This window comes from Traorella sp. mt218 (assembly GCF_055420025.1).
The window spans coordinates 57,672-114,367 of the sequence record NZ_JBVAYM010000003.1 but is presented as its reverse complement, the minus strand read 5'-3'; the positions used below and the strand labels follow the sequence as shown (position 1 = coordinate 114,367).

Annotated in this window: 69 protein-coding genes and 1 pseudogene (2 of these 70 cut by a window edge); 63 read left to right on the top strand and 7 right to left on the bottom strand. The window is 37.5% G+C overall.

Annotation, left to right across the window (positions count from 1 at the left end; all coding sequences use genetic code 11):
- From rpsJ to ACZYT3_RS02545, 31 genes are all read left to right on the top strand, one after another.
- Window positions 1-25 carry the final stretch of a 30S ribosomal protein S10 gene (rpsJ, locus tag ACZYT3_RS02695; protein ID WP_071441969.1) on the top strand. Its footprint begins 287 nt before the window's first position, so the window shows 25 of its 312 coding nt (coding positions 288-312); its start codon lies off the left edge, out of view; its stop codon occupies window positions 23-25.
- Window positions 26-40: 15 nt separating this feature from the next.
- On the top strand, window positions 41-730 hold the full coding sequence (gene rplC, locus ACZYT3_RS02690) for a 50S ribosomal protein L3 (protein ID WP_294561964.1): 690 nt from the start codon (window positions 41-43) through the stop codon (window positions 728-730).
- Window positions 731-733: 3 nt separating this feature from the next.
- Window positions 734-1,369: a 50S ribosomal protein L4 gene (rplD, locus tag ACZYT3_RS02685; RefSeq protein WP_294561963.1), complete on the top strand. Its 636-nt coding sequence runs from the start codon at window positions 734-736 to the stop codon at window positions 1,367-1,369.
- Window positions 1,362-1,649, top strand: a complete 288-nt coding sequence (gene rplW / locus ACZYT3_RS02680; protein ID WP_294561962.1) for a 50S ribosomal protein L23 — start codon at window positions 1,362-1,364, stop codon at window positions 1,647-1,649. Before rplD ends, rplW begins: the two co-directional genes overlap by 8 nt.
- 62 nt (window positions 1,650-1,711) lie before the next feature.
- A complete protein-coding gene (gene rplB, locus ACZYT3_RS02675; RefSeq protein WP_294561961.1) occupies window positions 1,712-2,545 on the top strand; it encodes a 50S ribosomal protein L2 in 834 nt (277 codons plus the stop codon).
- A gap of 20 nt (window positions 2,546-2,565) precedes the next feature.
- On the top strand, window positions 2,566-2,844 hold the full coding sequence (rpsS, locus tag ACZYT3_RS02670; protein WP_294561960.1) for a 30S ribosomal protein S19: 279 nt from the start codon (window positions 2,566-2,568) through the stop codon (window positions 2,842-2,844).
- A 13-nt stretch (window positions 2,845-2,857) separates the two neighbouring features.
- Window positions 2,858-3,193 (top strand): 50S ribosomal protein L22, encoded by a 336-nt coding sequence (gene rplV / locus ACZYT3_RS02665; protein WP_294561959.1) that lies wholly within the window; start codon window positions 2,858-2,860, stop codon window positions 3,191-3,193.
- Window positions 3,194-3,203: 10 nt separating this feature from the next.
- The gene (gene rpsC, locus ACZYT3_RS02660; protein WP_294561958.1) at window positions 3,204-3,989 is read left to right on the top strand and encodes a 30S ribosomal protein S3; all 786 of its coding nucleotides are present in this window, start codon (window positions 3,204-3,206) and stop codon (window positions 3,987-3,989) included.
- A complete protein-coding gene (gene rplP, locus ACZYT3_RS02655; protein WP_071441977.1) occupies window positions 3,989-4,405 on the top strand; it encodes a 50S ribosomal protein L16 in 417 nt (138 codons plus the stop codon). The genes rpsC and rplP overlap by 1 nt, the downstream gene beginning before the upstream one ends.
- 3 nt (window positions 4,406-4,408) lie before the next feature.
- Complete coding sequence (gene rpmC, locus ACZYT3_RS02650; RefSeq protein ID WP_294561957.1) at window positions 4,409-4,609, top strand: 50S ribosomal protein L29; 201 nt, start codon at window positions 4,409-4,411, stop codon at window positions 4,607-4,609.
- An 11-nt stretch (window positions 4,610-4,620) separates the two neighbouring features.
- On the top strand, window positions 4,621-4,881 hold the full coding sequence (rpsQ, locus tag ACZYT3_RS02645; RefSeq protein WP_071441979.1) for a 30S ribosomal protein S17: 261 nt from the start codon (window positions 4,621-4,623) through the stop codon (window positions 4,879-4,881).
- Window positions 4,882-4,897: 16 nt separating this feature from the next.
- A complete protein-coding gene (gene rplN / locus ACZYT3_RS02640) occupies window positions 4,898-5,266 on the top strand; it encodes a 50S ribosomal protein L14 (RefSeq protein ID WP_071441980.1) in 369 nt (122 codons plus the stop codon).
- An 11-nt stretch (window positions 5,267-5,277) separates the two neighbouring features.
- Window positions 5,278-5,586, top strand: a complete 309-nt coding sequence (gene rplX, locus ACZYT3_RS02635) for a 50S ribosomal protein L24 (protein ID WP_294561956.1) — start codon at window positions 5,278-5,280, stop codon at window positions 5,584-5,586.
- Window positions 5,587-5,602: 16 nt separating this feature from the next.
- A complete protein-coding gene (gene rplE, locus ACZYT3_RS02630; RefSeq protein WP_294561955.1) occupies window positions 5,603-6,142 on the top strand; it encodes a 50S ribosomal protein L5 in 540 nt (179 codons plus the stop codon).
- 13 nt (window positions 6,143-6,155) lie between these two features.
- Window positions 6,156-6,341, top strand: coding sequence for a type Z 30S ribosomal protein S14 (locus ACZYT3_RS02625; RefSeq protein WP_071441983.1), 186 nt, complete (start codon window positions 6,156-6,158; stop codon window positions 6,339-6,341).
- A 20-nt stretch (window positions 6,342-6,361) separates the two neighbouring features.
- Window positions 6,362-6,757: a 30S ribosomal protein S8 gene (rpsH, locus tag ACZYT3_RS02620; RefSeq protein WP_294561954.1), complete on the top strand. Its 396-nt coding sequence runs from the start codon at window positions 6,362-6,364 to the stop codon at window positions 6,755-6,757.
- A gap of 17 nt (window positions 6,758-6,774) precedes the next feature.
- Window positions 6,775-7,320 (top strand): 50S ribosomal protein L6, encoded by a 546-nt coding sequence (rplF, locus tag ACZYT3_RS02615; protein ID WP_294561953.1) that lies wholly within the window; start codon window positions 6,775-6,777, stop codon window positions 7,318-7,320.
- A 21-nt stretch (window positions 7,321-7,341) separates the two neighbouring features.
- Window positions 7,342-7,698 (top strand): 50S ribosomal protein L18, encoded by a 357-nt coding sequence (gene rplR, locus ACZYT3_RS02610; protein ID WP_294561952.1) that lies wholly within the window; start codon window positions 7,342-7,344, stop codon window positions 7,696-7,698.
- A 12-nt stretch (window positions 7,699-7,710) separates the two neighbouring features.
- Window positions 7,711-8,220 carry a 30S ribosomal protein S5 gene (gene rpsE / locus ACZYT3_RS02605; protein WP_294561951.1) on the top strand — a complete coding sequence of 170 codons (510 nt, stop codon included), beginning with the start codon at window positions 7,711-7,713 and terminating at the stop codon, window positions 8,218-8,220.
- 15 nt (window positions 8,221-8,235) lie between these two features.
- Complete coding sequence (rplO, locus tag ACZYT3_RS02600) at window positions 8,236-8,676, top strand: 50S ribosomal protein L15 (RefSeq protein ID WP_294561950.1); 441 nt, start codon at window positions 8,236-8,238, stop codon at window positions 8,674-8,676.
- Window positions 8,676-9,968 carry a preprotein translocase subunit SecY gene (secY, locus tag ACZYT3_RS02595; protein WP_294561949.1) on the top strand — a complete coding sequence of 431 codons (1,293 nt, stop codon included), beginning with the start codon at window positions 8,676-8,678 and terminating at the stop codon, window positions 9,966-9,968. The genes rplO and secY overlap by 1 nt, the downstream gene beginning before the upstream one ends.
- A 20-nt stretch (window positions 9,969-9,988) precedes the next feature.
- Window positions 9,989-10,633 carry an adenylate kinase gene (locus ACZYT3_RS02590; RefSeq protein ID WP_464087585.1) on the top strand — a complete coding sequence of 215 codons (645 nt, stop codon included), beginning with the start codon at window positions 9,989-9,991 and terminating at the stop codon, window positions 10,631-10,633.
- Window positions 10,634-11,407: a type I methionyl aminopeptidase gene (gene map, locus ACZYT3_RS02585; RefSeq protein WP_294561947.1), complete on the top strand. Its 774-nt coding sequence runs from the start codon at window positions 10,634-10,636 to the stop codon at window positions 11,405-11,407.
- Window positions 11,400-11,618 (top strand): translation initiation factor IF-1, encoded by a 219-nt coding sequence (gene infA / locus ACZYT3_RS02580; RefSeq protein ID WP_071441992.1) that lies wholly within the window; start codon window positions 11,400-11,402, stop codon window positions 11,616-11,618. The genes map and infA overlap by 8 nt, the downstream gene beginning before the upstream one ends.
- 23 nt (window positions 11,619-11,641) lie before the next feature.
- Window positions 11,642-11,755, top strand: a complete 114-nt coding sequence (gene rpmJ, locus ACZYT3_RS02575) for a 50S ribosomal protein L36 (protein WP_022936356.1) — start codon at window positions 11,642-11,644, stop codon at window positions 11,753-11,755.
- 18 nt (window positions 11,756-11,773) lie between these two features.
- Entirely contained in the window at window positions 11,774-12,139 is a 366-nt protein-coding gene (gene rpsM / locus ACZYT3_RS02570; RefSeq protein ID WP_071441993.1) for a 30S ribosomal protein S13, read from the top strand.
- A 19-nt stretch (window positions 12,140-12,158) separates the two neighbouring features.
- Window positions 12,159-12,557, top strand: coding sequence for a 30S ribosomal protein S11 (rpsK, locus tag ACZYT3_RS02565; protein WP_071441994.1), 399 nt, complete (start codon window positions 12,159-12,161; stop codon window positions 12,555-12,557).
- Between the two features lie 30 nt (window positions 12,558-12,587).
- Entirely contained in the window at window positions 12,588-13,547 is a 960-nt protein-coding gene (locus ACZYT3_RS02560) for a DNA-directed RNA polymerase subunit alpha (RefSeq protein ID WP_294561946.1), read from the top strand.
- Between the two features lie 22 nt (window positions 13,548-13,569).
- Window positions 13,570-13,935, top strand: coding sequence for a 50S ribosomal protein L17 (gene rplQ / locus ACZYT3_RS02555; protein WP_464087584.1), 366 nt, complete (start codon window positions 13,570-13,572; stop codon window positions 13,933-13,935).
- Window positions 13,936-14,056: 121 nt separating this feature from the next.
- Window positions 14,057-16,363, top strand: coding sequence for an HAD-IC family P-type ATPase (locus tag ACZYT3_RS02550; protein ID WP_464087583.1), 2,307 nt, complete (start codon window positions 14,057-14,059; stop codon window positions 16,361-16,363).
- A gap of 57 nt (window positions 16,364-16,420) precedes the next feature.
- A complete protein-coding gene (locus tag ACZYT3_RS02545) occupies window positions 16,421-16,843 on the top strand; it encodes a hypothetical protein (RefSeq protein ID WP_464087582.1) in 423 nt (140 codons plus the stop codon).
- A gap of 41 nt (window positions 16,844-16,884) precedes the next feature.
- Here the strand turns inward: ACZYT3_RS02545 and ACZYT3_RS02540 are convergent, their stop codons facing one another.
- Window positions 16,885-17,163 (bottom strand): IS1/IS1595 family N-terminal zinc-binding domain-containing protein, encoded by a 279-nt coding sequence (locus ACZYT3_RS02540; protein WP_464087630.1) that lies wholly within the window; start codon window positions 17,161-17,163, stop codon window positions 16,885-16,887.
- Between the two features lie 339 nt (window positions 17,164-17,502).
- Here ACZYT3_RS02540 and ACZYT3_RS02535 point away from each other — a divergent pair, with 339 nt between their 5' ends.
- The 10 genes from ACZYT3_RS02535 (at window position 17,503) to ACZYT3_RS02490 (ending at window position 31,286) form a co-directional block, all read left to right on the top strand.
- Window positions 17,503-18,150, top strand: a complete 648-nt coding sequence (locus ACZYT3_RS02535; RefSeq protein ID WP_464087581.1) for a helix-turn-helix transcriptional regulator — start codon at window positions 17,503-17,505, stop codon at window positions 18,148-18,150.
- A gap of 36 nt (window positions 18,151-18,186) precedes the next feature.
- On the top strand, window positions 18,187-18,786 hold the full coding sequence (locus ACZYT3_RS02530) for an O-methyltransferase (RefSeq protein ID WP_464087580.1): 600 nt from the start codon (window positions 18,187-18,189) through the stop codon (window positions 18,784-18,786).
- A gap of 20 nt (window positions 18,787-18,806) precedes the next feature.
- Entirely contained in the window at window positions 18,807-19,358 is a 552-nt protein-coding gene (locus ACZYT3_RS02525; protein ID WP_464087579.1) for a ribonuclease E inhibitor RraB, read from the top strand.
- A complete protein-coding gene (locus ACZYT3_RS02520) occupies window positions 19,318-21,960 on the top strand; it encodes an NYN domain-containing protein (protein WP_464087578.1) in 2,643 nt (880 codons plus the stop codon). Before ACZYT3_RS02525 ends, ACZYT3_RS02520 begins: the two co-directional genes overlap by 41 nt.
- Before the next feature lie 14 nt (window positions 21,961-21,974).
- The gene (locus tag ACZYT3_RS02515) at window positions 21,975-23,024 is read left to right on the top strand and encodes a helix-turn-helix transcriptional regulator (RefSeq protein ID WP_464087577.1); all 1,050 of its coding nucleotides are present in this window, start codon (window positions 21,975-21,977) and stop codon (window positions 23,022-23,024) included.
- A 146-nt stretch (window positions 23,025-23,170) separates the two neighbouring features.
- The gene (locus tag ACZYT3_RS02510; RefSeq protein ID WP_464087576.1) at window positions 23,171-25,117 is read left to right on the top strand and encodes an FAD-dependent oxidoreductase; all 1,947 of its coding nucleotides are present in this window, start codon (window positions 23,171-23,173) and stop codon (window positions 25,115-25,117) included.
- 12 nt (window positions 25,118-25,129) lie between these two features.
- On the top strand, window positions 25,130-27,142 hold the full coding sequence (gene bilR / locus ACZYT3_RS02505) for a bilirubin reductase, long form (protein WP_464087575.1): 2,013 nt from the start codon (window positions 25,130-25,132) through the stop codon (window positions 27,140-27,142).
- 656 nt (window positions 27,143-27,798) lie between these two features.
- Entirely contained in the window at window positions 27,799-30,075 is a 2,277-nt protein-coding gene (locus ACZYT3_RS02500) for a hypothetical protein (protein ID WP_464087574.1), read from the top strand.
- 232 nt (window positions 30,076-30,307) lie between these two features.
- Window positions 30,308-30,757, top strand: coding sequence for a GNAT family N-acetyltransferase (locus ACZYT3_RS02495; protein ID WP_464087573.1), 450 nt, complete (start codon window positions 30,308-30,310; stop codon window positions 30,755-30,757).
- Window positions 30,758-30,767: 10 nt separating this feature from the next.
- Window positions 30,768-31,286 (top strand): GNAT family N-acetyltransferase, encoded by a 519-nt coding sequence (locus ACZYT3_RS02490; protein WP_464087572.1) that lies wholly within the window; start codon window positions 30,768-30,770, stop codon window positions 31,284-31,286.
- 94 nt (window positions 31,287-31,380) lie between these two features.
- Here ACZYT3_RS02490 and ACZYT3_RS02485 read toward each other — a convergent pair whose 3' ends face one another.
- From ACZYT3_RS02485 to ACZYT3_RS02475, 3 genes and pseudogenes are all read right to left on the bottom strand, one after another.
- Window positions 31,381-31,533, bottom strand: coding sequence for a hypothetical protein (locus tag ACZYT3_RS02485; RefSeq protein WP_464087571.1), 153 nt, complete (start codon window positions 31,531-31,533; stop codon window positions 31,381-31,383).
- A gap of 18 nt (window positions 31,534-31,551) precedes the next feature.
- On the bottom strand, window positions 31,552-31,914 hold the full coding sequence (locus tag ACZYT3_RS02480) for a PTS sugar transporter subunit IIA (RefSeq protein WP_464087629.1): 363 nt from the start codon (window positions 31,912-31,914) through the stop codon (window positions 31,552-31,554).
- A 407-nt stretch (window positions 31,915-32,321) separates the two neighbouring features.
- Window positions 32,322-32,654 (bottom strand): annotated as a pseudogene (locus ACZYT3_RS02475) (PRD domain-containing protein); the annotation flags it as partial.
- 986 nt (window positions 32,655-33,640) lie between these two features.
- On the opposite strand from ACZYT3_RS02475, the gene ACZYT3_RS02470 reads away from it, so the two are divergent.
- From ACZYT3_RS02470 to ACZYT3_RS02375, 20 genes are all read left to right on the top strand, one after another.
- Window positions 33,641-33,949, top strand: a complete 309-nt coding sequence (locus ACZYT3_RS02470) for a PTS lactose/cellobiose transporter subunit IIA (protein WP_464087570.1) — start codon at window positions 33,641-33,643, stop codon at window positions 33,947-33,949.
- Between the two features lie 4 nt (window positions 33,950-33,953).
- Window positions 33,954-34,277 (top strand): PTS sugar transporter subunit IIB, encoded by a 324-nt coding sequence (locus tag ACZYT3_RS02465; RefSeq protein ID WP_464087569.1) that lies wholly within the window; start codon window positions 33,954-33,956, stop codon window positions 34,275-34,277.
- On the top strand, window positions 34,277-35,569 hold the full coding sequence (locus ACZYT3_RS02460) for a PTS sugar transporter subunit IIC (protein ID WP_464087568.1): 1,293 nt from the start codon (window positions 34,277-34,279) through the stop codon (window positions 35,567-35,569). The genes ACZYT3_RS02465 and ACZYT3_RS02460 overlap by 1 nt, the downstream gene beginning before the upstream one ends.
- A 64-nt stretch (window positions 35,570-35,633) precedes the next feature.
- On the top strand, window positions 35,634-37,511 hold the full coding sequence (locus ACZYT3_RS02455) for an oxidoreductase (RefSeq protein ID WP_464087567.1): 1,878 nt from the start codon (window positions 35,634-35,636) through the stop codon (window positions 37,509-37,511).
- Window positions 37,512-37,612: 101 nt separating this feature from the next.
- Window positions 37,613-38,680, top strand: a complete 1,068-nt coding sequence (locus ACZYT3_RS02450) for a hypothetical protein (protein WP_464087566.1) — start codon at window positions 37,613-37,615, stop codon at window positions 38,678-38,680.
- A gap of 31 nt (window positions 38,681-38,711) precedes the next feature.
- Window positions 38,712-38,927: a hypothetical protein gene (locus ACZYT3_RS02445; protein WP_464087565.1), complete on the top strand. Its 216-nt coding sequence runs from the start codon at window positions 38,712-38,714 to the stop codon at window positions 38,925-38,927.
- Between the two features lie 12 nt (window positions 38,928-38,939).
- The gene (locus tag ACZYT3_RS02440) at window positions 38,940-40,862 is read left to right on the top strand and encodes an oxidoreductase (protein WP_464087564.1); all 1,923 of its coding nucleotides are present in this window, start codon (window positions 38,940-38,942) and stop codon (window positions 40,860-40,862) included.
- Between the two features lie 46 nt (window positions 40,863-40,908).
- Window positions 40,909-42,342 (top strand): 6-phospho-beta-glucosidase, encoded by a 1,434-nt coding sequence (locus tag ACZYT3_RS02435; protein WP_464087563.1) that lies wholly within the window; start codon window positions 40,909-40,911, stop codon window positions 42,340-42,342.
- Window positions 42,343-42,345: 3 nt separating this feature from the next.
- Entirely contained in the window at window positions 42,346-43,089 is a 744-nt protein-coding gene (locus ACZYT3_RS02430; RefSeq protein WP_464087562.1) for a nuclear transport factor 2 family protein, read from the top strand.
- Between the two features lie 233 nt (window positions 43,090-43,322).
- Complete coding sequence (locus tag ACZYT3_RS02425) at window positions 43,323-44,357, top strand: hypothetical protein (RefSeq protein ID WP_464087561.1); 1,035 nt, start codon at window positions 43,323-43,325, stop codon at window positions 44,355-44,357.
- Between the two features lie 16 nt (window positions 44,358-44,373).
- Entirely contained in the window at window positions 44,374-46,272 is a 1,899-nt protein-coding gene (locus ACZYT3_RS02420; RefSeq protein ID WP_464087560.1) for an FAD-dependent oxidoreductase, read from the top strand.
- A 185-nt stretch (window positions 46,273-46,457) separates the two neighbouring features.
- Window positions 46,458-47,276 (top strand): energy-coupling factor transporter ATPase, encoded by an 819-nt coding sequence (locus tag ACZYT3_RS02415; protein ID WP_294561034.1) that lies wholly within the window; start codon window positions 46,458-46,460, stop codon window positions 47,274-47,276.
- Window positions 47,261-48,121 (top strand): energy-coupling factor transporter ATPase, encoded by an 861-nt coding sequence (locus ACZYT3_RS02410; protein WP_464087559.1) that lies wholly within the window; start codon window positions 47,261-47,263, stop codon window positions 48,119-48,121. The genes ACZYT3_RS02415 and ACZYT3_RS02410 overlap by 16 nt, the downstream gene beginning before the upstream one ends.
- The gene (locus ACZYT3_RS02405; RefSeq protein WP_464087558.1) at window positions 48,114-48,914 is read left to right on the top strand and encodes an energy-coupling factor transporter transmembrane component T family protein; all 801 of its coding nucleotides are present in this window, start codon (window positions 48,114-48,116) and stop codon (window positions 48,912-48,914) included. Before ACZYT3_RS02410 ends, ACZYT3_RS02405 begins: the two co-directional genes overlap by 8 nt.
- Window positions 48,905-49,639 (top strand): tRNA pseudouridine(38-40) synthase TruA, encoded by a 735-nt coding sequence (truA, locus tag ACZYT3_RS02400; RefSeq protein WP_464087557.1) that lies wholly within the window; start codon window positions 48,905-48,907, stop codon window positions 49,637-49,639. Before ACZYT3_RS02405 ends, truA begins: the two co-directional genes overlap by 10 nt.
- A gap of 11 nt (window positions 49,640-49,650) precedes the next feature.
- Window positions 49,651-50,436, top strand: a complete 786-nt coding sequence (locus ACZYT3_RS02395; RefSeq protein ID WP_464087556.1) for a histidinol-phosphatase — start codon at window positions 49,651-49,653, stop codon at window positions 50,434-50,436.
- A 135-nt stretch (window positions 50,437-50,571) separates the two neighbouring features.
- On the top strand, window positions 50,572-51,006 hold the full coding sequence (gene rplM, locus ACZYT3_RS02390; RefSeq protein ID WP_071442017.1) for a 50S ribosomal protein L13: 435 nt from the start codon (window positions 50,572-50,574) through the stop codon (window positions 51,004-51,006).
- Window positions 51,007-51,017: 11 nt separating this feature from the next.
- Window positions 51,018-51,422, top strand: coding sequence for a 30S ribosomal protein S9 (gene rpsI, locus ACZYT3_RS02385; protein ID WP_464087555.1), 405 nt, complete (start codon window positions 51,018-51,020; stop codon window positions 51,420-51,422).
- 519 nt (window positions 51,423-51,941) lie between these two features.
- Window positions 51,942-53,300, top strand: a complete 1,359-nt coding sequence (locus ACZYT3_RS02380) for an ATP-binding protein (protein ID WP_464087554.1) — start codon at window positions 51,942-51,944, stop codon at window positions 53,298-53,300.
- Between the two features lie 235 nt (window positions 53,301-53,535).
- Window positions 53,536-54,117: a PDDEXK nuclease domain-containing protein gene (locus ACZYT3_RS02375; RefSeq protein WP_464087553.1), complete on the top strand. Its 582-nt coding sequence runs from the start codon at window positions 53,536-53,538 to the stop codon at window positions 54,115-54,117.
- A gap of 272 nt (window positions 54,118-54,389) precedes the next feature.
- Here the strand turns inward: ACZYT3_RS02375 and ACZYT3_RS02370 are convergent, their stop codons facing one another.
- Window positions 54,390-55,046, bottom strand: a complete 657-nt coding sequence (locus ACZYT3_RS02370) for a DUF1648 domain-containing protein (RefSeq protein WP_464087552.1) — start codon at window positions 55,044-55,046, stop codon at window positions 54,390-54,392.
- Complete coding sequence (locus ACZYT3_RS02365) at window positions 55,036-55,257, bottom strand: ArsR family transcriptional regulator (RefSeq protein ID WP_294561504.1); 222 nt, start codon at window positions 55,255-55,257, stop codon at window positions 55,036-55,038. The genes ACZYT3_RS02370 and ACZYT3_RS02365 overlap by 11 nt, the downstream gene beginning before the upstream one ends.
- Window positions 55,258-55,750: 493 nt before the next feature.
- Here ACZYT3_RS02365 and ACZYT3_RS02360 point away from each other — a divergent pair, with 493 nt between their 5' ends.
- Window positions 55,751-55,915, top strand: a complete 165-nt coding sequence (locus ACZYT3_RS02360; RefSeq protein ID WP_464087551.1) for a hypothetical protein — start codon at window positions 55,751-55,753, stop codon at window positions 55,913-55,915.
- A 58-nt stretch (window positions 55,916-55,973) separates the two neighbouring features.
- Window positions 55,974-56,609, top strand: coding sequence for a methyltransferase domain-containing protein (locus ACZYT3_RS02355; protein ID WP_464087550.1), 636 nt, complete (start codon window positions 55,974-55,976; stop codon window positions 56,607-56,609).
- Window positions 56,610-56,652: 43 nt separating this feature from the next.
- Here the strand turns inward: ACZYT3_RS02355 and ACZYT3_RS02350 are convergent, their stop codons facing one another.
- Window positions 56,653-56,696, bottom strand: partial view of a macro domain-containing protein gene (locus tag ACZYT3_RS02350; RefSeq protein WP_464087549.1) — the end only. The gene runs 850 nt beyond the window's last position; the window shows 44 of its 894 coding nt (coding positions 851-894); its start codon lies off the right edge, out of view; it ends in the stop codon at window positions 56,653-56,655.

Genomic DNA, 56,696 nt, shown 5'->3' with positions numbered 1-56,696 from the left:
TGTTGACATCGAGATCAAGCTGTAAGCTGGAGGTGACATCATGAAAGGATTATTAGGACGCAAAGTAGGTATGACTCAGGTCTTTACGGAAGATGGTATTCTGATTCCAGTAACAGTCGTTGAGGTTCAGCCAAATGTTGTTTTACAGAAGAAAACAATGGAAAATGATGGATACGTTGCTATCCAATTAGGAATGGAAGACGTGAAAGAAAGAAGAGCTACAAAAGCTGCTGTCGGACACGCCAAGAAAGTTAATACGGCTCCAAAGCGCTATATTCGTGAATTCCGCTCTGAAGATATGATGAGCTACGAATTGGGAGCAGAAATCAAGGCTGATATTTTCGCAGCCGGTGAAATGGTCGATGTGATCGGAACGAGCAAGGGTCACGGATTTACGGGTGCTATCAAGCGCCATAATCAGACCATCGGACCTAAGACTCATGGTGCGGGCCCTGTTCACAGACATATGGGATCTGCGGCTACTACAGGTTTGGGTACGAATAAGATCGACCCTGGATTTACGATGCCGGGTCACTATGGTGTTGACCGTACAACTAACAAGAATTTGGAGGTTGTCAAGGTTGATGCTGAAAACAACTACATGTTAATTAAAGGAAACGTGCCTGGACCAAAGAGAGGTTTAGTCATGATCCAGTCTGCTAAGTGCAGCAAAGGTGATGTAGAACCTAAGGTATTAGTGGACTACAGCAAAAAAAATGAGGAGGAATAAGATATGCCTAATATGGTCGTAGTTAACCTAGCAGGTGAAAAAGTTAAAGATATAACTCTTAATCCTGAAGTATTTGGCATTGAGCCAAATCAGCAAGTAATCTTTGATGCCATTGTTATGCAGCGCGCATCTATGAGACAGGGAACACATGATGTGAAGAATCGTCGTGAAGTAAGAGGCGGCGGACGCAAGCCTTACCGTCAGAAGGGTACAGGTAACGCTCGTCAGGGTTCTATCAGAGCTCCGCAGTATCGTGGCGGTGGAATCGTATTCGGACCGACTCCTAGAAGCTATGCGACAAAGCTGAACAGAAAGGTTCGTCGTCTGGCTTTAAGATCTGTGCTGAGTGAAAAGGTAGCAACAAACAATATGATCGTTGTTGATGCTTTAAAGATGGAAGCACCTAAGACAAAGGATATGGTTGCAGCTATCGAAAACATCAATGCCGGTAAGAAAGCATTGTTCGTTGCCGCAAATGATGAAGATTACATGAATGCATATTTATCAGTAAGAAACATCGAATCCATGTTGATGCTGACAGCTGATAAGATCAATGTTTATGACATAGTAAATGCAAATAAGATCGTATTTACTGAAGCAGCTGTGAAGGCAGTTGAGGAGGTATTGGGTAATGAATAACTATAGAGATATTATTATCCGCCCAATTATCACTGAAAAATCCATGAAGATCATGGAAACTGACAACAAAGTTACCTTTGAAGTCGCAAAAGGATGCAACAAGACTGAAGTTAAGCAGGCTGTTGAAAATATCTTTGGTGTTAAAGTGGTGGGTGTGAACATATTGAACACAAAGCCAAAAACAAAACGTGTAGGAAAATACACGGGAAAGACAAAAGTTGTTCGTAAGGCAATCGTTAAGATCGCTGAAGGACAAGATATCAACTTATTCGGTGAATAAGGATATCCGGGGAGATTCACGCTATTTCCCGCTAGAAACGCGTAAGGAGGAAAAGGAATATTATGGCAATTAAGAAATATAAGCCAACAACAAACGGCCGTCGTAATATGTCTGTGCTGACGTTTGATGAGATCACGACATCTACACCGGAACGCAGCCTGCTGGCACCGCTGAAAAGCAAGGGTGGCCGTAACAATAACGGACGCATTACGACTCGTCATCAGGGTGGCGGACATAAGCGTCAGTACCGTATTATTGACTTTAAGAGAAATAAAGATGGCATTCCGGCAACGGTTGCTACCATCGAGTATGATCCAAACAGATCTGCCAATATCGCATTGCTGAACTATGCAGATGGTGAAAAACGCTACATTCTTGCACCAAAGGGCTTGACTGTTGGAGCTAAGGTTCTTTCAGGAGAAGGTGCTGATATCAAGGTCGGCAACGCTTTGGAAATGAGAAACATGCCTGAAGGTACATTCATTCACAATGTAGAGTTAAAGCCTGGTAAAGGCGGACAGCTGGCCAGAAGTGCCGGTGTCAGTGCTCAGATCTTGGGTATTGAAGACAAATATGTAACCGTTCGTCTGGCGAGCGGAGAAGTTAGAAAAATCTTAGGAAATTGCCGTGCTACTGTCGGAGTTGTCGGCAATGAGGATCACTCTCTGGTAAATATCGGTAAAGCCGGTAGAAGCCGCTGGATGGGTATTCGTCCTACTGTTCGTGGTTCTGTTATGAACCCGAATGATCACCCTCATGGTGGTGGTGAAGGCCGTACGCCAATCGGACGTAAGTCACCAATGACACCTTGGGGCAAGAAAGCTATGGGTGTGAAGACCCGTGACAGCAAGAAAGCATCTACGAAACTGATCGTTCGTCGTAGAAATGGTAAATAGGCGAAAGGAGGAAATGAAAAATGAGTCGTAGTTTGAAAAAAGGACCTTTTGTTGATGAACACTTGATGAAGAAAGTGGAAAAACTGAATGAGTCTGGTAAAAAAGAAGTAATTAAGACGTGGTCACGTCGTTCTACAATTTTCCCTCAATTCGTTGAACATACCTTTGCTGTTTATAACGGTAAAGAACATCTGCCGGTTTATGTAACGGAAGATATGGTAGGTCATAAATTAGGCGAATTTGTGCCAACGCGTAAATTTACGGGTCACGCAGGTGACGATAAGAAAGCTAGAAGATAGGAGGAACTAGAAAATGGAAGTAAAAGCAACTGCAAAAACATTACGTATTCCACCTAGAAAAGCTCGTCTGGTTTTAGATCTGATTCGTGGAAAAGACGTAGAAGAAGCTGCAGCTATTTTGAGATTTACGCCAAACTTTGCTGCTGATGCTACTGCAAAAGTATTAAAATCTGCTGTTGCCAATGCTGTTAATAATAATGGCTTGGATGAAAGCAAATTGTTTGTTAAAGAATGTTATGCTAACGAAGGTGTTGTACTAAAAAGATTCATGCCTCGTGCAAAAGGATCTGCAAGTGCGATCCACAAACGCACTAGCCACATCACTGTTGTGGTTAGTGAACGTGCTTAGGAGGTAAAGTATGGGTCAGAAAGTTAGTCCTATCGGAATGCGTGTCGGTGTGATCCGCGATTGGGAATCACGCTGGTATGCAAATAAAGATTATGCCGATTTATTATTAGAAGATATCAAGATTCGTGACTTCTTGTTTGCTGAGCTGAAAGCTGCTGCAGTATCAAGAGTTGAGATCGAACGTTCAAAAAACCGTGTTGAAGTGATCGTACGTTCTGCTCGTCCGGGTGTGATCATCGGAACAAACGGTGAAAACGTAGAAAACATCAAAAAGAAATTAACAAAGCTTACGAATGGCAAGAACGTCTATATCAAGGTCGTTGAAATTGCGAACCCTGATTTGGATGCCAGAATCGTTGCCAGAAGCATTGCTGACCAGCTGGAACAGCGTGCATCTTTCAGAACTGCTCAGAAACGTGCAATTCAGAGAACGATGCGTGCCGGTGCCAAGGGTATCAAGACAGCTGTTTCCGGAAGACTTGGCGGTGCTGATATGGCTCGTACAGAAGGTTATTCAGAAGGAGTTGTTCCTCTGCATACCTTAAGAGCTGATATTGACTATGCATGGGAAGAAGCAAGCACGACTTACGGACGTTTGGGTGTTAAGGTTTGGATCTGCCGCGGTGAAGTTCTTCCGGGACAGATGGTAACAGAACCTGAAGCTCCTAAGTTTGGATCCAATGATCGCAGACGCAGAAACGATCGTAATCGCAGAAATGATCGCAAGCCTCGTCAGCAGCAGGTTGAAGCAGCTCCAAAAGCTGAAGCAAATGCTAATGAAGGAGGTAACAACTAATGTTAATGCCTAACAGAACAAAATATAGAAGACCTCACAGATTAAGCTATGAAGGCCGTGCAAAAGCAGGACGTGAAGTAGCTTTCGGTGAATATGGTCTGATGGCTGATACTGGTGGATATGTAAGTAACCGTCAGATTGAAGCAGCGCGTGTTGCGATGACGCGTTATATGAAGCGTGGTGGTAAAGTTTGGATCAAGATTTTCCCACACTTAGCTATTACGAAGAAGCCACTTGAAGTTCGTATGGGATCCGGTAAGGGTGCTCCAGAAGGATGGGTTGCCGTAGTAAAACCGGGACGCATCATGTTTGAAATTGCCGGTGTAGACGAAGCTGTTGCCCGCGAAGCATTCAGACTTGCGTCTCACAAACTTCCTGTTAAAACGAAATTCGTTGTTAAAGGTAAGGAGGAGTAAACGATGAGCGTAAAAGAAATTAGAGAAAAAAGTAATGAAGAATTACTTGCTGAGATCGAAACACTTAAAGCTGAACTCTTTAACCTTCGTTTCCAACAAGCAACTGGTCAGACTGTCAATGGTGCTCGTATGAAAACTATTAAAAAGACGATTGCTCGTATTAAAACTGTGATGACTGAGCGTGAGCTTGGTATTCGGGACTAAGGAGGATAGAGATGGAAAGATCTAACCGTAAAACTTATCGTGGGACAGTAGTTTCAGATAAGATGGATAAAACAATTACTGTTATTATTGAAACTAGAAAAACACATCCTTTATATGGAAAGCGTGTAAAGTATTCAAAGAAATTCAAGGCTCATGATGAACTTAATGAAGCAAAGATCGGCGATTTTGTAGAAATCATGGAAACTCGTCCATTGTCTGCTACAAAGCGTTTCCGCTTGGTTAAGATTCTGCAGAAGGCTGAAGTTCTTTAGTTAGGAGGAATTGATCATGATTCAAAACGAAAGTAGATTAAGAGTCGCTGACAACACCGGAGCTAAAGAAGTTCTAGTTATTCGCTGCTTAGGTGGAAGCAAAAGAAAATTTGCCAATATCGGTGACGTTGTCGTTTGTACAGTTAAACAGGCATCTACGGGTGGCACTGTAAAGAAGGGTGACGTTGTCAAAGGCGTTATCGTAAGAACAAGACGCGGCATCCGTCGTGAAAACGGTACTTACATTAAATTCGATGACAATGCAGTTGTATTGATCAAAGAAGATAAGACGCCACGTGGTACAAGAATTTTTGGACCTGTGGCAAGAGAATTGCGTGATAAAGATTACATGAAAATCGTATCTTTAGCACCGGAAGTGTTATAGGAGGAACTTTCATGAAAATCAAAAAAGGTGATAAAGTTCAAGTAATCAGCGGTGCTTATAAAGGTACTGTTGCTGAAGTAACTCGTGTAATTCCTAAGGAAAACAGAGTTGTTGTTGAAGGTGTAAACATCATTAAGAAGCACATGAAGCCAACTCAGCAGGATCCTGATGGAAAGATTATTGAAAGAGAAGCTCCAATTCATGTATCAAATGTCATGGCCTATGATTCAAAGGCTAAGACAGCCAGCAGAATTGGATATAAGATAGAAGATGGCAAAAAGGTACGTGTCTATAAAAAGACAGGTAACATTGTCAAGTAAGGAAGGAGCGTAAAAGATGAACCGTTTACAGGAAAAGTATAAAACAACTGTTGTCGAAAACTTAACTAAAAAATTCGGATACACATCAGTGATGCAAGTTCCTTATGTTGATAAGATCGTCATCAATATGGGTTGTGGAGATGCGATTGCAAATCCGAAAGCACTCGAAGATGCTGTAGCTGAATTAGCTCAGATCACTGGACAAAGACCGGTGATCACGAAAGCTAAAAAGTCAATTGCGAATTTCAAATTGCGTGAAGGTGCTCCGATTGGCTGCAAGGTTACACTTAGAAAAGAAAAGATGTATGATTTCTTGGATAAGCTGGTAAGTATTTCTCTTCCTCGTGTAAGAGATTTCCGCGGTGTAAGCAAGACAGCTTTTGACGGACGCGGTAACTACACGCTGGGTGTTAAAGAACAAATCATTTTCCCGGAAATCAACTTTGATAAAGTAAACAAAGTTCGTGGTATGGATATTGTTATTGTAACAACAGCTAATACAAATGAAGAAGCCAAGGCATTACTTGAAGAATTAGGTATGCCGTTCGCTAAATAGGGAGGACAATTCAATGGCAAAAAAAGCGATGATCAATAAAGCAAACCGCCCTCAGAAGTTCTCAACTCGTGAATATACGAGATGTGAGCGTTGTGGACGTCCTCACTCAGTATTACGTAAATATAAACTATGCCGTATTTGCTTCCGTGAGCTGGCTTATAAGGGTCAGATTCCGGGTGTAAAAAAGGCTAGTTGGTAAGAGATAGGAGGAATAAAGTCATGATGATGACAGATCCGATTGCTGATATGCTTACTAGAATTCGTAATGGGCTTCAGGCTCGTCACGAAACAGTAGAAATACCGGCAAGCAAAGAAAAAGAAGCAATTGCTGAAATTTTGAAATCTGAGGGATTTATCACAGATTACAAAGTAGAAGGCGATGTAAAAAAAGTAATGACTGTAACTTTAAAATACGGTCCTAACAAAGAAAAAGTAATTACAGGTCTTAAGAGAATCTCTAAACCGGGATTGCGTGTGTACGCAAAGGTTGAGAATCTGCCAAGAGTACTCAATGGTTTAGGAATTGCCATTATCTCTACTTCACAAGGTCTGATGACTGACAGAGAAGCAAGAGCTAAGCACTGTGGCGGCGAAGTAATCGCTTATGTTTGGTAATTAAGGAGAAAAGCAAAATGTCACGTATCGGTAATAAAACGATTACCATTCCGGCTGGTGTCGAAGTAACGGTTGCCAGTGGGAATGAAGTGACGGTTAAGGGTCCTAAGGGAACTTTGACTCGTCAGTTTGCACCTATACTTGGAATCCAGGTAGAAGGTGGAGAATGCCATGTAACTCGCCCAAATGATCTGAAGGCTACAAAACAGCTGCATGGTACAACTCGCGCTTTGCTGCACAATATGGTAGTAGGTGTGAGCGAAGGATTTGAAAAGAGATTGGAACTGGTAGGTATCGGATTCCGTTCTGCCGTTTCAGGTAATAAGCTGACTTTGAATATCGGTTACTCTCATCCGGTTGAGCTGGAATTGTGGAGCGATGTCAAAGTAGAATGTGCAAGTCCAACTGAAATTGTTGTATCAGGTATTGATAAGCAGAAGGTTGGAGAATTTGCCGCAAATATTCGTGCTGCTAGAAAACCAGAACCTTACAAGGGCAAAGGTATTCGCTATAAAGGTGAATATGTTCGTCGTAAGGAAGGTAAGACAGCAGGTAAGAAATAGCGAGTGGGAGGAAGATAGAACATGCTTAAGAAAATTTCTAGAAACGATGAACGTTTACGTCGTCATGCACGTGTTCGTACCAAAATATCCGGTACCGCTGAATGCCCTCGCTTAAACGTATTCCGTTCAAATGCGCATATTCATGCGCAGATCATTGATGATGTTGCCGGCAACACTTTAGTTGCTTGCAGCTCAGTTGATATGAAGCTTGAAAACGGTGGCAATGTTGAAGCTGCTAAGAAAGTTGGCGCTGAACTTGCAAAACGTGCTCAGGCTAAAAACATTAAAAAAGTAGTATTTGACCGTGGTGGATATATCTATCACGGACGTGTCAAGGCTCTTGCTGATGCAGCTCGTGAAGCCGGACTAGAATTTTAGGAGGACATGCGAATGGAACGCAAACCAAGAAGAGATCGTGAACGCGATAAAGAATTCGAAGAACGTGTCGTTAAAATCAACCGTGTTACGAAGGTTGTAAAAGGTGGACGCCGTTTCCGCTTTGCTGCCCTTGTAGTGATCGGCGATAAAAAAGGACGCGTTGGTTTTGGAACAGGTAAAGCAAATGAAGTGCCTGACGCAATTAAGAAAGCTATTGAAGATGCTAAGAAGAACGTCTTCAATGTGCCTGTCGTAAATGGAACGATTCCTCATGAAATCATAGGAATTTATGGTGCCGGTGAAGTTATTTTACGTCCTGCTACGGAAGGTACCGGAGTTATTGCCGGCGGACCTGTTCGTGCAGTCGTAGAATTAGCCGGAATTACAAACATTTTATCAAAATGCTTAGGTTCCCGTACACCGGTAAACGTTGTAAGTGCAACAATCAATGCTCTTCAGAACTTGAAGACAATTGAAACAACTAGTGAATTACGTGGCAAGAAGCCTCAGGAAATTCGTTAGTGGGAGGAATACAACATGAAATTAAATGAAATGAGTTATACGGACGGAGCAAGACGCGCCAGAAAAAGAATCGGACGTGGTCATGGTTCCGGAAATGGTAAAACTGCTGGTAAAGGTAATAAAGGACAGAATGCTCGTAGCGGCGGTGGTGTTCGTTTAGGCTTCGAAGGTGGTCAGACACCATTGGCAAGACGTTTACCAAAGCGTGGTTTTACGAATTTCAACCGTAAAGAATATGCAATTGTAAATGTTGAAAGTTTAAATGTCTTTGAAGATGGAACAGTTGTCACTGTAGATATGCTGAAGGAAGCTGGCTTAGTTAAGAAGGAGCTTGACGGTGTCAAGATACTTGGACAGGGTGAACTTACCAAGAAGCTGACAGTGCAGGCCAACAAGTTCTCAGCTGCTGCTACTGCAGTGATTGAACAGGCAGGCGGAAAAGCAGAGGTTCTATAATGTTCTCTACTGCTATCAGTGTCTTTAAGAATAAAGAGATTCGTAAAAGAATTCTCTTTACGCTATTGATGCTGTTCATCTTCAGATTTGGTGCAAGCATTCCGGTACCCGGTGTTGATTCGACAGCACTGATTGCCGGAATGGGTGATAATTCACTTTTGGGATTGATGAATTTGCTCGGTGGTGGTAATTTCGAGAGATTTTCCGTCTTTGCGATGGGAGTCGGACCATATATTACTGCTTCCATTATAATCCAGATCCTTTCAATGGATGTTATTCCGGCATTAAGTGAATTATCTAAGCAGGGACAGATCGGACGTAAAAAAATTGATCGTTATACGCGTTATTTAGGTGTCGCTCTGTGTCTGTTCCAGTCTTTGACCATGACGTATGCCTTTGACAAGTCATACGGTATTCTTGAAGATAATGCTGTTTCTACGTTCCTGTTTGTATCGATCGTATTGACGGCCGGAACGATGTTTCTGTTATGGCTGGGCGATCAGATCAGTGCAAAGGGAATCGGAAACGGTGTATCGATGATTATTTTTGCAGGAATTGTATCTAACTTCCCGGCACAGTTTACATCTGCCTATAATGCGCTATGTACAGGTGAAAGTGCACCTGCCAATGGAAGTGTGTTATTTGGATTATACTGTTTGACATTCGTTATCATCATCGTATTTGTTACGTTGATGAATACTGCAAATCGTCGTATTCCGATTCAATATACATCGAGTGGTGCGATCAAGGCAAAAACGAATGAGCTGACATATCTGCCATTGAAGATCAATTCCGCAAGTGTTATGCCAGTCATCTTTGCTAGCTCAGTGATGGTGGCTCCGGTAACGATTGCAAGCTTTTTCCCTTCGAATGGCTTTACAAGATGGTTAACGAATGTCTTGAATTTTAGTTCATGGCATGGTTTAATATTGTATGTAGTTTTGATTATCCTGTTTACGTTCTTCTATACAAATCTGCAGGTAGATCCTGAAAAGATTTCGGAGAACCTCAGCAAGAGCTCAACATACATTCCGGGTATTCGTCCGGGAAACGATACGAAAAATTATGTATCGAAAGTATTAAATAGAATCACTGTTGTCGGTTCGATCGCGCTTGCATTTATTGCGATACTGCCTTATGCAATACCGCTTGTAATGCCGGCTCTGTCAAATACGAATGTAGGACTGGGCGGTACCGGTGTGATCATCGTTGTCGGTGTTGCGATTGAAACTGTGAAGTCTTTGACTAGTCAGGTAACACAGAAAACATATAAGGGATTCTTGACACATTAAATAGAAAGGGGTTGTGCTGTATGAACTTATTGATTATGGGAGGACCTGGTGCCGGAAAGGGTACGATGTCTGAAAAAATACTTGATAAGTTTAATATTTTACATATTTCTACCGGGGACATATTTCGCGCTGAAATTGCACAACAAACAAAATTGGGTCTGTTAGCGAAAAGCTATATTGATAAAGGATTGCTTGTACCAGATGATGTAACGAACTCAATGGTGAAAAGCTTCCTTGAAAAGAGCGATCATAGTAAGGGATATCTGCTTGACGGATATCCTAGAACTATTGATCAGGCTCGTGCTTTTAATGAGCTGGTAGCCGGAAGCGATCTGGAAATCGATAAAGTATTATTTATGGATATTCCTTTCGATGTTCTGGCTCAGCGTATTACAGGCCGCCGCATATGTAAGAAATGCGGTGCGATTTATCACATTACAAACAAGCCAAGTCAAAAAGAAGGGGTTTGTGATGTATGTGGTGGAGATCTGTATCAACGCAAGGACGATACGCTTGAAAGCTTACGTGTTCGTGTTGATGAGTATTCAAAGCTGACTCAGCCTGTTCTTGATTATTATGCAGATAAAGGGCTGGTTACGACGATCAATGCGAATCAAAGTATTGAAGATGTGTGGTCAGATGTCCAAAAAGCCTTGGAGGATTAAATGATTACGACCAAATCACCTAGAGAAATTGAGTATATGCGCGAGGCCGGCCGCATTGTTGCGCTGGCACATAAGGCGCTGCAGCCTTATCTGGCAGCGGGGATAACGACAAAGCAGATTGAACAGATCTGTGAACAGGAGATCTTGAAGCATGACGCAACTCCTTCTTTTAAGGGTTTGTATGGTTTCAAGGGTGCCGTATGTACTTCAGTTAACTCGACTCTCGTTCATGGTATTCCAAGTAATACGAAACTACGAAATGGTGATATAATCTCGGTAGATATTGGTGCCTGCTACCATGGCTATCACGGTGATAGTGCATGGACATATGCCATCGGTGACGTTGATGAAAAAACATTGGATCTTATGAAGGTGACACATGATGCGCTATTTGTCGGATTAAGCTATGCGAAAGCAGGGAACCATTTAAGTGACATCTCTCATGCAATTGGAGAATATGTCATTGCTCATGGTTACTCAATACCTAGTGATTATACTGGTCATGGGATCGGTACGCAGGTACATGAAGATCCCACTGTTCCCAATTTTGGCCCAGCTGGTCGTGGCGTCATCTTAAAGGAAGGCATGACGATTGCCGTTGAACCAATGGTACATGCAGGTAAACCTCAAACGAGGATCCTTAAAGATGGGTGGAGCGTTGTTTCAAAGGATGGAAGCAATACTGCACACTATGAACATACCATTGTGATAACGAAAGATGGGTATGAAATTCTTACAACATTAAACAAGGAGGAACTTCAAAAGAATGGGTAAACAAGACGTAATTGAGATTGAAGGAGTAGTCGTAGATACTCTTCCAAACGCAATGTTCAAGGTGAAATTGAAAAACGGTCACGAAATACTGGCTCACGTTTCTGGTAAAATCCGTATGCATTACATTCGCATTTTACCAGGGGATCGTGTTACTGTTGAAATTTCGCCGTATGATTTAACACGTGGGCGTATAACATTCCGACACAAGTAAGTCGGAAAGAGGAGGAAACACGCATGAAAGTAAGACCATCTGTCAAACCAATATGCGATAAGTGCCGCATCATCAAACGTAAAGGTCGTGTGATGGTTATTTGTGAAAATCCTAAGCACAAACAAAGACAAGGTTAAAATGGAGGAAAAAACAATATGGCTCGTATTGCAGGTGTAGATATTCCACGTGACAAACGTGTTGTAATATCATTAACTTATGTTTATGGTATCGGTGTACCAACATCGAAGAAAATTTTAAAGGAATGTGGTATTTCTGAGGATATCCGTGTCAAAGATCTGACAGAAGCTCAGGAAAACGCAATCCGTGCAAAAGTAGACGAAATCAAAACTGAAGGTGATTTACGTCGTGAAGTTCAGTTAAACATCAAACGTTTAATGGAAATCGGCTGTTACAGAGGCATCCGTCACAGAAAAGGATTGCCGGTAAGAGGACAGCGTACAAAGACAAACGCGCATACACGTAAAGGTCCAGCTCGTGCTATTGCGGGTAAGAAGAAATAGGACTTAGGAGGTAGAAACTATGGCAAAGATTAAAAAAGCCGCTGGTGCTCGTAAACGTCGTGTGAGAAAAAATGTTGCCCGTGGGGTAGCTCATATTCATTCAACTTTCAACAATACGATCGTAACGATCACTGACGAAGCAGGTAATGCGATTGCTTGGTCAAGCGCAGGTGCGTTAGGTTATAAAGGTTCTCGTAAGTCTACTCCTTTTGCTGCTCAGCAGGCTGGAGAAGCAGCAGGAAAAGCTGCCGTTGATAACGGTATGAAAACAGTAGCAGTTAACGTAAAAGGTCCGGGACCGGGACGTGAAGCAGCTGTTAGAGCATTACAGGTTGCAGGATTAGAAATTACATTAATTAACGATGTAACTCCAATTCCACACAACGGATGTCGTCCACCAAAACGGCCACGTGGTTAATTTTAAACTTTTAATTGAGGAGGTATCGTAATGCAAAAATTCGAACGTGCACATTTTGAAGTAAAAGAGTTTGTTGACTCAGAGAATTATGGAAAATTCGTGATTGAACCATTAGAAAGAGGTTTCGGCCAGACTATTGGGAATGCACTAAGACGGGTTTTGATCTCCTCTTTACCGGGAGCTGCCGTATTTTCAATTAAAGTTGACGGAATTTATCACGAGTTCACATCGATTCCCGGTGTAAAGGAAGATGTGACAGCTATTATTTTAAGCATCAAGACTCTCATTATGGAAATTGCTGATGATGAAGTATATACTCTGCGTATTTCAAAAAAGGGTCCCGGTGTTGTAACGGCGGGCGATATTATCTGTCCGGAAGGCGTTAAGGTTTTAAATAAGGATTTAGTAATCTGTCATTTGGAAGAAGATGGCGTTTTAGAAATGGAGCTTCAGGCTCATAATGGACGTGGTTACGTCAATGCTGAGCTGAATAAACAAATGTATCAGACACAGAATCAGCCTTTAGGAACGATTTATACGGACTCTATTTATACACCGATCGAAAGAGTATCTTATTCAGTTGAACCAACACGCGTTGGTCAGAATGCTAAGTTTGATAAAATTATTTTTGAGGTTTGGACAAATGGATCGATCACACCTCAGGAATCAATTGCATTGGGTGCTAAAATACTAATTGACCACTTAGAGTTACTTACAAATGTACACGAAGCTGTGAATGACTATGAATCAGTCATGAAGGAAGATAAGGGTGATCCTGTTAATAAGGGTCTTGTGATGATGATCGAAGACCTTGACTTATCTGTCCGCAGCTACAACTGTCTGAAACGTGCCGGTATTCAGACGGTAGAAGAACTGACTCAGAAAACTGAGGATGAAATGATGAGAGTCAGAAACTTAGGTAAGAAATCATTAAAAGAAGTAAAAGAAAAAATCTATGACTTAGGTTTGACTTTTAAGAGTTTTGAATAGGTGTTAAGGGAGGATAAAAATTATGTGGAATCGTAGATTTGGACGTACTGCAGACCACCGTAAGGCAATGCTGAGAAACATGGCTACGAGCGTAATTGCACATGGATCAATCGAAACAACAGAAATGAAAGCGAAGGATCTTCGCAGTGTTGTGGATGAACTGATCACTCTTGCAAAGCGCGGCGATCTTCATGCACGCCGTCAGGCTGCCAGCTTTATCCGCGATATTGTCGTTGATGAAAAGACTGGTACAACTGCTCTGCAGAAATTATTCAATGAAATCGGTCCTAAATATAAAGATCGCAATGGAGGATATACAACGGTTATCAAAACAGGAAACCGTCGTGGTGACTGTGCTCCAATGGCAATCTTAAAATTAGTTGACTAATCAGGTGGAGGAAACTTCACCTTTTATTATATAAAACTTACAGTTTTGTATTATTCGGCGAGGCTTCTCGCTTTTTATTTTGGTGTATGCTAAAATAATCGCGTATAGGTGGTTGATGTATATGAAAGAAACTGATATCAGAACAGGATTAAATCAAGAAGAAATAGATGAGCGTGTTGCTAAGGGACTCGTTAATATATGTGATCAGGATACAACGAAATCATATAAACAGATCTTCAAGGATAATTTATTAACTTTGTTTAATTTGATCAATGTCATTCTGGCCGGACTTATCATGTTTACGGGGTCATATCGTAATCTGTTGTTTCTCGGTGTCGTTCTCTCAAATATCGTTATCGGAACGTTTCAGGAAATCAGGACAAAACGTGTATTGGATAAAATATCACTGATTCATTCTATGAAGGCCTTATGCTTGCGAAATGGCAAAGAAGAGATGATATCAATTGAAGATATCGTTGTCGATGATATCTTAAAATTAAAAATGGGTAATCAGATCATCAGCGACAGCATCGTAAGAGAAGGCTCTCTTGAGGTAGATGAATCCTTGTTGACAGGTGAGAGCCGGACAGTTATCAAAAATGAAGGTGACTTTTTATATTCCGGAAGCTTTGTAACAGGTGGCAATGCATGGGTACAGGTCGTTCATGTCGGCAATGACAATTATGCGGCCAAGATGACCAAAGATGCTAAGAAATATTCTAAATATCCTTCCGAACTCCGGGATATGCTGAATAAGATCATCAAATATATCGGTATTGCGATCATACCGCTGGGTATCATCCTCTTTTCCAAACAATATTTCATTTTACATGGTACCTTAAAGGACAGTATCTTAAATACCAGTGCCGCTTTGATCGGGATGATTCCGGAAGGATTGGTGATCCTGACAAGTATTGCCTTAGCGGTGGGAGTCATCAATCTGGCACGACATCATACACTTGTTCAGGAGCTTTACTGCATTGAAACGCTGGCTCGTGTCGATGTGCTTTGTTTGGATAAAACAGGTACGATCACTGAGGGAAAGATGATCGTTGACAGCTATCATTCAAATGATAAGCAATTTGAATCAATCATGAAAAACATGACGTATGATCTTGAGGATGCGAATGCGACCATTGAGGCGATCCGTGAACGTTTTTCACCTGAGAAAAGTTTTGATTGTATTAAAACGATCCCATTTAATTCGTCTAAAAAGTATAGCGGCGTCATTTATCAAGATGCTGTCTATATCATGGGTGCTTATTCATTTATGATGAGCCATCCTGATAAAATCCAATTGGAAAAAATTGAAAAGGCCAGTGCAGAAGGTTTCCGTGTCATCAGTGTAGCAAAGACGACTCCACAAGATAAAGAGCTGAAAGATTTACAGTGGATCGGAGATATTTATCTTCTTGATAAGATACGTGAAGATGCAAGAGAAACACTCGATTATTTTAAAAAGCAGGATGTAGATATCAAGATCATCAGCGGCGATCATCCATTGACCGTCAGTCAGATTGCCCGGCGCGTTCATCTTGAACATTATGATTCTTATGTAGATGCATCACAATTAAACGATGATGAAATGGAAGCAGCTGCCAGCAAATATCATATTTTCGGCAGGGTCACTCCTAAACAAAAAAGAGCGTTGATTGCTGCTTTAAAAAAACAGGGACATTGTGTAGGCATGAGTGGTGATGGTGTCAATGATGTATTGGCCTTTAAAGAAGCCGATGTCAGCATTGCCATGGCCAGCGGCAGTGACGTGGCAAAATCAAGTGCTAATCTCGTACTGTTAGATTCCAATTTCGATGCATTGCCGGAAGTTTTATATGAAGGACGAAGAGTGATCAATAACATTCAGCGTGTGGCGACACTCTTTCTGACAAAGACGATCTTTTCTATTCTTTTAGCCTTTATAACGATCCTGCTGCCATTTGAATATCCGTTTGTACCGATTCATCTGACCTTTGTATCTTCACTGACTATTGGTATGCCGGCATTTTTCATGGCAATCGAACCCAATCGTAATCGTGTCGAAAAGAAATTCTTAGAAAATGTCATCAAGGTGTCCTTGCCAGCTGCTGTGAGCGTCATCTTATGTATTATCTATATCTATACGATTGCGGTAATGCAAGGCTTTAATTCTGAGGTAATCACCCAGTTGTCTGTCATTACGATTGCCATAAATGGCTGTATCGTATTGACGAAGGTTTCACATCCATTCACCTTATTAAGAAAGATCATTTTAGTCGTAGTATATATAGGTATTGCCGGAGGGTTATTCTTAGCGCATGATCTTATCAGCATGCTTCCGATACGTTCTGCTTCTATCTTGTTCGATGTGTGTGTGATCGTATTGATCTTGCTTGCAGGTTCAACATTTGGAAGCAGGATTGTGGAAAAGCTATACAATCGAAAACAGTGATTCTTTTGTCATTAAAAAAAGCATTTTTTCTGATACAATAAAATTGGAGGAAGGCTTATGAATCACAAATATAAACCGGCGGATGAATTGTTGAAAAAAAGACAAGGTGTTTTATTTCAAAAAAGAAAGAGAAAAAGAAGAATTATATTCAGTACTGTCTTAATTGGGATTTTGTTGCTTATTTCTTTTATGAAATTAGAATCTGACCGAGAAAGACAGGAACGAAATGGTACCTATGTTTCATCTGAAGATCCCTATTATAAAGTTGTTGTAGAAGATAATGATATTACGGTTTATAAACAAGATGAATTATATTTAAAAGGAAGTTATCAAAAACAATCTAATAAGTATATGATTCTTGATGAAAATGGTACAGCATATCAGGATTATTATTTTAAATATACAGGTGAAACGATGATGCTTTATGTCAGAGAGAATGATATATATATGATTGTTTATATCCTTAATAAGGAAAAGTGAATCAGATATTTTTCTTATGATATAATATATTCATGGATAAGCTAAATGAAGAAATGGAACAATATGCACTTGAATAGGGTATTCCTATCATGCAGAAAGAAGGCCTTGTTTTCTCTTTTCTTGCTGTATCTCGGCATATTATGAGGCTGTTCCACTTGCCGGTAACTTTTTTTCATCCTAGACCGGGGAAAGGCAGTGATAAAAAGATTCGTTTTGCTGGAAAAAGAAGCGTGGCAGTGGTTACAGAAATATCTCTGTACATGATTTTCATCATGTCCATTCTTTTTGAAATGAATGGAACCGCAGACAGGACAGCACATATTTTCATTGACGAACGTTATTTTATCGCTAAGCAGAAGAGGTTGAAGATATTCGATCATTGACTTGACCTCATTTTTATTCAATTTGAAAGCGAATTGTTGGATTTCATTTTTTGTACTCATATAGTTACCTCTTTCTTGATATCTATATAATGAAACAAATTCAACATCGTTTATGTTAAAAAAAAGCGAAATAAAATTAGTTTTTGAATATAACTAAAGAAGAGAAGTCGTAATGGCTTCTTTTTCTTATGATGCAACACAGATGTGACAAAAATAAACATAAAGGAGATGGCTTTCTGATATAAAACAAGTAAAATAAAGTTAGGAGGACCACTTATGAATATTGGAAATAATATTAAAAAGCTCAGAAATGCAAATCATTATTCACAAGAAGAGCTTGCACAGAAATGTAATGTATCAAGACAGACAATATCAAGATGGGAAAGTAATGAGGTTTTGCCGGATACAAATAATTTGATCATTCTAGCGAAATTGTTTAATGTTACCTTGGATGAAATCGTATTTGGCGTAACAGAACAGAAAAAGAGTGAGAATAAGAGTATCATAGGAAAGGCTTGTATCATAATATTGCTGGCAGCTTCTCTTGTTTTAAATATCATTCTTTTTGTCCAAAGACATGAAGGAACAAATGATCCGTCATTGAATCTGTTGCAGGGTGAATATATCTATCAGCCTAAGGATCAGAATTATCATTTCATCTTAAATGTTCATGATAATGATATCGACTTTGATGTTTATTTACATGACAGGTGGTCAGAAGCATGGTCATGGAAAGGCAGCATTGACAAGAAATTAAATATACAAGACCTCTATGTATATGAAGTAGAATTGAAGGATGACAGTCATAGTATAGACAACGCAACAATAACTATGACCTATGATGCTGATAAAGATGAAATCACATGTAGTTTTCCGGAACAATTAAGTTTAGGTATTCGAGCCTTCACAATGATTAGAAAATAAATGTACCTCTTGATTTGAGTATGATATAATACATTCATGGATAAACTAATTGAAGAAATGGAACGTTACGCTCGTGAATATGATATCCCCATCATGCAGAAGGAAGGCCTTGTTTTCTTTCAAAAACTGATTGTTGAGAATCATATCAAAAGCATCTTAGAAATTGGCAGTGCCATTGGTTACAGTGCCATTCAGCTGGCCCGTCTTGATCCCGGGATTCATATCGTCACGATCGAAAGAGATGATGAACGATATGCAAAGGCAGTAGAAAATATTGATAAAAGCGGTTTGAAAAATCAGATTGAATTGATTCATGGTGATGCCTTGGAAGTAGATATTGACGGATCTTTTGATTGTATTTTTATTGATGCCGCCAAAGCACAGTATATTCGTTTTTTTGAAAAATACGAAAAGCTGTTGAAGGAGGATGGGATAATCGTCAGTGATAATCTTTCTTTTCATGGTTATGTCGAACATCCGGAAAGAAAGATGTCACGCAGCTTACGAGGTCTTGTAAGAAAGATAAAAAACTATATCGTTTATCTTGAAAATCATGAGAAATATGACACTTTGTTCATAAATGAAGGCGATGGGCTCGCAATTAGTAGAAAAAAGAAAACAAACATGGTAGAATAGGGAAAAGGAATGGTGATATTATGAAAAAAACATTGACAGCTATCGTAGTATTAGGTGCAATTGCGGGTGCAGTTGCCTATAAATTGAAAAAAGAAAACGAAGAAAAAAAATATCTGGATCATGAACTGGATATGCTTGCAGGCGAAGATGAAGCTGAGGATGAGGAAGAAGGAAATGTTGAATGCGGCTGTGATGTCGAAGAAGATGCTCAGCCTCAAACCAATGAGAATCCGATGACTGATGAGATCAATCAGGAGCTGAAAGCCCAGTTGGAACAGAAGAGCGATTCGGTCATTTCTCAATTAGCTGAGGAAGATGATCATTTAGAAGAAGAACGGCCGATCCAGCATTTTGTTGATTTTACGAATGAAGAGGATATGGAAGCATTTAAGAATGCTGTCATTGAAAAGGGTTATGTCGTGACACGTGGTGAAAATCCTTTGCAGTTAAGCGTGCTGCATATTGCACCAATCAGCCGCAGTGAATTATTGGTGAATGTTTATTATCTTGCAAATCAGGCTATTAAGCATCATGGTACTTATCAAGGCTGGCAGTCAAGGAAAGTATTATAAAGAGTTTGAAAAAACTCTTTTTTCTTTTCTTATTCAATATTATAATGTACATATGAATCATCAGGTCATAGGAATTTTGGCTCATGTAGATGCAGGTAAGACAACATTGTCGGAAAGTCTTCTTTATCTGACTGGAGCTATACGAAAAAAAGGAAGAGTGGATCATCAGGATGCTTTTTTGGATTATGATCCGCAAGAAAGAGATCGTGGTATTACGATTTTTTCAAAGCAGGCTCGTTTTTCTTGGAAAAATACCCGTTTTACCTTAATTGATACACCCGGTCATGTTGATTTTTCCAGTGAAATGGAAAGGAGCTTATCTGTATTGGATGCTGCTATCTTAGTGATCAATGGGTGTGACGGGGTACAGAGTCATACAGAAACGATCTGGCGTCTTTTGATGCATTATCAGATACCGGTATTTATTTTTGTCAATAAGATGGATATCAGTTATCTGACAAAAGAAAAGCTGATGGAAGATCTGCATCGCTTAGATATGAGGATCGCAGATGTGACTTTATCAATGGAGGAAGCTGTTGAACAGATGGCTACCAGCAGTGATGAAATGCTTCAGAAATATATGGCACATGAAATCGATGATACGGACATTCAACAGGAAATCGTGTCGTTACATCTTTTTGGCTGTGTATTTGGAAGTGCCTTAAAAGGGGATCAGGTGGAACGCCTTTTAGATATCTTAGATGCTTATACGATAAAAAAGACATATCCGAGACAGTTTGGTGCCCGTGTATTTAAGATCACGCATGAGGATCATAAAAAATGGGTACATATGAAAATTACCGGCGGCAGCCTAAAGGTCAAAGAAAAGATCAATGATGAAAAGGCAGATCAGATTCGTCTTTATTCGGGAGATCGTTTTGAAAGCGTACAAAGTGTCGATGCAGGTGAGATCTGTGCTGTCAGTGGTTTAAATTCACTCCAGATCTATGATTCCCTGGGTTATGAAAAAACATCACATGCTCCTCTTTTGACCAGTTATATGAAATATCGTCTTTTATTGCCAAAAGCATGTGATGTCGTAGGAATGGTCAGAAATTTAAAGATGCTAAGTGAAGAGGATCCGCAATTGATGGTGAGCTATGATGAAGAATCGAAGCAGATCTATCTTCAGGTCATGGGTGAGGTACAGATCGAAATTTTAAAGAATTTGATTTTTGAACGTTTTTCAGTACCGGTTGAATTTGATCAGGGAAGCGTGATCTTTAAAGAAACGATCACAGAAGCAGTCGAAGGCGTCGGACATTTTGAACCTTTGCGTCATTATGCGGAGGTACATTTGCTTTTAGAGCCTTTAAAAAGAGGTGAAGGACTTGTTTTTGAGAATCGGTGCAGTGAGGATGCGTTGGCAAAAAATTGGCAGCGATTGATCATGACCCATCTTGAGGAAAAGGTACATAGGGGAGTGTTGAGCGGTTCAGCCATTACGGATATGAAAATAACGCTGTTGACTGGAAAGGCTCATCCGAAGCATACTGAGGGCGGTGATTTCCGAGAAGCGACCTACCGTGCAGTCCGACAGGGGTTGAGAAGTACGACGTGTTTGCTTTTGGAACCTTATTATGCTTTCCGGTTAATGCTTCCTGCTAATGTTTTAAGCCGTGCCATTTTTGATATTGAAAAGATGCATGGTACGTTTCAAGTAGAAGATAATCAGGGAGAGATGAGCGTTTTAAGCGGGAAGGCTCCTGTAAGGCTCATGCATAATTATCAATTAGAGGTGTTGAATTATACCAAGGGTCGCGGAAAGCTGATTTGCAGTCTTGCAGGCTATGAGGAATGCGTGGATCAGGATGAAGTCGTTGCTTCTATTGGTTATGATTGTGACCGTGATACTGAAAATCCGTGTGGTTCTGTTTTCTGCCGCAATGGAGCCGGCTTTTTCGTACCTTCTGACAAGGTCGAGGAATATATGCATATTAAAAAGGTATTCCGCAGCGATGCGGATAAGTATCGTCCTTATCAGCCAAGAAAGGTAGATGAAGAGGAAGTCTTAAGAGTTTATGAGCGTACCTATGGAAAAGTTGAAACACGTCTGTATCGTCCTTCAAATAGAAGAGATGATGAAGAAAAGATCGATATAAAAAAAGAGGTGAAGAAGGCTTGCCTGTTAGTGGATGGGTATAATATCATTCATGCCTGGGAAGAGCTGGCTTTATTGGCGAAAGATAATCTGGATGCGGCTAGGAGTCGCTTGATCGATCTGTTGTCAAGTTATCAGGGATATCGTAAATGTCTGTTGATTTTGGTGTTTGATGCATATAAGGTAAAAGATAATATCGGCAGTATGACATATAATGGCAGCATTTATATCGTTTATACCAAAACAGCGCAGACTGCTGATGCCTATATTGAAAAAGCGACCCATGAAATGAGTCAGGATTATCTGGTTCAGGTAGCTACGAGTGATTCATTGGAACAGCTCATCATTTCAGGACAGAGGGCATTGCGTATATCGGCACGTGAATTTGAAAAGGAAGTGGCTTATGTTTGTGAAACAGGTCTGAAGGAATATGAGTCAAAGCAGGGAAGAAGCGGGCATCGTATGCTTGAAGGCTTGCGCAAGGTGAATGAAGAAGAATAGTGGAGGAATTGGATATGCAGAATATGGATTATTATTATGATTTTTCCGGTCAGAAATTCGGGTATCCCTTGAGCTTAAGCATCAATAGCTTTGAACGGGTCGTTTTTTCACGTATCCAAAGCCTTGAGATCTGTTATGTATTAAAAGGGAAGTATGAGGTCATTACCGAGCATTTTTCAGAATTGCTGCGGGAGCATGAATTGGCATTGATCGCTCCTGATGAGATTCATAAGATCTGTTGCCATGGGGAAGATGAGAATGTGGTCTTAACGATACATATTGATTTTTCAAAGCTTCCTTCATCGATGGCAGGACATAAAAACTCATTTCTTTCGATGATCTGTACAGAAAAGCGTCATAAAGACATGCTGGATGCTTTTAAAAGGTGTATGGGCCAGCTGATCGGATTGCTTCAGAAGAAGGATTATAATTTATTTGAATTGAATAAGCTGATGATGGAGCTGATGGCGATTGCTTCGGATTCCCGCAAGTATTCGATCGAACAATTACCGCTTTCCTCTCAGCATAATGAAAACTATATGAAGGCCATTCGCTATATCGATCATCACTATCAGGAGGATCTGCATTTGAAGGATCTTGCGAAAACCTTGAATTTCAGTACCTCTTATACCTCAAAGCTATTTAAAAAATATAATCAGATCCCTTTTGTCAAATATCTCTCTTATGTGCGTTTAAGAGCTTCGCTTGAGGCACTGCTTGAGGGAAAGCATACGATCGAAGAGATTGCCAGGGATTGCGGTATGCCGAATGCCAAGGCTTATACGATGGCTTTTAAAGAGATGTATGGTATTTTGCCAAGCAGCTATCGCAAGCAGTTCGTACGTAATAGGAAATATGATGAAGAACATCGTGACCAGGAAATGGCACTGGATAAAAAACAGCTTTCTTTATTGGCACATCTGATTCAAAAGGATACATATTTATATGAAGATGAGAGAATCGTATTGATGAAGCAGGCAGAGGGCTATACAATGATGATGAAAAAGCAGGCGGATCGGTTTGTTGTGGAAAAGGATCGTATTTGTCTGGCATTTGAAGAATAGAGGCGTTTGAATAAGACGTCTTTTTTTGTTCATATTTCGAAAATAAAGTAAGTATTCATGACAAAAAATGACCTTTACTATCAAGATATACTGGTGAAAAAATGCACAAAGTATGTTAGAATGAAATCGTAAAGGAGTTGATAGCGATGGATAAATATCCACATTTGTTTTCACCGATCAAAATAGGTGAAACAGTTGTGAAAAACCGAATCTTCATGCCACCTTTGTCAACAAATCTGGGAAATAAAGGATATGTGACAGATGAGCTGGTGGAGCATTATAAGGCTCGCGCGAAAGGCGGTGTCGGTCTGTTTGTGACGGAGGTCGTTACCGTTGAGCCTACTTATGTATATCTTCCGGGTGATATGTCGATTCATGATGATTCATTTATTGAAGGATGGAAGAAGCTGGTGGATGGCGTTCATGAATATGGTGCAAAGATTTTGCCTCAGTTATTTCATCCTGCTTACATGGCCTTTCCGATTCCGGGTACCCCGCAGCTGATCACACCGAGTCATGTAGGTCCATATTATGCGAAAGAAGCACCACGTCCTGTCACAAAGGAAGAGCTGAAGGTGATCATCCGTCAGTTTGGCGAAGCTGCTTATCGTGTGAAGCAGGCAGGCGGTGATGGTGTGGAAATTCATGCCGCTCATGCACACGGACTTTTGGGAGGCTTCCTCTCACCTTTGTATAATAAGCGTGTCGATGAGTATGGCGGAGATATCAACGGACGGCTGAGATTGACCTTGGAAGTGATTGATGAGGTACGTCGTAAGTGCGGTAAGGATTTTATCATTGATGTACGTATTTCAGGTGATGAATACAGTGACGGAGGTTTGAATATCAATGATATGATCTATGTGGCCAAGCAATTGGAAAAAGCAGGCGTTGATATGCTTCATGTGTCCGGAGGTACGACGATTGCCCGCGGAAGCTCCATACCTGCACCGGGAACGAAGATGGGTTCTCATGCCGCTTTATCAGCTGAGATCAAAAAGTATGTTTCCATTCCGGTGGCAACGGTAGGAAGAATTACAGAGCCTTGGATTGCGGAAGAGCTGATTGCCAATGGCAAGGCAGATGCCTGCATGATCGGACGTGCGAACTTATGCGATCCTGAATTTGCGAATAAGGCAAGAGAAGGAAGAGAGGATGATATCCGTCCATGCATCGGCTGTCTGCGCTGTCTGAATGGCATCATGTTCGGCAAGCGTGTTTCCTGTACGGTCAATCCTTCTTTTGAACTTGAAAACGAGGATACATTGACAACTGCCGAAGTGAAGAAGGATGTGTTGGTCATCGGCGGTGGTGCTGCCGGTATGGAAGCAGCCTATGTTGCCGCAAGAAGAGGTCATCATGTCGTTCTTTGTGAAGCAAATGAAGAGCTGGGCGGTGCATTGAAAGCAGCCTCGGTTCCGATTGGCAAACAGGATCTGACAAGGGTCGTTAAATTCATGAAGCGCCGTTTGGAACAGGAGCATGTTGACATTCGCTATAATACTGCTGTTGATGAAGATATGTTGACAAATGAATTTGCCGGTTATGAGGTCATTGCCTCTACGGGAGCCAAACCTGTCATCCTTGACAGCCTGACGGGCTTTAAACAGTGGATGAGTGCAGATGATATTCTGACAGGCAAAGCCTTCCCTGGAAGAAAGATCGTTGTTTTAGGTGGCGGCAGCGTTGGCTGTGAAACCGCAGATTATCTTGCACCGCTGGTCAATGATCTATATCCGCGAAATCGTGAGATCATCGTATTGGAAATGGCAAAGGGCATCATGATGAATGAAAGCGGACCGGGAAGAAGCCTTTTAGTCCAGCGTATGATGCGTAAAGGAGTCAAGATGATCTGTGAAGCGAAGGTAACAAAAGCGGAGGCTGATAAGATCTATTATGTCAAGGATGGTGTTGAGCATTGCATCAATGATGCGGATACGCTCGTCTTTGCGGTAGGTTACAAGTGTGATCCAAGCGTAGAAGAAATGTTGAAGAAAGCAAATGCCAGCTATCACCTTATTGGCGATGCCAATAAGGTCGGCAATATCAAAGATGCGATTTCTCAAGGATATGAAATCGCCAAGCAATTATAATAGGAGGTACTTATGAAATTATTAGAAGAAATCAAAGTCGGTAATCTGACATTAAAAAATCGTATCATGTTTCCACCTCTGACAACCGGTTATGAAGAAAGAGATGGTTCCATCGGTGAAAGAAGCTTTAATTTTTATACCCGATTGGCAAAGGGCGGTGTAGCTTATGTCGTTATCGGTGATGTTGCACCTGTCAATACGGCGTCACCGACACCAAAGCTCTGTGATGATTCTCAGATTCCTACATTTAAGAAACTGGCAGATTCACTACATCAATATGATTGTAAATTAGCTTTACAGATCTTCCATCCTGAATATGATGTTCCGGGTGTAGGAAAAATGATCATGGCTGCCAGAATGGCCGGTGTAGCAGCCCAGAAAGCAAAAGAAGCAGGCGATATGGCTACTTTTGAAGCAAAGATGGCAGAGTCCAAGAAGGTAACGGCAGATGCATATGCGAAATTGCATCATGATATGCAGCACTTTGTAAGCGAAGCTACTAAAGAACAATTAGATGATATCAAACATTCTATTGCGCAGTGTGCAAGAAGAGCGATGGAAGCCGGTGTGGATGCGATTGAAGTACACGGGGATCGTTTATTAGGTTCTCTTTGTTCAACTGTCTTGAATCACAGAACGGATGAATATGGTGGATCTTTTGAAAATCGTATTCGCTATGCCTTGGAAGTAGTTAAAGCAATCAAAGAAGCAGCTCCGTCATTGATGATCGAATATAAGCTGCCATTCATCACTAAGAATGCAGATGGCAGTGATCGTGGCAAAGGTGGCTTGCATGAAGAAGAAGGTATCCTGTTTGCGAAGAAACTGGAAGAAGCCGGTGTCGATATGATTCAGGTGGCTCAGGCAAACCACACAGGCAATATGGGTGATACGATTCCACCAATGGGTACCGTTCCATATAACTGGACATTACCGATCTGTAAACGTGTAAAGGAAGCCGTTAGTATTCCTGTCGCAACTGTCGGACGTGTTGTCAGCGTAGAAGCCGGTGAAGAAATCTTAAATAACGGTGAAGCCGATGTGATCGGTTATGGACGTTCTTTATTATGTGATCCGGATATCGCAGTAAAGGCTGAAAGAGGCGAACCGATCCGTGAATGTCTTAACTGTAATAAGGGATGCGTGGATGCCATTCAGGGACGTAAATATATTTCTTGTGTATTGAATGCGGAAAACGGTGATGAAGGAACGATCTTTATCAAGCCAAGCGATCAGAGCAAGCATGTCGTGATCGTAGGTGCCGGTATTGCCGGGCTTGAAGCAGCCCGTGTGGCAGCACTTCGCGGTCATAAAGTGGATGTTTATGAAAAAGAAGATCATATCGGCGGTCAGATCCATCTGGCAGCTGTACCTCCGAGAAAAGCTGAGATCATGCGTTCAGTTGAATATTATGAAAAGATCCTTCCTCGTTTAAATGTGAATGTACATTTGAATACAGAGGCAACAAAAGACATCATGAATGATGCGGATGCGGTAATTGTCGCTGTGGGCGCCCATGATTTGCATTTACCGATTCCGGGTGCCGATTCCAGCAATGTCGTATCAAGCTGGGATGTATTGGCAGGTAAGGTAGAAGTAAGTGGTCACTGTGCTGTTATCGGTGGTGGCCTGGTAGGTACGGAAACTGCTGAATATCTGCTTGAAAAAGGCTGCCAGATATCGATCATCGAAATGATGGATAAGATCGCTAATGGTGAATCTGGAACGATCTTGCCATTGATCATGACTGACTTTACAAAGCATGGTGTAACTCAGTATGTGAATACCAAAGTAAACAGCATTACGAATGATGGCAAGAAAGTATTGGCAACCAATACCGCAGAAGGAAAAGATGTGGAAATTGATTGTGATATGGTTGTCATGGCTGTTGGTTCTAAGAAGAACACGCTGGATGTTGAAGGTGTTACCACACCTCTCACTTATGTAGGTGATTGTTCAGGTGACAGGACAGCAAGTATTGCGGAAGCCATTCGTTCCGGATATAATGCAGCTAACGAAATTTAATAAATCTAAGATTCTTCTCATGATGAGAGGAATCTTTTTTTTGAAAAGCATCTTGAAGTTTTTGAAAGTTCTATCTATAATAAAGCTGTAAGATAGTTTTTTATGGGTGTAAACTATCTTTCTTTTTTATTACAAGACAGCTTTATCATGATTTCAAGAAGCCGTCTGATTGAGTGAATCAGCAGGCGCATTTCTTTTATCAAATCTACCATATCAGTACCTTTGCCTTTCTGCAATCGATAAACCTGCAGGCTCAGGTGCTTTTTTCTATCTCACAAGCCTTGGGACTTACATACTTGATAAGTAAAGTCCGGTTAGATGAATATCCCTCTACTATGATATATCCATAAAATCTATAAAAATCCCAATGAAAATAAAATAAATTAATATAATTTTACTGGATTTATGGTACAAGGAGATGTAGGAATATATAAATAATGAACGAAAAATATAGATTTTTTACACAAATTTTATTGAAAACGCTTATTTTTGTGTTAAAATTTAAATGTAGGAAGATGTTAAACAGAGGCTTGATTGTTCAAGATATAACTGTATAACAAAAAAATACAATTGCCGATCAGGTCCTTGGTTACACAAAGCTTTTATTGTTGTAAATGTTTTTCGTGTATATAACATTTTCGGAAAGGGAAAGATATATGAAAAAGATCATGAGAATTATTTCTGTGAGTCTATGTCTCATGCTTGCCTTGTCAGTTTCTGCTTCTTTTACTAAGGCTGCAGCAAGCGAGATACAGACAGAAGATTCTGTGGCACGTGTCGGTGATGAATATTATGACACGTTGGCAGAAGCTTTTAAGGCTATCCAAACAGAAGGAACTGTTGAATTGGTAGCTGATGCTACTATGGATAATAGAATTACTATCGCTGCTGGTAAAACAGTGACATTGGATCTGGGAACATATACGATCACATCATCTGAGTCATTCAAGGGAGCAAGTAATGTTTTTTTCATCAATAATGGTACTTTCACAATTAAAGGTGAAGGAACGATTGATGCAACGGGGAAAACTAACCTCTATTATGCTATTGACAATGCAGGTGGAAAATTATATGTCAATTCTGGTAAGATTATTGGTAGGAATGAAGGAATTCGCACAAGGAAATATGGAATGAATAATGGAATTTTGACTATTTCTGGTGGAGAAATTTCTAATGTAGTTTCATATAAAGATGATTGTGCAATCTATGCGTATGAGAGCACCGTAGAAATATCTGGAAATGCACAGATTCACGGATTGAATGCTGCTGTTAGGGCATATGGAAGTACAGTAACGATTTCTGGTAATGCATCTCTTAGCGGTGCTTTTGGTGTTATGTTATTTAATGATATATCAGAGAATACCCCAACTGCAAAGCATTCATCTTTGACGATGACCGGTGGTACGATTTCTGCGACAAATGGTTTTGCGTTATCAGGAAACAATATGCAATCTGCTTTATGTAGTGCTGAGATTACTGGCGGTACATTAACAAGCATTGATGAAGCAACAGGTATCTATTGGCCAATGGAAGGTGCATTAACGATTGGCGGAAATGCAGTTGTTCGAGGCGGAACAGGTATCGAAGCGAAGATGGGAACTATTACGGTAAAAGATAATGCAACGATCATCGGTACAGGTGCATGGCTTGAGGACGAACCTTATGGTGGCGGATCACAGGCTGAAGGATCAGCAATTTTGACATCAGCTCAAATGTATGGTGCAAATGCCGGCCAGTATATTACTAGTCCGGATCTTACGGTAAACATTACCGGTGGAACATTAACGGGAACATTAGGTAATGCCGTTACGGTTTACAATACAGAAAATACAGATGTTCAGAAAGTCAATGTTGCTGTAACTGGCGGAAGCTTAGAGGCAGCAGAAGAAAGAGCCGGTGTAAAGGTAATCATGGCAAGTGGAGAAAATCAGCATGAATTGACACAGGATGCTGACGTGAACAGCTTTGTCACTTCTCAATCTAACACGACCGTAACAGTATCTGAAAATGCAGCCTTGGCAGTGGTTAATCAGGGTGGCAATGCTTCTTATTATCGAAATATCAATGACGCATTAAAAGCTAATACGGGTGACGTTGAGAGCATCGTTAATATTTATGTGCTGGGTAACAGTGAAGTAGACAGTGAAGCATTGGAGAATGAAAATGTTGTTTTAACAACTGCTAAGGGAGTTGAACTGCATATCACTTCGAATGTAGAAGGCAAGATCGTTCAAGAAACAACAAATGACGATGGAAGTAAAACTTATGTGCTTGTGGATGCTTCAACATTTGCAGCTCCGCAAGTAACGCTTAAAGCAGATGCTACGACAGTACATGTTGGAGAAGAAATAACTTTAACTGCAACAGCAACTCATGAAGAAAAAGATGTTACTTATACTTATGCTTGGTATAAGGATGGTAATCTGATAGCAGGTGAAGAGAAGGATACACTTAAGGTAACTGAAAGCGGTGTTTATACTGTAAAGGTAGTAGCCCATAAAGCTGATGGCAATGTTGTCTTAAATTCAGAAGAGATTGAAAGTAAAGGTGTAAGCTGTACAATCGAACCTCATAAATACGAAGGTAACTGGAAATATGATGAAACAAATCATTGGCAGGAATGCAAGTGTGGTGAAAAAGGAAACGTTGCTGCTCATACATATGAATGGGTCGTTGATAAAGAAGCTACTGAAACAGAAGCAGGTTTGAAACATGAAGAATGTACGATTTGCGGTCATGCGAAAGCAGCAGTAGAAATTCCGGCTACCGGTACAACAAATAAACCAGCTGATGAAAAACCAAGCGTAGATACAGAAACACCAAATACGAGTGATAACAGCAATATCATCCTTTGGATTTCTCTTATGCTTGTGGCTGGCGGTGCATTGGCATTGGCGTTTGTTTATCGTTCAAAGAAAAGATACAGTAAATAAAGACTGTCATCATTATTGAAAAAGTTTTGGATATATGATGTTAAAAAGACCATTCTCTTGATGAGATGGTCTTTTCTTGTGCGGTAAAGTAAAAAGATGTTATAATGAATCATATTTGAAGGCGAGGTGGTCACTATGCTTAAATATGTAGAAAATCAGACCGGGGAAGTTGTTTTTTTATAATCGTTTCAATTCCTCGGTGTCCGTTTAAAACGATGCGATAGGAGGAAAAATGGAATTGATTTTAGTAAAGGATTTTACGGATCCACTTTTTTGTGATGCTTTTATGCAATATTTTAAAGAACTTGAAATTCATGTAGATGACTGGAATACGTTATTTGCACAGATGAATGATGACGGTGATAATATTGCCTATGTCTTAAAGAAAGAAGATAAGATAATTGGTTTTATTCAATTTAAGGAGGAAATGTTATCAAACTGGTTTTTTAAAGAAAAGGTTGGTTTTGTTCGTGAATTTTGGGTGCGTGATGATAAACGGCATCAAGGGTATGGAAGTGCTTTGCTGGAAGCTTGTGAGCAGTATCTGAAAAAACAAAAGACTCACCGAGTATTGCTGACAAGTGATCCGGATGCTCAGAGATTTTATCTGCATCATGGGTATCATAAAAGAGAGGATATCCATGCATTGAATGAGCTTCCGGTATATGTGAAAGAAATATGAAGGAGTTATGATGGAAATTATTCAAGGGACAGATGAATACAAGGGGAAAGAAATTGTATTTCATTATACAAGTGAATATTATTATGAAGCCTATGTCGATGATTTCAGTGTACGCTTTGTACGTAAACCTTTTGGACATGAGGTTCATAAAGAATTTAAAAGTACCTTGCTTGAGGATTGGTTGGAAAATCCAGAGCTTTATATGATCAAAGAAGCTGATGAGCTGGTTGGTTTTATCGAAATCAGCCTGGAAAGCTGGAATCATCGTTTGCGTATTTCTAATATTTGGGTAAGTGATTCAAAGCGGCATCAGGGTATTGGCTCAAAGCTTATGAATAAGGGAATAGAAAGAGCCGGTGAGCTTGGTGTACGGGCCATTGTTTTAGAAACACAAAGCTGTAATGATAAAGCCATTTCTTTTTATAAGAAACATGGATTTACATTGATTGGATTTGATCTGATCAGTTATTCAAATGAAGACATAGAGAAAAAAGAAGTGCGTATTGAAATGGGAAAGATACTCAAATAATAAAAGATTGATTTGTGATTATTTGAATAAAATAGATAGAGTCATTCAGAATAAAAAAGCGGTTTACAAATGTACCGCTTTTTCTATATATTCGCTATTTCTTTTTTGTTGCTATATGTTTGTAATGCCAAATCATTCCACAGATAATAAGAATCAAACCAAATGCATATCCTTCACTTTTTTCTGTAGAAAAACCAAGATATAACATGGCAATACCTAATATATAACAAAGTATGATCACTCCCATAAATAAACCTTCTTTCTATTACAGATAAAGAGTAAATATTTTTTCTAAGTCTTCAAAACTGCTTGCATTTAATATTTTGGCATAGACCTCATCATCCGATAATATCTCTGTAAGAGAGTTGAATAATTCGCTAAAATTTCTTCTTTCTGTCTTTTTAAGTGAAACGATAAATATTAAATTTACTTTATTTTCTCCCCAAATAACGGGTTTTGAGTTGATGGATAGAGAAATAAAGGAAGAAATATCATTGTTAGATAATGTATGTGCAATAGCAATATTATTATAAGAGCTAGGGGCAATTTTTTCATGACTATATATTTCTTCTTTAAAGGAATCATTAATGAGTCCTTTAGAATATAAATCATCACAAATCGTTTCAATTGCATCTTTCGATGTTTTAAATCCCCTATTAAAGTAACACAGATCTTTATCAATATAAGAAAGGAGCGTTTTAAATGAATTGTATTTCTTTTTTTGTTTTGTAAGTTACGTACCCTGTTTCTTATCTGATCAATGTTTTGTTCTCTTAAAAATGCATCGACATAAATAATTGGAACATTTGGAGAATAATCAATCGGAATGGTAGAAATAATTGCTTCAAATTGATGATTTTTCAATTTGTCGATATCTGATACCATAGTTTCTATATATATAAAATCACCTAACATATCATCTATCTTTTTATATAGATTGTGTCTTATGACATAATAGTCTGGAGCAACAATGGCACAGATAATCTTGTTTTGCTGAACTGTTTTCTCCTCTAAAATAACCCCTACATGTAAAGTAATATAAGCAATTTCATCTTCAGACAGAGAATACCTTGTTTCCTGCTGGATGATATAAGCAATATGTACGGCAATCACATAGAGAAAAGGGTATTTATTCTTGATATCATTAAATTGCTCATTTCGTAATGTAAGATGTTTTTCAGCACGAATCAGGACATTTTTCAAATGTAAGGCAAAACGTATTTTGAAATGAGTGTTGTTTAAGTCAATTGAATAGAGATCAAAAACACTTGTGATAATTTTGTTCACTAATGAGCTAATTTCTATATCTACAACTTTTTCTAAACTATCGTATATTTCTTCTTTTTTTGAAACAATGCGTGTAGACATTAATAAAGAAGCATCTATAATATCCTGACCACTAAAATGAGCACCTTCATAATGAAGACTTAATTGTTGAATAATTTCAGTAACAACTTTAGCAATATTTGGATCTGCAAAGGCACTTAAATCCAATGAATCGATATTTACATCACTTTCATCTATAGGATTGTCATAGCTTAATTCAATACAGACGGCTAAATGAATAGTATAGGTTAGCAAAGAATAGTGATCTACATAATACTGATATTTGTTGAAGACATCAATCACGATTTGACGAATATCCGATAAGTTTACACGTTTAAAAAATTGTTTTACATTAGCTGTTGAAAAAGAAGTGCGATTTAATTCATCTCGAATTACATTAATAGCAAAATCACGACGATCTGTTTCTTTGGCAACAGAAAAGAGTTTTCCATGTTTTGTCTTCAAATGAATTTGATAGGTCTTTAGCTCTTTTTTCCATTTTTCCATCTCATTTCTTAAAGTAATAACTGTAATGCCAAAATAATCAGCTAATTTTTCAATATCGATTATTTCGTTTTTTATGACAATATTTTGATAAATATATTTTTTTCTTTCATTGAAATTAGCAGGTAAAGAATCATGATCAAGATGATCAATTTGGATATTTTGGACATTATTTAAGCGATATCCTTTATTAGAGGATATTATAATTGGTTCAGATTCATTGATTTTGGAAATTAAGTAGCGAACCTGACGGGCGGATATTTTAAGTTTTGATGCCAAAAATGAACAAGTGAGCCACTTGTCAGTTGATTGTAAGAGCTGAATCAATTCATGAGTTTTATCGTTACACATATAATTCTGAGTTCCTTCCAGTGTTAATTATAGTATATGCAATTTTTAAAAAAACATTTGAAATTGTTAGACCTATGACTAAAACAGATGTTTTTTTTTTATAAAAATTATGAATACAATCAAATCAGAAAGTAACCATTTATCTTGGTTCATAGATGAAAGGAGGTATTTATTTGGACGAGAAATTGGTCGAAAAAACTGTTTACATTATTGCCAATGCAGGAGATAGCAGGAGCAGTTCAATGGCGGCTATGGAATATGCCAAAAAAGGAGATTTTGAGGAAGCAAAAAACTTGCTCAAAGAATCTAGTGAGGCTTTTCAAAGAGCACATGTTGAACATACCCGATTGTTAACAGAGGATGCCAAAGGAGAAAACATTGAAGTAACTTTACTTCTAGTACATGCTTCCAATCATCTTTCTGTGGCAGAAGTCACACTTGATTTTGTTAGGGAAATTATTGAGCTTTACGAAAGGAGGTAGTTTTATGCTTAACATTGTCTTATTGTGTCAGTATGGTGCCAGTACTGGATTAGTTGCCGAGAAAATTTCTGAAGCTGCAAAAAAGCGTGGTATTGAGGCAACAGTAAATGCCTATTCGGTATCTGAAGCAGGAAAAGTGATACCAACAGCGGATATTGTATTATTGGGGCCACAAGTACGTTTTCATCAAAAAAATTTAGAAAAAGCTTATGGTGAATATGGGGTTCCAATAACTGCTATGCAAGCTACTGATTATGGCCGTATGAATGGGGAAGGTATTTTAGATACTGTTCTAACAGTTTTAGATAAAAGTAAGGGGGCTTTATAATGACAGAAACTAAAACAAATTATATTGATAAAATAGCGGATATATTAACTCCTATTGCCGCAAAGTTGCAAGAAATGCATTTAATTTCATCTTTGGCTGAAACAATGCAAGCGGTACTGCCAGTTACTATTATTGGTTCTTTTGCCTGCTTAGTAGCTTTTTTGGATATTGGTGGTTATCAAGCTTTTTTAGCTGAAAATCCTGCAATTTTAACAGTTGCCATGAATATCCAATCATTAACATTAAGTATTTTTGGTTTCTATGTTTTACTATTACTTCCATATCTATATGCTCAGAAATTAGGAATGAAACAATCAGTTGCAATGATTCCTATGACTGTTGCTGCTTACTTATTGATCACTCCACATGAAGCATATACCAACATTCCTGCTGAATGGCTAGGTCATAAGGGATTAGTTTCTGTAATATTACTTTCATTCTTAGTTGTACGTGTTACAAAATTCCTATTGGATAAGAGGATTTGTTTAAGAATGCCGGCAGGTGTTCCAAAGTTTGTTGAAGATGGATTTGCAATTTTAGTACCGGCTGCCATTGTTTGGGTACTATGTGCCATTCTTCAATATGTATTTGCATCTACAGAATTTGTCACCATTCATAGTGTTATTTATTCAATCTTACAACAGCCATTCCAAACAATAGGATTGTCGTTATTAGGCCAAACAATTACTGAAACTGCAGCTACATTATGTATGTTCTTAGGCTTACACGCTAATACAGTTATAGGTGTTGTTGAACCATTGCGTTATGCTGCTGCAGCCGAAAACTTAGCAGCTTGGGAAGCAGGATTAGAATTGCCAAATATCATATGTTATGGATTTACAAATCTTTCACTTATTGGTGCAGGAGGAAGCTGTTTATCAGCAACATTGGCTTTTCTCATCTTTTCTAAATCTAAACGATATCAAAGCATTTCAAGAGTAGCCGTTGTTCCTGGTATTTTTGGAGTAGGAGAACCTATTCTGTTTGGTTTACCAATTATGTTAAATCCAACAGCCTTTATTCCATTTATAGGTATTGTTATATTTAATCAGATTTATGCTTATACCGTAATTGCCATTGGATTAGTTGGAAAGTTTACAGGTGTTACAATTCCTTGGACAGTACCGCCATTCTTAAATATGATTCTATCAAGTTCAACTCCAGTACAAGCCTGTATTGCATTAGCGGTTGAATTAGTCATTAATTTAGCTATTTGGTATCCGTTTGTTAAGATTATGGATCGAGAGGCACTTGCTGAAGAGGCGGCAGCCATTGAGACAGCTACAAACTAGCTAATTAAAAAATACAAGCCGGCATGAATTTGTCGGCTTGCTGATTAAAGAAGAGGAGGTTTTTATGTATACACATCCTAAATATCCAAAATTATTTTCGCCTTTGAAAATTAATCAGCTTGTTCTAAAAAATAGAATCTTTTATGCTCCTGTGGAATATTACCATGATCGTGCTTTAGCTGGAGCGGCCGTTATGATGCGTGGAACAAGTGGTACCTTGCAAGATCCTAAATGCCGTATCAAACCAGGAAAATGGTTATTTTCACCGAGTGAAATGCCACGCGTAAAACAAGAATTATCGATGATAAAAAGAGCTGGTTCATATGCTTCATTGGAAGTGATGCATGCAGGAATTTGTGCTTATGCTGATGAAGGCGGCTATGTTATAGGTCCAAGTGATGGTATTAATTTAAAAGGAGTTCCTATTAAAGGAATGACAAGAGAGATGATGGATGATATGATCCATGATTTCGCAAATACTTGTTTGATTGCAAAACAAATTGGATATGACATGGTGATGATTCATTTTGCACATGGCTGGATTGCTTCACAATTTTTTTCCACAAGATTTAATCAACGAAAAGATGAATTTGGAGGATCTTATGAGAATCGAGTTCGTTTCCCTAAAATGATCTTACGTGAAGTACGTAGGGTTTTAGGAAAAAATTATCCTATTGATATGAGAATTAGTGCTTATGAAGCTTTTGATGGCTGTATGCCAAAGGAAGAAGTCATACGCTTTATTAAAGAGGTTGCTGAAGAAGGACTTATCGATATGGTGAATGTTTCATATGGGGGAGAATTATCCTATGAGTCTGATGATAATATTGCTTATCCTAGTCCTTTTGAACCAGATATGTGTTATGCAGATTATGCAGATGATATAAAGAAAGCTGTAAAGATTCCGGTAGCTGTTGTTGGAAAGATTATGACTCCTGAACAAGCAGAGTTGATCTTAGAAAATAATAAAGCAGATATCGTTGTTATTGGGCGTTCCTCAATCGCTGATCCTTATTGGGCAAAAAAAGCTTTGGAATGTCGCAGTGAAGATATTGTTCCTTGTATATCCTGTGGTAAATGCTTTGATAAACGATGTTCTGTAAATCTTCGTGGATATATGGAACATTTGATCCCTCTTCATCTGGAAAAAGCAAAAGAAAAGAAAAAAGTCGTTGTTGTGGGAGGGGGACCTGCTGGCATGAAGGCAGCCTTAACAGCATCTGAAAAAGGATATGAAGTTGTTTTATACGAAGCAAGTGATCAATTAGGAGGTTTATTAAAAACAACGGACTTTGATGAAAATAAACGTGAATTAAAACGTTATAAGGATTATTTAATTCGACAGCTAAAGAAATCGAAGGTGTTTATTCATTATAATGTGAAAGCAACAAAAAAGATGATTGAACAAGAAAATCCAGACCAGTTGATTTTAGCGATGGGTTCATCTCCTATAATACCTAAAATAAAAGGAGTAGAAAATGCTATCCAATGTGTTGATGCACATTATCATATGGATCAAATTGGAAAGAAAGTCGTTATGATTGGTGGTGGATTAGTGGGCAGCGAATTTGCCATTACATTAGCTTTTAGAGGTCATCATGTGACTCTTATTGAAAAGACAAGTGTTTATGGAGGACAGAATGATGGAACAACATTTAAACCTTATGACATAATCAAACATCATCCAAATATCCAAGTATATACTCTTTCAAATTGTACCTCTATTGGCAAAGATTATGTTGAGTTTGAAGATCAATATCATCAGCTTCACAAAATCGCCTCTGATACCACGATTTTATCTGTCGGTTTTAGAAGCAATAATTCTAATCTTGATGAATTCTTTGGGATAACACCCAATACAGTTATAATAGGGGATTTAAGGCGCCCTGCAAATATAAGAGAATGTGAAGAAGAAGCCTATTTTGCAGTAGCAGAAATCTAAAGAAAATGAATTTCATCCATTTAAAATGTGCTTCATAGGAAAACACCCATTTGTGTCATTAACTTTAAAAATCGTTATAAAAAAGAAAGGAATCAACGATTATGAAATATGGAACAGAGAAATATTATTGGGATATATTGACAAAAGAGGATATGCTCATACGACCACCTCGTTTTGACAATGACGAGGATTTACATCCCGAAAGATGTATCGTAAGTTGTCTTGGCACTTGGTTTGATCAAAAAGATAAAGCACCTATCTCCTTTTTTCGTTTAATGAATTTGGATAGTTCTCGCTGGGCAGGAATGGTAAGAGCAGGTGATGGCCCATTGACTCGTCCTACACCTGTCCATGTTGATGATCTGGCTCAAAAAGGAGCTAAAATGATTCCTTATCAAAAACTTCAAAGTAATCCTGATGTTTGGGGTTGGGGAGTAGAAGATCCTTTTGTGGAAGTCAGATACTATGAAGATGGAACGATCACTTGGAAAGAGGGAAAAAAGGGCTGTATTTTAGATGTAAAATTAGAACCATTCCCATATACCTTCTTTATTCATAGATGTGAGCAATTTCCAGTAAGTACCTTTTATACCAATGGTTGTTATCTAAAAGGTACTTATGAAGGAAAACCAATTGAAGGTATAGGCTTCCATGACGGACAATTTGTGCCAACACAAAATACAGATAAAGAAACTGCATGGCAAAAAACAACCGATTATCTTACAGCGAATTGTGTCGGTATTCGTGAAGATGGCAGAAAAGAAGTATGTTTCTTTAATGGACAAGCTGATCATTTGGTAGGCGGATATTGGTTGCAAGGTGAAGAACCAATTGTGGATGGTGATGTACAAATTATAGGTGATTGGGTTCATTTACCTTATACAAATGATGGCACTTGTTTAATGCCTAAGTTTGATATTAAAATCGGCTCTAAAACGATTCACTTTGATGGTAAATGGGGAATCAAAGGCTGGGGTAAAGAAGATTGTGTAGATCACGCTGAAAAAGGATTACCTTCATTTGGTGATCGTCATGGCGAATCTCAATGTATCGGTACATTCTATGAAGGACAGACTCCATATAAACATCGCGTTTGGCAAACTTTTATTGAAAATATGGAGGCCTTTGATTATAAGTTAAAAGCTAGAGGGCATCATGTGATTGACTAGGAAATATAATAAAAAAATAAGGAGGAAATGTATGATTCGAGTTTCAGGACCTAAAATTCAAGATATAGTTAAACTTGTTGATGGAAAAGAGATCAATGGCATTGTATATACGTATACAGGTAAAACTGTCGGTATACAGGCGTTATTTAATACTAATGCGGATGATGAAGAATTTGCGAAGGATAATTTAAAAAAATACTTAAAGCAAAATATGAGTTATTTAAGAATTTATGTAGAAGCGATTTAAGGAGTTTATCGTATGAAATATCCCTATTTATTTTCACCTTTACGCATAGGAAACATCATGTTGAAAAATCGTATTATTGCCGCTCCTATGGGTGTACCTAAAGCGACCGTTATTTCTTCTACGGATTATGGAGGACTTAGCATATTCGATAAATCAAAAGGCGGGGCAGCCGTTATTACAATTGCTGAAGATTATATTGCAAAGCTTGCTCATGAAAAAGATCCTTTTTCTAAATATTCAAGAGATGTTGGCAGAGAGTTAATTTCTGTATCTCGGCAATCAGGTGGACTGTCAATGATTGAAATACCGTTTATGGGCCGTAAACGAGCAGATGGAACGATACAAGGTCCAAGTAATGGCTCTCATTTTACAGGTGGTATCATGAAGGAAATGACAAAAGAGGAGATGGAAACCGTAAAAAATAGAATTGCTTTGGAAGCAAAGCAGGCAAAAGATTTTGGCTTTGATATGATCATGCTACATTTTGGTCATGATAGTTTATGTTCTGTTTTTATGTCACCTGTATGGAATCAAAGAAAGGATGAGTATGGAGGTTCTTTAGAAAACCGTATGCGTTATCCTAAAGAAGTTTTAAAAGCAGTTCGTGAAGCTATTGGCAAAGATTTTCCTGTTTTAATGCGAGTATCACGTAGTTTAAAGGTTCCCGAAACTTTTTCAGAAGATGATATGCTTGCTTTTATAAAAGAAGTGGAACCTTTTATTGATATTGTGAATGTCTCATGTGGCATGGATTGTTATGGTGGAACGATTGATAAATATATTGCAAATACGTATTCTCATTCCACCATATTTTTACCTCATATGTATAATTTAGCGTTTTCAAAACGTGTCAAAGATGAAGCCAATGTTTTAGTTTGCACAGTAGGTGGTGTATCTGATCCCAAACAGGCCGATAAAGCCATTCAGGAAGGGAAAACAGATTTGGTCATGATTGGACGGCAATTAGTAGCCGATCCTTATTGGCCTAAAAAAGCACAAAATGATTTAGATGATGAAATCGTACCTTGTATAAGATGCTTAAACTGTTATCACATCTCTACCGAACATGCCAATACCCAATGTTCAGTCAATCCTCGTTTTAGAAGAGAAAATCGTGTTCCTTTAAAATTAGAAAAAACTGAAAATCCAAAACATATCGTCATTATTGGTGGTGGGCCAGCAGGAATGAAGGCTGCTCTTACTTCTTATCAGAAAGGACATAGAGTGACCCTTATTGAAAAAGAATCCCAATTGGGTGGCAATTTAAAATATGCTGATTATGGTGATTTCAAAGAAGATCTAAGAAAATATCGTGATTATTTAATAAGAGAAATTAAAAAATCAGATATTGATATCCAACTCAATACTGAAGCAACTCATGAAATGATCAAAAATCTTCATCCCGATGGCTTGATTATTGCGGTCGGTTCTACGGCTCAAATACCCCCTATCAAAGGAGTCGAACATGCGATACAGGCCTTAGATATCTATCCTAAAATAGAGGATATCCATGGAAAGATCGTTGTGATTGGCGGGGGAGCTATTGGAAGTGAATTAGCCTTTGAATTAAGTGAAAGAAAGAATGATGTATCAATTATTGAGATACAAGATGCTTTAGCTAAAAAGTCAAATTGGCTTTATCGTCATGGCTTGTATAATGCCATAAAAGATGCGGGTAATAAATTACATATCTACTTAGAAACAAGGGTTAAGGAAATAAAAAACAATGGTGTATGGATTCAAGATAAAGAAGGTTTAGAATCTTTTATAGAAGCTGATTTTATTATTATGGCAGTAGGAATGAAAGAGCGAAAAGAATTAGCCTTTTCCTTTTATGGAATTACACCGGAAACAGCGATGGTTGGTGACTGTTTTAGAGTTGCCCAAGTTTTAGAAGCGACAAATGATGCTTATTTTATAGCGACAAATATGTAAGATAATACCTATTTTGTTAATATCATTCATAGGGAGAGGTGAAAAGATGAAATTTAAAGATAATTTTTTATGGGGAGGTGCTGTTGCAGCTAACCAATGTGAAGGCGCTTATAATGTTGGTGGTAAAGGATTAAGTACAGTTGATTGTATGACAGGTGGAAGCTTAAATAAGAAAAGAGTTTATACAGATGGTGTAATCGAAGGGGAATATTATCCAAATCATCATGGAGTAGATTTTTATCATCGTTATAAAGAGGATATTGCCTTATTTGCTCAAATGGGTCTTAAATGTTTTAGAACAAGTATTGCGTGGACACGAATCTTTCCACAAGGTGATGAAGAAACACCGAATGAAGAAGGTCTTCGATTCTATGATGATGTATTTGATGAATGCTTAAAATATGGAATTGAACCAGTGGTGACATTATCTCATTATGAAACTCCTTATGGATTAGTAAAAAAATATGGCTCATGGCGTAATAGGAAAATGATTGATTTATTTGAAAAATTTGCTGTTACAGCATTTGAACGTTATAAAGATAAGGTAAAATATTGGATAACGTTTAATGAAATTAATTCTGTATTAATTTTTCCACAAGTTCCTACGGGAATCAGATTAACAGATAAAGATAATAAAGATGAAGTATGTTATCAGGCCGCTCATTATCAGATGGTCGCAAGTGCGAAAGCTGTTATTGCAGGACATAAAGTGAATCCTGAGTTTAAAATAGGAATGATGATGATTTATCCAGTGACTTATGCACTTACTTGTAAACCAGAAGATCAAATAGCGGTGATGGAAGCCATGGACAAACAATATCTATTTTCAGATGTTCAGGTGAGAGGATTTTATTCCAATAAGATGAAAAACTTCTTTCAACGAGATCATTTGAATCTTGATATTACTCGTGAAGATGAAGAAATATTAAAACAAGGTAAGGTTGATTATATTGGCTTTAGTTATTATGACAGTCATACTATTAGTGCAACAGAAAAAAATAATGGCAGTGGTAATTTCTTTGGTGGCCAAAATCCATATCTTAAAGAAACGGAATGGGGATGGACCATTGATCCGATTGGTTTGAGAATTGCTTTAAATCAATTGTATGATCGTTATCAAGTACCTTTATTCATTGTTGAAAATGGGTTAGGTGCTGTTGATAAGGTTGATCGTGATGGTAAAATATATGATTATTATCGTATAGATTATTTAAAACAACATATTGAACAAATGAAACTTGCAGTTAATATAGATGGAGTTGACTTAATGGGATATACACCTTGGAGCTGTATTGATTTAGTTTCGATGAGTACAGGAGAAATAAAGAAACGATATGGATTTATTTATGTTGATTGTGATGTGAATGGAAATGGCTCTTTAAATAGAGTTTGTAAAGAATCATTTTATTGGTATAAAAATGTTATTGCTACAAATGGTGAACTTTTAGATTTTGATGATTATAAAAAGAAGGAGAGATGAATCATGTTAAAGACTATTTATCAATTTATTAGTAATATAGAAACTATTCTTACAGGGAAAAGAGCTAAAGTCGTATTTGATGATGAAAATACTTATATATTTGCTTTTCTTTCACAAAATGAAAAAGATAATATTTTAAACGATGAATCGAATGATACATATAAAGTGATTGAAAATTATCAACTGTTAAATATTGAGGATGGTTTGATGAATTTAGTATATATTTATGATGGTATGATGACAACGGGTATCATTGATTTACATCGACATTTCATTGAACTTACTTCTATGGTTGAAAATAGTCATGATGCATTTGATAAGAAAACCGGTAGTTTCCATATAATCAATGAGTCAAATCAACCAGATAACAATTTAGTTACAAATGAAGAAAAGGCTTTAGATTTTTGGAATCGTTTCTTTAATCTGCATGATGAAACAGCAATAGATGATTATTTATCAGAACCATATATCCAGCATAACCCTACTATTGCTGATGGTGTAGAGGCTTTCCGCAATGAATTTCATAAACGTTTTCAAACAGATATGAAAGAATGCAGTACAATCGTAAAGCGTGTTTCATCTAGGGATAATTTGGTGTTTATTCATAATATTCTAAAAAGATCACCATCTGTAAAAGGACATGCAGCAGTAGATATATTTAGATTTGAAAATGGAAAGATTGTTGAACATTGGGATGTCATTCAAACCATGCCTGATACTTCTAAAAATGATCATCCTATGTTTTAAATATCACATAAAATCGAATGAAAGGATCAGGTATGAAAGTCAAAGGTAAATTATCAACAATTGCACTTGTTATTTTTAGTATTTGGGTACCACTTGTAGGCATATTATTATGGTATAGATGTAAAAAGAGTGGTGACATAAAGAGTTCTCAATTATTTGCTATCTGTGCTGTAATTGGATTTATTCTTAATTTAGTACCAAGGCTGTTATTTACTTAGAGTAAAGGAGGATTTATGGCAGATTTTTATTTTGATAAAAAAACATTAAATGACTATACAGAAAAACCAGAACGTTTCAATAATAAAAAAGATGGTTATGCAAAAGTATATTGTGTTGAGAGTATCGCTACTTTATATCCGCAAGGAATGGATTCAGCACCAATTTCTTTTTTTAGACATATGAATGTTGATAAGGTACGTTTTGCGGGTATGGTTCAGACTGGAAATGGACCATTATCTGTGCAAAGGGAAGCTCATATTCATGATCTTGCAGGTCCATCCACCCCTATTCAACGATATCAGAAATTATCCGATTCACCACTCCTTTATGGATATAGTGCCGAGGAACCATTTTGTGAATACCGTTATTATGAAGATGGAAAGATTACATGGAAAGAAGGTAAAAATGGCTCTATCTTAGATGTAACATTAGAACCTTTCCCATTTGCTTTTTTCTTACATCGTTGTGAACAATTTCCCGTAAGTACTTTTTATACTCATCCACATGTAATCAGAGGTACTTATGAAGGAAAAGAGATTATTGGAATTGGAAATGATGATCGCCAATTTATACCTGATGTGAAAGTGGATGCTATTACACAAGAAAAAAATTATCAAAAAACAACCGATTATTTGACAGCCAATTGTGCAGGAGTAAGGGAAGATGGACGACGTGAAATTGCCTTTTTTAATGGAAATTATGGACATTTGGCGGGTGGATATTGGCTTGAAGGTGAAGAGCCTATTGTGGATGGAAATGTACAGATCATGGGTGATTGGGTACATCTTCCATATTGTGATGATGGTACCTGTGTTATGACCAGATTTGCTTTTAAAATTGGTCCTAAAGTGATTCACTTTGAAGGTAAATGGGGTTTAAAAGGATGGACAAGTACTCCTAATTTAGCCAAACATGGACAATCGCAGGTATTGGGAACCTTTTATGAAGGAGATCATCCTTATAAACATACAGTATGGCAGACCTTTGTGGAAAATATGGCGGCTTTTGATGAGAAGCTAAAACAAGTAGGATATAATGTCATTGACTAAAGAAGGGATCAATTATATGAAATATAATCATTTATTTTCACCTGTTAAAATAAATTCTTTAATATTGAAAAACAGGATTATTGCGGCCCCAATTAGTAATGAATATGAAAAAAAAGCTGCTGGTGGGGCTGCCTTAGTTGTATGTGGACATACCATTGTAGAACCGGGAAGAAGCAGTTTTGCCAGTGGAAATGAACAAAGTGCTTTTTTCAAGTATAAAGTGGAAAAAACACAGGAAAGAATACGTGTTTGTCATAAAAGTGGTGCTCGCGCTTCCATTGAAATCTTTCATGCAGGCTTGTATGCACGTGTAAATCCTGGAAATCATGTTTGGGGACCATGTGCATTTGTTAGAGATGATGGTGTAGAAGTAAGAGCATTGGATGATGAACAGATGAATATCATTGCTGATTTGTATGCAAAGGAATCTAAGGAAGCAAAGGATTTAGGCTTTGATGCTATTTTTCTTCATTTTGGACATGGTTGGCTTCCAGCACAATTTTTATCTCCATTATTTAATCATCGAGATGATGAATATGGTGGAACTATTGAAAACAGGGCAAAGTTTCCTCTGATGATTCTAAAAAGAATCAGAAAGGCAGTGGGACCTGATTATCCTATTGAAATGCGTATTTCAGGAGAAGAATGTGTTGAAGGATCTATTGAGTTTAAAGATACACTTGCCTTCATACTCATGGCGGAAGAATTTATTGATAGTGTGCAAATTTCTGCCGGTTTAGATATCAATTATGAAGGAAATACACGTTGTGCTTCAACCAATTTAGTAGAGCATATGCCGAATTTAAAATGGGCAAAGGAAGTAAAAAAACATGTGAAGAAAATTAATGTTTCCATGGTTGGGGGTATTATGAGTCCAGATGAAGCTGAAGAAGTACTATCCAAAGGATATGTTGATACGGTAGCTTTTGGAAGAAGTTTTAATGCTGATCCACATTGGCCAAATAAAGCAAGAGATGGAAAGGAAGATGAGATTCGTCCATGTTTACGTTGCAATCAATGTTATCACATTACCACAAATCGTAGAAATGTGGGATGTAGTGTAAATCCTCATTATCATAATGAAGATATTTTAAGTGATCAACTAGAGCCTGCCACGCCAAAAAAGGTAGTTATTATTGGAGCTGGTCCAGCAGGAATCATGTGTGCAGTTACGGCTTCAAAAAGAGGACATGATGTTCTACTTTTAGAAAAGAAAGATTATGTAGGTGGAACATTAAAATTAATTTCTAAAGAGCATTATAAGGTGGATGTAGGACGTTATTTAACATACTTAGAAAAGCAGCTAGAAAAATCGAATGTGGAAGTACGTTTAAACTGTGAGGCCACCAAAGAAATGGTAGAAAAACTAACCCCTGATGCCTTAGTGATTGCGATAGGTGGTCAGCCTGTTATTTTACCAATTAAAGGAGTGGAATTTTCCAATGTCATGACCTATGAAAAAGCGATCTCAAATGCAGAAAAAATAGGTAATCATCCTGTGATTATAGGTGGTGGAACAATAGGAATTGAATTGGCAATTGAATTATCTGAATTTCATCATAAGGATGTGACAATAATAGAACTCACAGATAAATTAGCTGCACAAGGAAATATGTTGTATCGTATTGCCTTACGACAAAAATATGAAAAACTCGAAAAACCTCTTCATATTTATTTACAAAGTCAAGTAAATGAAATTTTTGAAGACAAAGTTTTCGTACAGGTTCAGGATGGAAGTGTAAAAGAAATCAAATGTGATAGTGTAATTCTATGTACAGGAGTAAGATCAAAACGCAGTGTAGCGGAATCTTTTTATGGAATAACACCAGAAACTTATGAAATAGGTGATATCATTCGTCCAAGATTAATTCAGGAAGCAACCTTTGAAGGTTATGGAGTAGGTAATTCGATTTAACATTCTTTATACTTTAAAACAGCGAGATCTTGATTTCGTTGTTTTTTTATGAAAGAAATATTTTTGCTCTGATGAGGATGGATAAACTCCTGATATTTCGGGAGTTTTTTTGATGATTCTATGTTAAAGAATTTGCAAATGCCCTTGTGATAAAGTATAATAATAAAGCTATTGTGGAGGAAGAAATGAAAAAAATTGAAGTAAAAGATTGTACATTTTCATATGACGATACTGTTAATGCTGTAGATTCCATTTCTTTTTCTGTTGAAGAAGGAAGCTATACCACGATTATCGGTCATAACGGAAGCGGTAAGAGTACCATTGCCAAGCTTATGATCGGCTTATTAGAAATGAAAAGCGGTGAAATCAAGATTGACGGATTACTATTGAATGAAGAAAATCTCTATGATATCCGTGAAAAAATCGGCATTGTTTTTCAGAATCCTGATAATCAGTTTATTGGGGCAACTGTTGCCGATGATATTGCCTTTGGTCTGGAAAATCATCAGGTTGCCAGCGAAAAGATGGATGCGATCATTCAGGAATATGCGAAACGAGTCAACATGAGTAATTATTTGGATCGTGAGCCTGTGTCTTTAAGTGGGGGCCAGAAACAGCGTGTGGCCATTGCGGGTGTTTTGGCTATGAATCCGGAGATCATTATTTTTGATGAGGCGACCAGTATGCTTGACCCTAAAGGTAAAGCAGAGATCAATGCATTGATTCATGAATTAAATGAGAAAAGTCAAATGACGATTCTTTCGATTACCCATGATATTGAAGAAGTTGTGAAAAGTGATTATGTAATTGTTTTGGATAAGGGTAAGGTTGTGCTTGAAGGAAAGCCAAAAGATGTGTTGCTTCATGAGAAGGAACTGATTGATTTAAAGCTGGATATTCCTTTTTCATTGAAAGTTATCAATGAATTGAAAAAGCAGGGAATTGAACTAAAGAAGTCAATTACACTGGAAGGGCTGGTGGATGAGTTATGCCAATTGAGATAAGAAATCTTTCGCATGCTTATCATGCAGATACATCCTTGGCAAAAACTGCGATCCATGATATCAGCCTTCATATCGGAGATGGTGAGATGTGCGCCTTGATCGGTGAAACCGGGAGCGGTAAAAGTACGCTTGTTCAGCATTTAAATGCGTTGTTGCTGCCAAGTGAAGGAGAACTTGAGATCAATGGGAAGTGTATCTATGCTCATGTGAAAAATACAGGTTTGAAGGCGTTGCGTAAGGAAGTAGGTTTAGTGTTTCAGTTTCCGGAATATCAATTATTTGAGGAAACGATTTTAAAGGATATTGCTTTTGGACCTAAAAATTTCGGTGTAGAAGCAGAGGAAGCGGAAGCTATTGCCCGGGAAATGATTCAGATCGTAGGGCTTGATGAAAGTTATCTGGAGAAAAGTCCTTTTGAATGCTCCGGAGGCGAAAAAAGAAGAATTGCGATTGCCGGAATTCTTGCGATGAATCCCAATGTATTAGTGTTTGATGAACCGACTGCCGGACTTGATCCTAAGGGAGCCAAGGATATGATGGAACTTTTCCGTAAATTAAATAAGGAATATCATAAAACGGTCATTCTTGTTTCCCATGATATGGAACATGTGATGAATTATTGTGATCGTGTTCTGGTGATGAGCGATGGGCATATCATCAAAGATTGTCCGGTGAAGGAGTTTTTCAGAAGCAGTGATTTATTAAGGAAGCTGAATATCAATCCGCCGCAGATACTGCTTTTAAAGGATATGTGTGCTGAAAGAGGAATTCATATCCGTGAAGATGTCTTTACGATTGAAGAATGTGTGGCCGATATCGTGAAAGAGGTGAAGGATCATGAATAGCTTTACCTTAGGAAGATATATACCTCTTGATTCATTGATGCATCGCTTTGATCCTCGAGCAAAGATCGTTGCTATGTTTTTATTGATGATTGCGATTTTCATGCCAAGTGGTTTTATGGGATATATTGGTATCTTTTTGATTATTTGTATCGGCATTTATGCGTCTAAATTGAATTTAAGGTTTTTCTGGAATGCCATGAAGCCAATGTTTTTTATGCTTGCGGTACTGTTTGTCATTAATGTGTTTGTTGTAAAAAGTGGGGAACCGGTGATTACGATTTCCAATTTTACGATTTATTGGAATGCTTTATCACAGACAGGATATATTGCGGTCCGATTGGTCTTGATGATCGTGATAACGACCTTGCTGACAGCTACGACCAAGCCAACAGATCTGACGATCGCATTGGAGGATCTGATGAAGCCTTTGAAAAGGATTGGTTTTCCTGCGAATGAAATTGCGATGATTATTTCTATCGCTTTACGTTTCATTCCTACTTTGATTGAGGAAACACAGCGTATCATCAAGGCTCAGACTTCCCGTGGTGTTGATCTGCAGGAAGGGAAGCTGAAAGAAAAAGTGATGGCAATCTTGTCATTGATCGTACCTTTATTTGTGTCGAGCTATCAAAGAGCAGAAGAACTGGCAAATGCGATGGAAGCAAGAGGCTATGTTCCAAGCCGGCCACGTACCCGTTACCGTCAGCTGAAGATGGTAGGACGTGATTTTGTCATGCTTACGGTATGCATGCTTGTCTTGCTGTCAACGATAGGAATCATGATATGGTTATAAAATGTGTAGTCAGTTACGATGGAACAAATTATAAGGGCTGGCAGATCCAGCCGGGCTTAAAGACTGTTCAACAGGAGATTGAAAATGCTTTAGCGCTGATTCATGGTGGCGGACGTATTGAAATTGTTGCTTCGGGAAGAACGGATGCACAGGTGCATGCCTTAGGTCAGGTCTTTCATTTTGAAACGACGAAAACAATGGAAATGGATAAGTGGAAATATAAGTTGAACCGGCTTTTGCCAAAGGATATTCGCATACGTGGAGTATCTTTGGAAAAAGATGATTTCCATGCTCGTTTTTCTTGTGTGTCCAAGCGTTATGATTATTATATTTCTTTGGATGATGAGAATCCATTTGTGCGAAACTATATGTGTGTAGAGAAAAGACGACTGGATACAGAAGCGATGAAAAAAGCGGGCAGGGTATTTATTGGCACTCATGATTTTACCAGCTTTACTTCAAGTAAGATTCATGAAGAAAAAAGCCGTGTGCGAACGATCAGTGAATGCAGGGTAGATGTTTTTGATGACCATATTCGAATCGTATTCAGAGGAGATGGTTTTTTACGCTATCAGGTAAGGATGATGGCTCAAACAATGATCGAAGCAGGCTTGCATCATCTTGATGCCGATGATGTGAAAAGGATGCTGGAGGCCTGTGATAAGCATGCCTGTCGCTACAAAGCAGATGCCTGTGGCTTATATTTGGTGGAAGTAAATTATTAGGAGGTGTTGGAGTGAAGAATTTTCATACGCATACAAGTCGCTGTATGCATGCCAATGGTAAAGATGAAGAATATGTATTAGCGGCGATTGAGGCCGGTTATGAGGTGCTTGGATTTTCGGATCATACGCCATGGAAGTATGACAGTGATTTTGTAGCAAATATGCGAATGCCATTATCACAGTTTGATGATTATTATCAGAGCATTTCTTCTTTGAAAGAGAAATACAAGGATAAGATTGAAATAAAGATAGGGTTGGAATGTGAATATTATCCAAAATATATGGATTGGCTGAAATCGTTGGCGAAAGAATATAAATTGGATTATTTGATCTTTGGCAATCATTATTATGAAAGTGATGAATATCATATGTATAATGGGGCTTGTACGCGTGATGATAAGATGCTGGATAAATATGTTGAGAGCACGATGGAAGGGTTAGATACGGGTATCTATTGTTATTTAGCTCATCCTGATCTGTTTATGCGTGCACGTCATTGGGATGAGAAATGTGAAGAAGCCAGTCATCGTATCTGTGCATACTGTAAGGAGCATGATATGTTGATGGAATATAATTTGGCAGGACTCAGAAGCTCTATTTCAAGAGGTGTTATGGAATATCCTCATGACGAATTTTGGAAGATCGCTGCGCAATACGGAAATCGGGTTATCATTGGTGTTGATGCCCATTCTCCGAAGCATTTGAGAGATACAAGCTTATATGAATTATCTTACAATAAGCTAAAAGATTGGAAGATGGAAATCGTTGAAGACATCGATTTCTTACATTATGATTGATTTATCGCTTTTATAGGTTAAAAAGGTTAAAAATGTCAATTTGTGCTTGACATAGGGCTATTTTAAAGTAAAATATAAGAAGGCCACTTTTTGTTTTTTAGCCCCGGAAACTAAAAATCGAAAGGAAATTGAAATATGCGCCAAACTACATTTATTAAGCCTGCAGAAGTAAAGCGTCAATGGTATGTCGTTGACGGTGCAGGACAAACATTAGGTCGTCTGGCTACTCAGGTAGCAGCAGTGTTGCATGGTAAACACAAACCAACTTTCACTCCAAATGTTGACTGTGGTGATTATGTCATCGTAATCAATGCTGACAAGATCGTCATGACAGGTGACATGGAAGGAAAGAAATACTATAACCACTCACAGTATCGTGGAGGTTTACGTACTCGTACAGCTCGTACGATGAAGGAAAAATATACCGTTGAATGGGTAGAATTAGCTATTCAGGGTATGTTGCCGCACACTCGTTTAGGTGACCAGCAGAGAAGACACCTGTTCGTTTACACAGGTGCAGAACATCCACACGCTGCTCAGAAGCCAGTTGTGATGGAAATTAAAGGATAGGAGGAAGAGATATGGCTACTAAGAAAAATAACGTAACTTACATCGGTACAGGACGTCGTAAAACTTCTGTTGCTCGTGTCTACATGACTCCTGGCAAAGGTAATATCGTTGTAAACGGCAAAACATTGGAAGAATATTTACCTTTGGAAACTTTAAGAATGGTTGTTCGTTCACCGCTTGAATTGACTGAAACTTTAGGTCAGTTTGATGTGAAGATCAACGTGTATGGTGGAGGATATACTGGACAGGCTGGAGCTATGCGTCATGGTATCACTCGTGCTTTATTACAGGCAAGTGCTGATTACAGACCGGCATTAAAAGCTGCAGGATTCGTTACTCGTGATCCTCGTGCTAAAGAACGTAAGAAATACGGTCTGAAAGCAGCTCGTAGAGCACCACAGTTCTCAAAACGTTAATCGTTATATTGAGAAGATTAAAGAAGTATTTAGACATAGTGAGTGTTTGGATGCTTCTTTTTTTTGTTTTGTGATAACAGGAATAATATGGTTGTAAAAAACTGCTAAGTAATCAGATTTATCGAATTTGGGTAACTTTTAGCTTTGTATTGATGTGATATAGCATATTTTCATAATATGTAGCATGTATTGTAGACAAAGATAGTATTTTGACTATAAATAATTAAAAGGTGGAGATTATATGAATAACAGTACAGATAAACCAATTGATATGGAAGAACAAGATTTATTAGGAAGATTCATTTTCCAAAATAGCTTGGGAAGGCAATTTATGATTATAATGAAAAAAATAGAATAAAAAACGCACTTTTCTAAAAAAGTGGATTTAAATAAATGCGCGCATAATCTTATAAAGGGCATTATTTAAACTTGCGTATAATCTTAAATGGAGTTATAATATGCGTATAATCAGAAAGTAAATGTATATGAATATTGCGTATAATAGGAAAGGGTGACAATATGATATTAAAAAGGAAAGTATATGATAAATTATTGCAATGGAAAAATGAAAGCAATGGTGGGAAAGCCATTCTTATTGAAGGGGCACGCCGTGTAGGAAAAAGTACAATTGCTGAAGAATTTGCCAAAAACGAATATGAAAGCTATATATTGATCGACTTTGCAAAGAAAGATATTGAAGTTGAATCGTATTTTAATAAATATTTGAATGATTTAGATACTCTTTTTATGTTGCTTCAAGCTCATTTTGGGGTTCATCTTAAAAGACGAAAATCAGTTATTATCTTTGATGAAGTTCAAATGTTTCCTCAAGCAAGAGCTGCCATAAAATATTTAGTATTAGATGGTAGGTATGATTATATAGAAACAGGTTCTTTAATCTCAATTAAAGAAAATGTTAAAAACATTGTAATCCCTTCTGAAGAAAGACATCTTTCGATGTATCCTTTGGATTTTGAGGAATTTTGTTATGCATTAAATGAAGAAATAATAATTGCTTATATTAAAACTTGTTTTAGAGAAAGAAAGCCTCTGGAAGAATCATTGCACAAAAAAGCAATGTTACTATTTAAACAATATATGCTTGTTGGTGGTATGCCGATGCCGGTAATCAAATATATTGAAAATGATAAAAGTTTCTTTGAAGCAGATAAAGAAAAAAGAGATATTTTATCCCTTTATAGAGAAGATATCATGAAAATAAATGCTCGATATAGGAGTAAGGTGTTAGCCATTTTTGATCAAATTCCAGGACTTTTATCAAAACATGAAAAAAGAGTTGTTTTTAAGGAAATCAAGGAAGGTTCTCAAGCCGATCAATACGAAGAAACATTTTTCTGGTTAGCTGATTCAATGATTTCGAATGAGTGTTTTTTGTGTAATGATCCAAGTGTAGGTTTATCAATAAATGAAGATAGGACTTATGTTAAATGTTATTTAGGAGATACGGGTCTTTTAGTTAGTCACGCTTTTGACGAAAATGAGTTGCTTGAGGAAGAAGTTTACAAACAAATACTTTTAGATAAATTATCTTTAAATGAAGGAATGTTATATGAAAATGCAATAGCACAGATGCTTGTAGCGAATAAACATAAATTATATTTTTATACCCATTACAATACTGAAAAACATCGTAATGATATTGAAATAGATTTTCTTTTATCGAACAATAGTAAATTAAAGTATAAACTATATCCGATTGAGGTTAAATCAGGTAAGAAATATTCGACATCTTCTTTACTTAAATTTAAAGAAAAATATAAAAATCGAATTGGAGAATGTTATATTATTCATCCTAAGAATTTATCTATCAAGGACGACATAGTTTGTATTCCGCCTTATATGACCTTTATGTTATAGAAAAATAATAATTGTAACCATAATAGATATTGGTATCATGGCGGTTGATAGAATAAAAGTTGTATTGTGTTTATTTGTGTTGGACTAAGCAGTTAAGGAAATGCAACAGGTAAGAAACAAATATGCCATAAAACCTTTATTTCATAGGATTTCGAAGTTCTCAAAACGTTAGTAATAATTGTTATGAGAAGATTAGGGAAGTATTTAGACATAGTGAGTGTTTGGATACTTCTTTTTGTTAGACAATGAAGCATTAGTAAATGAAATTGCCAAACCAGAAGATATAGTAAAAGATCCTTATGTTTTTGAATTTCTTGGACTGCCGGAAAATAAACCAATGATGGAATCTGATTTGGAAGAAGCTCTTGTTAGACAAATTGAAAAGTTTCTTTTGAAACTTGGAAAAGGATTTATGTTTGTAGGAACTCAGCAAAGAGTAACATTCGGGAATACTCATTATTATGTTGATATGGTTTTATATAATAAGATCCTAAAATCTTATGTATTGATAGAATTAAAAACTATTAAATTGATGCCTGAAGCTGTTGGGCAACTTAATATGTATTTAAATTATTATGTGGCAGAAGTTAATGATGAAAATGATAATCCACCAATTGGATTGATTTTATGTATTGATAAAGGCAATGTTGATATGCAGTATGCATTAGGAGGTTTGAGTAATAATATTTTTGCTTCAAAATATGTAACATATATGCCTGATAAGAAACCTTTAAAAATCTTATTTTATCGTATTTTACAGTTACCAAAACGTAAATGTTGTCATGAGCAGATTAGATACTTCTTTTTGCTTTTATGAATAAGAGTATAATCTCTTAAAAAGTTATAATTATGAAAGTGAAATAGGAATATAGCTGTTGATTAAAAAGTTATTCTGAAATGATACCAAGAAGTATGAATGCTTCTTTTTTTTGTTTATTTTTCCAAATATAAGGAAAAAGATTATAGTTTTTATTTATTAGTAAAAAGACTAATAAAATATAAATATTAGTTATATAGCCTATAATTATTGAAAGTAAAATGGAATTATATAGCTGTTCTTAAAAATGTAAAGGGAATAGCTTTTTTTGACTAATTATATTTCTTTGCTACTTTATATGTGTAATAAATATCAATAGGCAGAGAAAGTATTAATATACTTATAGACCATAGATAGCACACAAAACCTTTTGTAAAGCAACATCCTACTATAATAAGTATTCCGTCAACGATGAATGAAATTCCACCAAATCGCTGACTTTTTCTCCATGTTATTTCATTTTTCATGCTCCATGTCGTTCTCAGACCAATCATTGAATTCATCTTCGCTTTAGGCATGATATTTCCAATAATCATAATGATCATACCCAATGATATAAAAATAAGCTGCATTGGATCAATAAATACAACAGTTAAGTTTTCCGCTTTGATAATATCTGTATAAAGAAAATAAAACGTCATGATATTAAATAATAATAGTAATAATATTCCTGTGGTGAAACCGATCTTTTGATTATTATTTCCATCTTTTTCTTGCTTAGCGGCATATTTTGTTATTATAAGTATGACAAGTCCGAAAATTATGGTAATTCCGGGGAAAATAAATACTTCATATTTGCTTCCCCATCTGTCAACTTCACCAGTAATTCCATAATGAGCAGGGATTTGATCCGGCAGGAATTGTAAAGATATTAAAACAGAAAGTAAAGGCAAAAACATTAAAAAGTAGAATAATCTTTTATTTTTCATTTTGTTGTTCTCCTTTTAGGTTGCTTAACCATAGAATCGTTTCATCTAAGATTGAAAGATTAGGTTCGTAAAATATAAAATTTTTGTATTTTGTTTCATAGATTAAATCAGCTTTTTTTAATTTTGACAGATGATAAGAAAGAGCCTGAGGGGATATGTTCATTTCTTTAGCCAAATCTCCTGAATTTATTTTGCCTTGTTGTAATATCATTAGTATCCTCCTTCTATTATCATCAGCTAGTGCACGCAAAATTTCATTTATCCCAAGATATATCACCTCAATCTGTTTAAATATTTCTTTAAATAGATTATATGCTAAAATAATATAAAGTAAATACTATTTAAAAATAATTTTAAATAGAAGCTGTGTATATAAAATAGTTTGAATACCTTATATAAATAATTATATAGATGTCATAATAAGTAATAAAGGAAAAAATATCTATAATTTTCTTTTAAATGATTATACTCCTTGTGGATTTTTGAAAAATCAGTCACCGATACAGGGATCAAAAGAATATTTTACTAGAATGCTTCAAGAAATACCGCAAATGTTCAGAGATGTAAAATAAGCAGAATTATGTTTGTTTTAGCCATTTTCATTGCTTTTTTTCGCCCATTTTATGCAGATTTACTGCCAAATGGAGAACCTGCTTATATCTTTCTTTTATTTGGAGGTGGAATGGCATTAGGCTGTATGATGAATGAATCCACTAAGTATTCGGACCATTCCTGTTTCCTATGGATTGGATGGCGGCATTATGTTGAAAAAAGGATGGATCATGGTTCTTGTAAGAATTATCATTGGAATTGTTTATGTTGTTGTATGCATGCAGCTGTTTTTTGATTTTAGACGATTGACCTTTTAAAAAGAGTATTCATTTTTGTCGAAATATTCTATAATAATTATATGTAAGAGGAAGGATCATGAAAGAAAAATTCGATTTATTCTGCAAAGAAAATCCATGTGAATTTAGTGAAGAACAACTAAACAGATTAAAATATGAGCTGGAACATCCTCGACAGGGTTTCATCTGCGATGAAATGGTAGATTATATGCTATGGATGAAAGGTTTAAAATCAAGGCAAGAATATTTTGCTGATTATGTTGCCCGTATTTTTACACCGGATCGATATCCCCATCTTTTAGAAGTGGGGTGCGGTCCTAGTGCAAGACTCTCTTCTTTACTTGTTTCAAAAGGATATAGGATGAGTGCAATGGATCCAAAACTGGAACAATTCAAAGATCCTGTCGAAGGTCTCAAAGAAAGGTTTGATCATAATACGACTTCGATATTAAAATATGATGCGATCATTGCTCAGGAACCTTGTGATGCCACTGAACATATCATTCGTTTATGTGCAAAGGAAAAGAAAGATTTCATTATCAGCTTATGTGCATCCCCTCATCGATTTATTGATGGGAAAATGCCAGAGTCTGTTGATGAGTGGTATGATCATTTAAGAGCTATTGATCGTGACCATACGATTATCATTTATCCCGATATGGTACCAGGATATGATACACCGGTGATGATCGGGATGTTTTATAATAAAAGATAAAAATGATTCCAAAAGTTAACTTAGGAATCATTTTTATGTATTGTTAGTTATTTTTTTGAAATTCATTGAGGATGTCATCTAATCTTT

Coding starts and splice junctions, on each gene's coding strand:
- rplC (WP_294561964.1), top strand. CDS start 41: ATGAAAGGATTATTAGGACGCAAAGTAGGTATGACTCAGGTCTTTACG.
- rplD (WP_294561963.1), top strand. CDS start 734: ATGCCTAATATGGTCGTAGTTAACCTAGCAGGTGAAAAAGTTAAAGAT.
- rplW (WP_294561962.1), top strand. CDS start 1,362: ATGAATAACTATAGAGATATTATTATCCGCCCAATTATCACTGAAAAA.
- rplB (WP_294561961.1), top strand. CDS start 1,712: ATGGCAATTAAGAAATATAAGCCAACAACAAACGGCCGTCGTAATATG.
- rpsS (WP_294561960.1), top strand. CDS start 2,566: ATGAGTCGTAGTTTGAAAAAAGGACCTTTTGTTGATGAACACTTGATG.
- rplV (WP_294561959.1), top strand. CDS start 2,858: ATGGAAGTAAAAGCAACTGCAAAAACATTACGTATTCCACCTAGAAAA.
- rpsC (WP_294561958.1), top strand. CDS start 3,204: ATGGGTCAGAAAGTTAGTCCTATCGGAATGCGTGTCGGTGTGATCCGC.
- rplP (WP_071441977.1), top strand. CDS start 3,989: ATGTTAATGCCTAACAGAACAAAATATAGAAGACCTCACAGATTAAGC.
- rpmC (WP_294561957.1), top strand. CDS start 4,409: ATGAGCGTAAAAGAAATTAGAGAAAAAAGTAATGAAGAATTACTTGCT.
- rpsQ (WP_071441979.1), top strand. CDS start 4,621: ATGGAAAGATCTAACCGTAAAACTTATCGTGGGACAGTAGTTTCAGAT.
- rplN (WP_071441980.1), top strand. CDS start 4,898: ATGATTCAAAACGAAAGTAGATTAAGAGTCGCTGACAACACCGGAGCT.
- rplX (WP_294561956.1), top strand. CDS start 5,278: ATGAAAATCAAAAAAGGTGATAAAGTTCAAGTAATCAGCGGTGCTTAT.
- rplE (WP_294561955.1), top strand. CDS start 5,603: ATGAACCGTTTACAGGAAAAGTATAAAACAACTGTTGTCGAAAACTTA.
- ACZYT3_RS02625 (WP_071441983.1), top strand. CDS start 6,156: ATGGCAAAAAAAGCGATGATCAATAAAGCAAACCGCCCTCAGAAGTTC.
- rpsH (WP_294561954.1), top strand. CDS start 6,362: ATGATGATGACAGATCCGATTGCTGATATGCTTACTAGAATTCGTAAT.
- rplF (WP_294561953.1), top strand. CDS start 6,775: ATGTCACGTATCGGTAATAAAACGATTACCATTCCGGCTGGTGTCGAA.
- rplR (WP_294561952.1), top strand. CDS start 7,342: ATGCTTAAGAAAATTTCTAGAAACGATGAACGTTTACGTCGTCATGCA.
- rpsE (WP_294561951.1), top strand. CDS start 7,711: ATGGAACGCAAACCAAGAAGAGATCGTGAACGCGATAAAGAATTCGAA.
- rplO (WP_294561950.1), top strand. CDS start 8,236: ATGAAATTAAATGAAATGAGTTATACGGACGGAGCAAGACGCGCCAGA.
- secY (WP_294561949.1), top strand. CDS start 8,676: ATGTTCTCTACTGCTATCAGTGTCTTTAAGAATAAAGAGATTCGTAAA.
- ACZYT3_RS02590 (WP_464087585.1), top strand. CDS start 9,989: ATGAACTTATTGATTATGGGAGGACCTGGTGCCGGAAAGGGTACGATG.
- map (WP_294561947.1), top strand. CDS start 10,634: ATGATTACGACCAAATCACCTAGAGAAATTGAGTATATGCGCGAGGCC.
- infA (WP_071441992.1), top strand. CDS start 11,400: ATGGGTAAACAAGACGTAATTGAGATTGAAGGAGTAGTCGTAGATACT.
- rpmJ (WP_022936356.1), top strand. CDS start 11,642: ATGAAAGTAAGACCATCTGTCAAACCAATATGCGATAAGTGCCGCATC.
- rpsM (WP_071441993.1), top strand. CDS start 11,774: ATGGCTCGTATTGCAGGTGTAGATATTCCACGTGACAAACGTGTTGTA.
- rpsK (WP_071441994.1), top strand. CDS start 12,159: ATGGCAAAGATTAAAAAAGCCGCTGGTGCTCGTAAACGTCGTGTGAGA.
- ACZYT3_RS02560 (WP_294561946.1), top strand. CDS start 12,588: ATGCAAAAATTCGAACGTGCACATTTTGAAGTAAAAGAGTTTGTTGAC.
- rplQ (WP_464087584.1), top strand. CDS start 13,570: ATGTGGAATCGTAGATTTGGACGTACTGCAGACCACCGTAAGGCAATG.
- ACZYT3_RS02550 (WP_464087583.1), top strand. CDS start 14,057: ATGAAAGAAACTGATATCAGAACAGGATTAAATCAAGAAGAAATAGAT.
- ACZYT3_RS02545 (WP_464087582.1), top strand. CDS start 16,421: ATGAATCACAAATATAAACCGGCGGATGAATTGTTGAAAAAAAGACAA.
- ACZYT3_RS02540 (WP_464087630.1), bottom strand. CDS start 17,163: ATGTGCTGTCCTGTCTGCGGTTCCATTCATTTCAAAAAGAATGGACAT.
- ACZYT3_RS02535 (WP_464087581.1), top strand. CDS start 17,503: ATGAATATTGGAAATAATATTAAAAAGCTCAGAAATGCAAATCATTAT.
- ACZYT3_RS02530 (WP_464087580.1), top strand. CDS start 18,187: ATGGATAAACTAATTGAAGAAATGGAACGTTACGCTCGTGAATATGAT.
- ACZYT3_RS02525 (WP_464087579.1), top strand. CDS start 18,807: ATGAAAAAAACATTGACAGCTATCGTAGTATTAGGTGCAATTGCGGGT.
- ACZYT3_RS02520 (WP_464087578.1), top strand. CDS start 19,318: ATGGTACTTATCAAGGCTGGCAGTCAAGGAAAGTATTATAAAGAGTTT.
- ACZYT3_RS02515 (WP_464087577.1), top strand. CDS start 21,975: ATGCAGAATATGGATTATTATTATGATTTTTCCGGTCAGAAATTCGGG.
- ACZYT3_RS02510 (WP_464087576.1), top strand. CDS start 23,171: ATGGATAAATATCCACATTTGTTTTCACCGATCAAAATAGGTGAAACA.
- bilR (WP_464087575.1), top strand. CDS start 25,130: ATGAAATTATTAGAAGAAATCAAAGTCGGTAATCTGACATTAAAAAAT.
- ACZYT3_RS02500 (WP_464087574.1), top strand. CDS start 27,799: ATGAAAAAGATCATGAGAATTATTTCTGTGAGTCTATGTCTCATGCTT.
- ACZYT3_RS02495 (WP_464087573.1), top strand. CDS start 30,308: ATGGAATTGATTTTAGTAAAGGATTTTACGGATCCACTTTTTTGTGAT.
- ACZYT3_RS02490 (WP_464087572.1), top strand. CDS start 30,768: ATGGAAATTATTCAAGGGACAGATGAATACAAGGGGAAAGAAATTGTA.
- ACZYT3_RS02485 (WP_464087571.1), bottom strand. CDS start 31,533: ATGGGAGTGATCATACTTTGTTATATATTAGGTATTGCCATGTTATAT.
- ACZYT3_RS02465 (WP_464087569.1), top strand. CDS start 33,954: ATGCTTAACATTGTCTTATTGTGTCAGTATGGTGCCAGTACTGGATTA.
- ACZYT3_RS02460 (WP_464087568.1), top strand. CDS start 34,277: ATGACAGAAACTAAAACAAATTATATTGATAAAATAGCGGATATATTA.
- ACZYT3_RS02455 (WP_464087567.1), top strand. CDS start 35,634: ATGTATACACATCCTAAATATCCAAAATTATTTTCGCCTTTGAAAATT.
- ACZYT3_RS02450 (WP_464087566.1), top strand. CDS start 37,613: ATGAAATATGGAACAGAGAAATATTATTGGGATATATTGACAAAAGAG.
- ACZYT3_RS02445 (WP_464087565.1), top strand. CDS start 38,712: ATGATTCGAGTTTCAGGACCTAAAATTCAAGATATAGTTAAACTTGTT.
- ACZYT3_RS02440 (WP_464087564.1), top strand. CDS start 38,940: ATGAAATATCCCTATTTATTTTCACCTTTACGCATAGGAAACATCATG.
- ACZYT3_RS02435 (WP_464087563.1), top strand. CDS start 40,909: ATGAAATTTAAAGATAATTTTTTATGGGGAGGTGCTGTTGCAGCTAAC.
- ACZYT3_RS02430 (WP_464087562.1), top strand. CDS start 42,346: ATGTTAAAGACTATTTATCAATTTATTAGTAATATAGAAACTATTCTT.
- ACZYT3_RS02425 (WP_464087561.1), top strand. CDS start 43,323: ATGGCAGATTTTTATTTTGATAAAAAAACATTAAATGACTATACAGAA.
- ACZYT3_RS02420 (WP_464087560.1), top strand. CDS start 44,374: ATGAAATATAATCATTTATTTTCACCTGTTAAAATAAATTCTTTAATA.
- ACZYT3_RS02415 (WP_294561034.1), top strand. CDS start 46,458: ATGAAAAAAATTGAAGTAAAAGATTGTACATTTTCATATGACGATACT.
- ACZYT3_RS02410 (WP_464087559.1), top strand. CDS start 47,261: ATGCCAATTGAGATAAGAAATCTTTCGCATGCTTATCATGCAGATACA.
- ACZYT3_RS02405 (WP_464087558.1), top strand. CDS start 48,114: ATGAATAGCTTTACCTTAGGAAGATATATACCTCTTGATTCATTGATG.
- truA (WP_464087557.1), top strand. CDS start 48,905: ATGGTTATAAAATGTGTAGTCAGTTACGATGGAACAAATTATAAGGGC.
- rplM (WP_071442017.1), top strand. CDS start 50,572: ATGCGCCAAACTACATTTATTAAGCCTGCAGAAGTAAAGCGTCAATGG.
- rpsI (WP_464087555.1), top strand. CDS start 51,018: ATGGCTACTAAGAAAAATAACGTAACTTACATCGGTACAGGACGTCGT.
- ACZYT3_RS02380 (WP_464087554.1), top strand. CDS start 51,942: ATGATATTAAAAAGGAAAGTATATGATAAATTATTGCAATGGAAAAAT.
- ACZYT3_RS02370 (WP_464087552.1), bottom strand. CDS start 55,046: ATGAAAAATAAAAGATTATTCTACTTTTTAATGTTTTTGCCTTTACTT.
- ACZYT3_RS02365 (WP_294561504.1), bottom strand. CDS start 55,257: ATGATATTACAACAAGGCAAAATAAATTCAGGAGATTTGGCTAAAGAA.
- ACZYT3_RS02360 (WP_464087551.1), top strand. CDS start 55,751: ATGAATCCACTAAGTATTCGGACCATTCCTGTTTCCTATGGATTGGAT.
- ACZYT3_RS02355 (WP_464087550.1), top strand. CDS start 55,974: ATGAAAGAAAAATTCGATTTATTCTGCAAAGAAAATCCATGTGAATTT.